The 56,681-nt window shown below is 67.7% G+C and carries 46 protein-coding genes, 1 pseudogene and 1 riboswitch (2 of these 48 cut by a window edge); of the genes and pseudogenes, 30 read left to right on the top strand and 17 right to left on the bottom strand.

Features of this window, described 5'->3' with window-relative positions; all coding sequences use genetic code 11:
* The 11 genes and pseudogenes from AC5P8Y_RS07660 to lpxC form a co-directional block, all read left to right on the top strand.
* Positions 1-1,411, top strand: the 3' portion of a protein-coding gene (locus AC5P8Y_RS07660) for a UDP-N-acetylmuramoyl-L-alanyl-D-glutamate--2,6-diaminopimelate ligase (protein WP_033834433.1). It extends 98 nt beyond the left edge of the window; 1,411 of the gene's 1,509 nt are visible here — the last part of the coding sequence; its start codon lies beyond the left edge, outside the window; it ends in the stop codon at positions 1,409-1,411.
* Complete coding sequence (locus AC5P8Y_RS07665) at positions 1,408-2,802, top strand: UDP-N-acetylmuramoyl-tripeptide--D-alanyl-D-alanine ligase (RefSeq protein ID WP_049433198.1); 1,395 nt, start codon at positions 1,408-1,410, stop codon at positions 2,800-2,802. The genes AC5P8Y_RS07660 and AC5P8Y_RS07665 overlap by 4 nt, the downstream gene beginning before the upstream one ends.
* Positions 2,792-3,877 (top strand): phospho-N-acetylmuramoyl-pentapeptide-transferase, encoded by a 1,086-nt coding sequence (mraY, locus tag AC5P8Y_RS07670; protein ID WP_033834434.1) that lies wholly within the window; start codon positions 2,792-2,794, stop codon positions 3,875-3,877. Before AC5P8Y_RS07665 ends, mraY begins: the two co-directional genes overlap by 11 nt.
* Before the next feature lies 1 nt (position 3,878).
* Positions 3,879-5,198: a putative lipid II flippase FtsW gene (gene ftsW, locus AC5P8Y_RS07675; protein WP_049433197.1), complete on the top strand. Its 1,320-nt coding sequence runs from the start codon at positions 3,879-3,881 to the stop codon at positions 5,196-5,198.
* The gene (gene murG / locus AC5P8Y_RS07680) at positions 5,195-6,283 is read left to right on the top strand and encodes an undecaprenyldiphospho-muramoylpentapeptide beta-N-acetylglucosaminyltransferase (protein ID WP_033834435.1); all 1,089 of its coding nucleotides are present in this window, start codon (positions 5,195-5,197) and stop codon (positions 6,281-6,283) included. Before ftsW ends, murG begins: the two co-directional genes overlap by 4 nt.
* 40 nt (positions 6,284-6,323) lie before the next feature.
* Positions 6,324-7,760, top strand: a complete 1,437-nt coding sequence (gene murC, locus AC5P8Y_RS07685; protein WP_005408080.1) for a UDP-N-acetylmuramate--L-alanine ligase — start codon at positions 6,324-6,326, stop codon at positions 7,758-7,760.
* The gene (locus AC5P8Y_RS07690; RefSeq protein WP_049402364.1) at positions 7,757-8,719 is read left to right on the top strand and encodes a D-alanine--D-alanine ligase; all 963 of its coding nucleotides are present in this window, start codon (positions 7,757-7,759) and stop codon (positions 8,717-8,719) included. The genes murC and AC5P8Y_RS07690 overlap by 4 nt, the downstream gene beginning before the upstream one ends.
* Positions 8,716-9,393: pseudogene (locus tag AC5P8Y_RS07695) on the top strand (cell division protein FtsQ/DivIB); the annotation flags it as partial. The gene AC5P8Y_RS07690 and the pseudogene AC5P8Y_RS07695, both read left to right, overlap by 4 nt.
* 68 nt (positions 9,394-9,461) lie before the next feature.
* On the top strand, positions 9,462-10,697 hold the full coding sequence (ftsA, locus tag AC5P8Y_RS07700) for a cell division protein FtsA (protein WP_005408083.1): 1,236 nt from the start codon (positions 9,462-9,464) through the stop codon (positions 10,695-10,697).
* 170 nt (positions 10,698-10,867) lie between these two features.
* Complete coding sequence (gene ftsZ, locus AC5P8Y_RS07705) at positions 10,868-12,103, top strand: cell division protein FtsZ (RefSeq protein ID WP_495201889.1); 1,236 nt, start codon at positions 10,868-10,870, stop codon at positions 12,101-12,103.
* 192 nt (positions 12,104-12,295) lie between these two features.
* Positions 12,296-13,207 carry a UDP-3-O-acyl-N-acetylglucosamine deacetylase gene (lpxC, locus tag AC5P8Y_RS07710; protein WP_005408085.1) on the top strand — a complete coding sequence of 304 codons (912 nt, stop codon included), beginning with the start codon at positions 12,296-12,298 and terminating at the stop codon, positions 13,205-13,207.
* Between the two features lie 282 nt (positions 13,208-13,489).
* On the opposite strand, the gene AC5P8Y_RS07715 is transcribed toward lpxC, so the two are convergent.
* Positions 13,490-13,939, bottom strand: coding sequence for a DciA family protein (locus AC5P8Y_RS07715; RefSeq protein WP_005408086.1), 450 nt, complete (start codon positions 13,937-13,939; stop codon positions 13,490-13,492).
* Positions 13,940-13,951: 12 nt separating this feature from the next.
* On the opposite strand from AC5P8Y_RS07715, the gene AC5P8Y_RS07720 reads away from it, so the two are divergent.
* From AC5P8Y_RS07720 to AC5P8Y_RS07730, 3 genes are all read left to right on the top strand, one after another.
* Positions 13,952-14,908: a M23 family metallopeptidase gene (locus AC5P8Y_RS07720; protein ID WP_033834438.1), complete on the top strand. Its 957-nt coding sequence runs from the start codon at positions 13,952-13,954 to the stop codon at positions 14,906-14,908.
* A gap of 278 nt (positions 14,909-15,186) precedes the next feature.
* Positions 15,187-17,919, top strand: coding sequence for a preprotein translocase subunit SecA (gene secA, locus AC5P8Y_RS07725; protein WP_495201890.1), 2,733 nt, complete (start codon positions 15,187-15,189; stop codon positions 17,917-17,919).
* Positions 17,920-18,021: 102 nt separating this feature from the next.
* Positions 18,022-18,978 carry a Nudix family hydrolase gene (locus AC5P8Y_RS07730; RefSeq protein ID WP_033834440.1) on the top strand — a complete coding sequence of 319 codons (957 nt, stop codon included), beginning with the start codon at positions 18,022-18,024 and terminating at the stop codon, positions 18,976-18,978.
* A 51-nt stretch (positions 18,979-19,029) separates the two neighbouring features.
* On the opposite strand, the gene AC5P8Y_RS07735 is transcribed toward AC5P8Y_RS07730, so the two are convergent.
* The gene (locus tag AC5P8Y_RS07735; protein ID WP_033834441.1) at positions 19,030-19,614 is read right to left on the bottom strand and encodes a DUF4124 domain-containing protein; all 585 of its coding nucleotides are present in this window, start codon (positions 19,612-19,614) and stop codon (positions 19,030-19,032) included.
* A gap of 40 nt (positions 19,615-19,654) precedes the next feature.
* Positions 19,655-20,482, bottom strand: a complete 828-nt coding sequence (gene metF / locus AC5P8Y_RS07740) for a methylenetetrahydrofolate reductase [NAD(P)H] (protein ID WP_033834442.1) — start codon at positions 20,480-20,482, stop codon at positions 19,655-19,657.
* Between the two features lie 203 nt (positions 20,483-20,685).
* On the opposite strand from metF, the gene AC5P8Y_RS07745 reads away from it, so the two are divergent.
* From AC5P8Y_RS07745 to AC5P8Y_RS07755, 3 genes are read left to right on the top strand one after another with little or no spacing between them, the layout of a single operon-like run.
* Complete coding sequence (locus AC5P8Y_RS07745) at positions 20,686-21,612, top strand: alpha/beta fold hydrolase (protein ID WP_033834443.1); 927 nt, start codon at positions 20,686-20,688, stop codon at positions 21,610-21,612.
* A gap of 24 nt (positions 21,613-21,636) precedes the next feature.
* On the top strand, positions 21,637-22,683 hold the full coding sequence (locus AC5P8Y_RS07750) for a sensor histidine kinase (RefSeq protein ID WP_033834461.1): 1,047 nt from the start codon (positions 21,637-21,639) through the stop codon (positions 22,681-22,683).
* The gene (locus tag AC5P8Y_RS07755; protein WP_111173357.1) at positions 22,680-23,411 is read left to right on the top strand and encodes a LytR/AlgR family response regulator transcription factor; all 732 of its coding nucleotides are present in this window, start codon (positions 22,680-22,682) and stop codon (positions 23,409-23,411) included. The genes AC5P8Y_RS07750 and AC5P8Y_RS07755 overlap by 4 nt, the downstream gene beginning before the upstream one ends.
* Positions 23,412-23,417: 6 nt before the next feature.
* Here the strand turns inward: AC5P8Y_RS07755 and AC5P8Y_RS07760 are convergent, their stop codons facing one another.
* Positions 23,418-24,935, bottom strand: coding sequence for an amidohydrolase family protein (locus AC5P8Y_RS07760; RefSeq protein WP_033834445.1), 1,518 nt, complete (start codon positions 24,933-24,935; stop codon positions 23,418-23,420).
* A 137-nt stretch (positions 24,936-25,072) separates the two neighbouring features.
* Between AC5P8Y_RS07760 and AC5P8Y_RS07765 the strand changes: the two genes are divergently transcribed.
* Positions 25,073-25,630: a DUF3228 family protein gene (locus AC5P8Y_RS07765; RefSeq protein WP_033834446.1), complete on the top strand. Its 558-nt coding sequence runs from the start codon at positions 25,073-25,075 to the stop codon at positions 25,628-25,630.
* 75 nt (positions 25,631-25,705) lie between these two features.
* Here AC5P8Y_RS07765 and AC5P8Y_RS07770 read toward each other — a convergent pair whose 3' ends face one another.
* The 3 genes from AC5P8Y_RS07770 to ahcY form a co-directional block, all read right to left on the bottom strand.
* Positions 25,706-26,191, bottom strand: coding sequence for a hypothetical protein (locus AC5P8Y_RS07770; RefSeq protein ID WP_033834447.1), 486 nt, complete (start codon positions 26,189-26,191; stop codon positions 25,706-25,708).
* A complete protein-coding gene (gene ybaK, locus AC5P8Y_RS07775; RefSeq protein ID WP_033834448.1) occupies positions 26,191-26,664 on the bottom strand; it encodes a Cys-tRNA(Pro) deacylase in 474 nt (157 codons plus the stop codon). Before ybaK ends, AC5P8Y_RS07770 begins: the two co-directional genes overlap by 1 nt.
* A 247-nt stretch (positions 26,665-26,911) precedes the next feature.
* The gene (ahcY, locus tag AC5P8Y_RS07780; RefSeq protein ID WP_033834449.1) at positions 26,912-28,357 is read right to left on the bottom strand and encodes an adenosylhomocysteinase; all 1,446 of its coding nucleotides are present in this window, start codon (positions 28,355-28,357) and stop codon (positions 26,912-26,914) included.
* 36 nt (positions 28,358-28,393) lie between these two features.
* Positions 28,394-28,477, bottom strand: a riboswitch (S-adenosyl-L-homocysteine riboswitch).
* 120 nt (positions 28,478-28,597) lie between these two features.
* Here ahcY and AC5P8Y_RS07785 point away from each other — a divergent pair.
* Positions 28,598-31,114 (top strand): S9 family peptidase, encoded by a 2,517-nt coding sequence (locus AC5P8Y_RS07785; RefSeq protein WP_495201891.1) that lies wholly within the window; start codon positions 28,598-28,600, stop codon positions 31,112-31,114.
* A 172-nt stretch (positions 31,115-31,286) separates the two neighbouring features.
* Positions 31,287-34,010: a phosphoenolpyruvate carboxylase gene (ppc, locus tag AC5P8Y_RS07790; protein WP_288417006.1), complete on the top strand. Its 2,724-nt coding sequence runs from the start codon at positions 31,287-31,289 to the stop codon at positions 34,008-34,010.
* A gap of 87 nt (positions 34,011-34,097) precedes the next feature.
* Here ppc and AC5P8Y_RS07795 read toward each other — a convergent pair whose 3' ends face one another.
* Positions 34,098-34,604, bottom strand: coding sequence for an acyl-CoA thioesterase (locus AC5P8Y_RS07795; RefSeq protein WP_005412266.1), 507 nt, complete (start codon positions 34,602-34,604; stop codon positions 34,098-34,100).
* Between the two features lie 147 nt (positions 34,605-34,751).
* Positions 34,752-35,963 (bottom strand): methionine adenosyltransferase, encoded by a 1,212-nt coding sequence (gene metK, locus AC5P8Y_RS07800; protein WP_005408103.1) that lies wholly within the window; start codon positions 35,961-35,963, stop codon positions 34,752-34,754.
* Positions 35,964-36,287: 324 nt separating this feature from the next.
* On the opposite strand from metK, the gene olsF reads away from it, so the two are divergent.
* The 3 genes from olsF to AC5P8Y_RS07815 all read left to right on the top strand — a co-directional run bounded on the left by olsF (position 36,288) and on the right by AC5P8Y_RS07815 (position 39,997).
* Positions 36,288-38,003, top strand: coding sequence for a bifunctional ornithine lipid synthase OlsF (gene olsF, locus AC5P8Y_RS07805; RefSeq protein WP_033834452.1), 1,716 nt, complete (start codon positions 36,288-36,290; stop codon positions 38,001-38,003).
* A complete protein-coding gene (locus AC5P8Y_RS07810) occupies positions 38,000-38,800 on the top strand; it encodes a UDP-2,3-diacylglucosamine diphosphatase (RefSeq protein WP_033834453.1) in 801 nt (266 codons plus the stop codon). Before olsF ends, AC5P8Y_RS07810 begins: the two co-directional genes overlap by 4 nt.
* 138 nt (positions 38,801-38,938) lie before the next feature.
* Positions 38,939-39,997 (top strand): metal-dependent hydrolase, encoded by a 1,059-nt coding sequence (locus AC5P8Y_RS07815; RefSeq protein WP_049402352.1) that lies wholly within the window; start codon positions 38,939-38,941, stop codon positions 39,995-39,997.
* Between the two features lie 48 nt (positions 39,998-40,045).
* Here the strand turns inward: AC5P8Y_RS07815 and AC5P8Y_RS07820 are convergent, their stop codons facing one another.
* From AC5P8Y_RS07820 to AC5P8Y_RS07835, 4 genes are all read right to left on the bottom strand, one after another.
* Complete coding sequence (locus tag AC5P8Y_RS07820) at positions 40,046-40,873, bottom strand: class I SAM-dependent methyltransferase (RefSeq protein ID WP_005408109.1); 828 nt, start codon at positions 40,871-40,873, stop codon at positions 40,046-40,048.
* A gap of 57 nt (positions 40,874-40,930) precedes the next feature.
* Positions 40,931-41,926, bottom strand: a complete 996-nt coding sequence (gene dusB, locus AC5P8Y_RS07825) for a tRNA dihydrouridine synthase DusB (protein ID WP_111108804.1) — start codon at positions 41,924-41,926, stop codon at positions 40,931-40,933.
* Between the two features lie 147 nt (positions 41,927-42,073).
* Positions 42,074-42,505 carry a hypothetical protein gene (locus AC5P8Y_RS07830; RefSeq protein WP_005408111.1) on the bottom strand — a complete coding sequence of 144 codons (432 nt, stop codon included), beginning with the start codon at positions 42,503-42,505 and terminating at the stop codon, positions 42,074-42,076.
* A gap of 109 nt (positions 42,506-42,614) precedes the next feature.
* On the bottom strand, positions 42,615-43,532 hold the full coding sequence (locus AC5P8Y_RS07835; protein ID WP_005408112.1) for a LysR family transcriptional regulator: 918 nt from the start codon (positions 43,530-43,532) through the stop codon (positions 42,615-42,617).
* A gap of 92 nt (positions 43,533-43,624) precedes the next feature.
* On the opposite strand from AC5P8Y_RS07835, the gene AC5P8Y_RS07840 reads away from it, so the two are divergent.
* Positions 43,625-44,845, top strand: coding sequence for an MFS transporter (locus AC5P8Y_RS07840; protein WP_111108785.1), 1,221 nt, complete (start codon positions 43,625-43,627; stop codon positions 44,843-44,845).
* Between the two features lie 64 nt (positions 44,846-44,909).
* Here AC5P8Y_RS07840 and AC5P8Y_RS07845 read toward each other — a convergent pair whose 3' ends face one another.
* Both AC5P8Y_RS07845 and AC5P8Y_RS07850 read right to left on the bottom strand, forming a co-directional pair.
* A complete protein-coding gene (locus tag AC5P8Y_RS07845; protein WP_005408114.1) occupies positions 44,910-45,875 on the bottom strand; it encodes a ribokinase in 966 nt (321 codons plus the stop codon).
* A 25-nt stretch (positions 45,876-45,900) separates the two neighbouring features.
* Positions 45,901-47,199, bottom strand: a complete 1,299-nt coding sequence (locus AC5P8Y_RS07850; protein WP_005408115.1) for a NupC/NupG family nucleoside CNT transporter — start codon at positions 47,197-47,199, stop codon at positions 45,901-45,903.
* A gap of 193 nt (positions 47,200-47,392) precedes the next feature.
* Here AC5P8Y_RS07850 and AC5P8Y_RS07855 point away from each other — a divergent pair, with 193 nt between their 5' ends.
* The 5 genes from AC5P8Y_RS07855 (at position 47,393) to AC5P8Y_RS07875 (ending at position 52,868) form a co-directional block, all read left to right on the top strand.
* Positions 47,393-48,364 (top strand): aldo/keto reductase, encoded by a 972-nt coding sequence (locus AC5P8Y_RS07855; protein WP_111108803.1) that lies wholly within the window; start codon positions 47,393-47,395, stop codon positions 48,362-48,364.
* Positions 48,365-48,668: 304 nt separating this feature from the next.
* Positions 48,669-48,863, top strand: a complete 195-nt coding sequence (gene hemP / locus AC5P8Y_RS07860; protein ID WP_005412278.1) for a hemin uptake protein HemP — start codon at positions 48,669-48,671, stop codon at positions 48,861-48,863.
* Between the two features lie 157 nt (positions 48,864-49,020).
* Positions 49,021-51,264 (top strand): TonB-dependent hemoglobin/transferrin/lactoferrin family receptor, encoded by a 2,244-nt coding sequence (locus tag AC5P8Y_RS07865; protein ID WP_425529102.1) that lies wholly within the window; start codon positions 49,021-49,023, stop codon positions 51,262-51,264.
* Between the two features lie 4 nt (positions 51,265-51,268).
* Positions 51,269-51,868: a ChuX/HutX family heme-like substrate-binding protein gene (locus tag AC5P8Y_RS07870; protein WP_049397450.1), complete on the top strand. Its 600-nt coding sequence runs from the start codon at positions 51,269-51,271 to the stop codon at positions 51,866-51,868.
* Positions 51,869-51,941: 73 nt separating this feature from the next.
* Positions 51,942-52,868, top strand: a complete 927-nt coding sequence (locus AC5P8Y_RS07875) for a DUF6607 family protein (RefSeq protein ID WP_049402348.1) — start codon at positions 51,942-51,944, stop codon at positions 52,866-52,868.
* 107 nt (positions 52,869-52,975) lie between these two features.
* Here AC5P8Y_RS07875 and AC5P8Y_RS07880 read toward each other — a convergent pair whose 3' ends face one another.
* Positions 52,976-55,489, bottom strand: a complete 2,514-nt coding sequence (locus tag AC5P8Y_RS07880) for an ABC transporter permease (protein ID WP_288469722.1) — start codon at positions 55,487-55,489, stop codon at positions 52,976-52,978.
* Positions 55,486-56,133 (bottom strand): ABC transporter ATP-binding protein, encoded by a 648-nt coding sequence (locus AC5P8Y_RS07885; protein WP_005408121.1) that lies wholly within the window; start codon positions 56,131-56,133, stop codon positions 55,486-55,488. The genes AC5P8Y_RS07880 and AC5P8Y_RS07885 overlap by 4 nt, the downstream gene beginning before the upstream one ends.
* 75 nt (positions 56,134-56,208) lie before the next feature.
* Between AC5P8Y_RS07885 and AC5P8Y_RS07890 the strand changes: the two genes are divergently transcribed.
* A protein-coding gene (locus AC5P8Y_RS07890) for an arylesterase (RefSeq protein ID WP_012479183.1) crosses the window boundary here: on the top strand, positions 56,209-56,681 show its 5' portion. 172 nt of this gene lie beyond the right edge of the window; the window shows 473 of its 645 coding nt (coding positions 1-473); the start codon lies at positions 56,209-56,211; the stop codon falls past the right edge of the window.

Consider the following 56,681-nt stretch of genomic DNA (forward strand, 5'->3'; position numbering starts at 1 on the left):
GCGTCCCGGCAATGCTTTCGTCGCCATCGCCGGTTTCGGCGCGCATGGCCTGGGCTTTGTCGAGCAGGCCCGCGCCGCCGGTGCCAGCGTCATCCTGTTTGAACCGCCGGCGCCCGCCGAACTGCCGGCACCGGCCGATGCGATCGCCGTGCCGGGCCTGCGCGCACGCATGGGTGCGATGGCCGACCAGTTCCATGGCGCGCCGTCGCGGGCGATGGCGATGGTCGGTGTCACCGGCACCAACGGCAAGACCTCCACCGTGCAGCTGCTGGCCCAGGCCTGGCACCTGCTCGGTACGCCCAGTGGCAGTATCGGCACGCTGGGTGCCGGACTTTATGGCGCGGTCGAGCCGACCGGCTTCACCACGCCGCTGGTGCTGCAGATGCATGCGCTGCTGGCGCAGCTGCGCGACGCCGGTGCGCGCGCGGTGGCGATGGAAGTCAGCTCGCATGCGCTGGACCAGGGTCGCGTGGATGCCGTGCACTACGACGTGGCGGTGTTCACCAATCTCACCCGCGACCATCTGGACTACCACGGCGACATGGCCAGCTACGGCGCGGCCAAGGCGCGGCTGTTCCACCGTCCGGGCCTGAAGGCCGCAGTGATCAATCTGGACGACGCGTTCGGCCGCCAGCTGTTCGCCGGCCTGCCTGCGGGCGTGCAGCCGATCGGCCTGAGCTCGCGCGGTGCCACCGACGCCAGCGTGCGCGCCGAGGCGCTGCAGCTGGATGGCCGTGGCATTGCCTTCGAACTGGTCATCGACGGCCAGCGCGCGGCGGTGCAGTCGCCGCTGCTGGGCCGCTTCAACGTGGACAACCTGCTGGCCGTGGCCGGCACCCTGCACGCGCAGGGCCAGCCGCTGCCGCGCATCGCCGAAGTACTGTCGGCGCTGCAGCCGATCCGTGGCCGCATGAACCGCCTGGGCGGCGAAGGTGGCCTGCCGACCGTGGTGGTCGACTACGCACACACCCCGGACGCGCTGGAACAGGCGCTGGACAGCCTGCATGGCCACCTGCAGGGCACGCTGTTCTGCGTGTTCGGCTGCGGCGGCGAGCGTGATACCGGCAAACGCCCGCAGATGGCGGCCATTGCCGAGCGTCTGGCCAACCAGGTCATCGTCACCGACGACAACCCGCGTGGCGAGGATGGCGACGTGATCGTGGCCGACATCCTGGCCGGCTTCACCGATGCCTCCGCCGTGACCGTGCAGCGCAGCCGCGCGCGTGCGATCGGCCTGGCGGTGAAGCGTGCCGGTGCCGGTGACATCATCCTGATCGCTGGCAAGGGCCACGAGCCGTACCAGGAAGTGAATGGCGTGCGCCATGACTTCGACGACACCGAAGTGGCCGCCGCTGCACTGGCGGCCAAGGCCGGTGTACTAGAGGCGCAGGCCGGGGAGGGCACCGCATGAAGCGCACCCTGCTTTCGCTGATCGCACACTGGGCCGGCGGCGAGATCCACGGCGACGACGTGGCCATCGATGCGGTCAGCAATGACACCCGCAGCCTCGGCCCGGGCAGCCTGTATGTGGCGCTGCGCGGCGAGCGTTTCGACGGCCATGACTTTGCCGCCGACGCGCAGGCGCGCGGTGCCAGTGCGCTGCTGGTCGAGCGCCTGCTGCCGATCGAACTGCCACAGGTGCTGGTGGCCGACAGCGAACTGGCACTGGCGAAGATCGCCACCGGCATGCAGCGCGTCCGCGGCACCGAGGTGTTCGCGATCACCGGCAGCAACGGCAAGACCAGCGTGAAGAGCCTGCTGCTGTCGATCCTGCAGCAGGTGGCCCAGCACGCCCACAAGGTGGTCTACGCCAACCCGGGCAACCGCAACAACGAGATCGGCCTGCCGCTGGCGGTGATCGAAGCGCCGGAAGATGCCGACTACGCCGTCTACGAGATGGGCGCCGGCAAGCCGGGCGATATCGCCTACCTGACCGACATCGCCCGCCCGCGCTATGCGCTGGTCAACAACATTGCCCCGGCGCACCTGGAACGCATGGGCAGCCTGCTCGGCGTGGCGGTGACTAAGGGCGCGATCTATGCAGCGCTGCCGGCCGATGGCGTGGCGTTGATCAATGTGGACGATGCCTACGGCCGCTGGTTCGAACAGCATTTCGTCGGCACCCCGCCGCGTTGCCGCGTGCTGCGCTACGGCCTGGAACATACCGCCGAGGTGACCGCGCGCGACATCCGCGCCGGCGCGCAGGGCAGCCAGTTCACCCTGGTCGCACCGAGCGGCGAAGCCCGCGTGGTGCTCGGCCTGCCCGGTCGCCACAACGTCAGCAATGCGCTGGCCGCCGCCAGCCTGGCGCTGGCCGCCGGTGTCGACCTGGCGCTGATCGCGACCGGCCTGGCCGAAGCGCAGCCGGTGCCGGGCCGCCAGATTGCCCATCAGCTGCGCAATGGCGCGGTGCTGGTGGACGACAGCTACAACGCCAACCCCGGTTCGCTGGCTGCGGCCATCGACGCCCTGGCCGCCGCGCCGGAAGAGGGCTGGCTGGTGCTGGGCGACATGCGCGAGCTGGGTCCGGACGGCGAGGCGCTGCATGCGCAGGCCGGCATCCGTGCACGCGCCGTCGGCCTGAAGCGGTTGTATGCACTGGGTCCGCTCAGTGCCGCCGCTGCGGCCGCCTTCGGTGAAGGCGGACGCCATTTCGATACCCATGGTGCGCTGTCACAGGCGCTGCAGGACGAGTTGCACGCTGGTGTGCGCTGCCTGGTCAAGGGTTCCCGTGGCAGTGCCATGGACCTGATCGTCAAAGCGCTGCTGGCGCAAGGAGAGGAATCCCCGCATGTTGTATGAACTGGCTCGATGGTTGCAGCAGTTGGAGAGCCTGTTCGGGCTGTTCAACTACCAGACGTTCCGCGCCATCCTTGCCGCGCTGACGGCCCTGTTCCTGTCGCTGTGGCTTGGCCCGGCGATGATCCGCAAGCTTGCCCAGTTCAAGGGCGGCCAGCCGATCCGCAAGGACGGTCCGCAGACCCATTTCTCCAAGGCCGGCACGCCGACCATGGGCGGTTCGCTGATCCTGCTCACCGTCACCCTGTCGGTACTGATGTGGGCCGACCTGCGCAACCGCTACGTGTGGCTGGTGCTGGCGGTGATGCTGTGCTTCGGCGCCATCGGCTGGTATGACGACTGGATCAAGATCGTCCGCCGTGACCCGAACGGCCTGAAGTCGCGCTGGAAGTACCTGCTGCAGTCGATCTTCGGCCTGGCCGCGGGCCTGTTCCTGTTCTATACGGCCGACGTGCCGGCGGCGCTGACGTTCTACATCCCGATGTTCAAGTCGGTGGCGTTGCCGCTGGCCGGCATTGGCTTCGTGGCGATCGCCTACTTCTGGATCGTCGGTTTCTCCAACGCGGTGAACCTGACCGACGGCCTGGACGGCCTGGCGATCATGCCAACCGTTCTGGTGGCCTGCGCGCTGGGCGTGTTCGCGTATGCCTCGGGCAACGTGGTATTCGCCAACTACCTGCAGATTCCGCAGATTCCAGGCGCCGGCGAGCTGGTCATCATCTGCGCGGCCATCGCCGGTGCGGGCCTCGGCTTCCTGTGGTTCAACACCTATCCGGCCATGGTCTTCATGGGCGACATCGGCGCGCTGGCGCTGGGCGCGGTGCTGGGCACGATCGCGGTGATCACCCGCCAGGAACTGGTGCTGGTGATCATGGGCGGCGTGTTCGTCATCGAAACACTGTCGGTGATGATCCAGGTGGCCTCGTTCAAGCTGACCGGCAAGCGCGTGTTCCGCATGGCGCCGATCCACCACCATTTCGAACTGAAGGGCTGGCCCGAGCCGCGCGTGATCGTGCGCTTCTGGATCATCTCCGTCGTGCTCGTGCTGATCGGCCTGGCCACGTTGAAGGTGCGCTGAGATGAACGACCTGTCCCGCCAGGCAACACGCCTTGAAGCCATCGAAGGCAGCTACGACAAGTGGCTGCTGGGCGCGATCATCGCGCTCACCGGCGTGGGCGTGGTGATGGTGGCGTCCAGCTCGATCGCCTTGATGAGCAGTCCGTTCTACTACCTCAACCGCCACCTGATCTTCCTGGCGGTGGGTATCGTGCTGGCGGTCATCGCCGCCCGCACTGAACTGAAGTCCATCGAGCAGTACAACCAGATGCTGCTGCTGGGCTGCTTCGTGCTGCTGCTGGCGGTGTTCGCACCGGGCCTGGGCAGCACCGTCAACGGTGCGCGCCGCTGGATCAACCTGGGCATCTCCAAGTTCCAGACGGTCGAAGCAGTGAAAGTGCTCTACATCGTCTGGCTGTCCAGCTACCTGGTGCGTTTCCGCGACGAGGTCAACGCGACCTGGCCGGCGATGCTCAAGCCGCTGGGCGTGGCCGGGGCGCTGGTGGTGCTGCTGCTGCTGCAGCCGGACTTCGGCTCGTCCACCCTGCTGCTGGCGATCACCGCCGGCATGCTGGTGCTGGGCGGGGTGAACATGCCGCGCATGTCGATGCCGGTGATCATCGGCCTGGTCGGCATGAGCGCACTGGCGATCATCGAGCCGTACCGCATGCGCCGCATCACGTCCTTCCTGGACCCATGGGCCGACCAGCAGGGCGACGGCTACCAGCTGTCCAACGCGCTGATGGCGGTGGGCCGTGGCGAGTGGACCGGCGTCGGCCTGGGCAACTCGGTGCAGAAGCTGTACTACCTGCCCGAAGCGCATACCGACTTCATTTTCTCGGTCACTGCCGAGGAATTCGGCTTCCTGGGCACCTGCGTGATCGTGGCCCTGTACGCGCTGCTGGTCGGCCGGACCTTCTGGCTGGGCATGCGCTGCGTGGAGATGAAGCGGCACTTCTCCGGCTACATCGCCTTCGGCATCGGCCTGTGGATCAGCATGCAGACCTTCGTTTCGATCGGCGTGAACCTGGGCATCCTGCCGACCAAGGGCCTGACCCTGCCGCTGATCTCTTCCGGCGGCTCGTCGGTGCTGATGACCTGCGTGGCGATGGGCCTGCTGCTGCGCGTGTCCTATGAACTCAAGCGCGCCGAGCGCCGCCAGGCCGTGCGCATCGGCGGCAGCGAAGACGCCGCTGCCGAGCCGAGCGACGAGCCGGCCGCGCCGGTGGCCGCCAGCGTACCGATGAGCTCCGAGCCGGTGGCTGCCGCTGCAGCGAACGCTGCGCGTGGCACCAGCCGCCTGCAGTCGCGCATCGAACCGACCTTCGGCAGGCTGTCATGAGCACAGCCACCGACAACGTGCGCCCTGTGATGATCCTGGCCGGTGGTACCGGCGGTCACATCTTCCCCGGCCTGGCCGTGGCCCGCGTGCTGCGCGCGCGCGGCGTGCCGGTCACCTGGATGGGCGCCGACGGTGCGATGGAAACCCGTCTGGTGCCGCAGCACGACATTCCGATCGACACGCTGGCCATCACCGGCCTGCGCGGCAAGGGCAAGCTGGCCCTGCTGGGCGCGCCGTGGCGGCTGATGCGCGCGCTGCGCGCGGCCGGCATGATCATCCGCAAGCGCCAGCCGCGTGCGGTGGTGGCCTTCGGTGGATTCGCCTCCGGTCCCGGCGGCATGGCCACGCGCCTGCATGGCCTGCCGCTGATCGTGCATGAGCAGAACCGCGCACCGGGCCTGACCAATCGCATCCTGTCGCGCTATGCACGCCGTCTGCTGACCGGCTTCCCGGGCACCTTCGCCAAGGGCGAGGAGTTTGTCGGCAACCCGGTGCGTGCGGAGATCGCCGCCATCGCACCGCCGGAACAGCGCTTCGCCGACCGCCAGGGTCCGCTGCGCGTGCTGGTGGTGGGCGGCAGCCAGGGTGCACGCGCGCTCAATACCGGCGTGCCGCAGGCCATCGCTGCGCTGGGCGCCACAGTGCCGGTGCAGGTGCGTCACCAGAGCGGCGAGAAGATGCATGCCGAAGCGGTCGAGGCGTATGCCAAGGCTGGTGTGCAGGCGGAGATCACCCCGTTCATCGCCGACATGGCCGAGGCATTTGCCTGGGCCGATCTGGTCGTATGCCGCTCCGGCGCGTCCACGCTGGCCGAGCTGTGCGCGGTCGGTGTCGGCAGTGTGCTGGTGCCATTCCCCGCTGCCGTCGACGATCACCAGACCCGCAATGCGGAGTACCTGGTCGAGCGCGGCGCGGCGGTTTTGCTGAAGCAGGACGGAACGCTGGCCGAAGGCATTGCCTCACTGCTGCGCGATCTGTCCGAAAATCCCGCCCGCCGCATGCAGATGGCGCAAGCCGCGCGTGCCTTGGCCAAGGTCGATGCCGCCGAGCGCATCGCCGATATCATTCTTGAGGAAGCTGTATGAAGAAGGCATGCCAGCGCGCCTGCCCTGCGCGAGGCCGCGCATGATCCGCCGCCTGCACGACACCAACGACCTGGTGCGCGCATTCCCGCGCGTGCATTTCGTCGGCATCGGCGGCACCGGCATGAGCGGTATCGCCGAAGTGATGCTGACGCTGGGCTATGAAGTGTCCGGTTCGGACAACGCCGACAACGTGGCGACCCGCCGCCTGGCCAGCCTGGGTGCGCGCATCATGCGTGGCCACTCGGCGGCCAACGTGCTGGGCACCGACTGCGTGGTGGTCTCCAGCGCCATCCGCGAAGACAACCCGGAACTGATGGAAGCGCGCAGCCAGCGCATTCCGATCATGCCGCGTGCGGCCATGCTGGCCGAGCTGATGCGCTTCCGTCGCGGCATCGCCGTGGCCGGTACGCATGGCAAGACCACCACCACCAGCCTGACCGCTGCGGTATTGAGCGAAGGTGGCCTGGACCCGACGTTCGTGATCGGTGGCCAGCTGCTGGCCGCTGGCGCCAACGCCAAGCTGGGCGGTGGCCAGTGGCTGGTGGCCGAGGCTGACGAAAGCGATGGCAGCTTCCTGCGCCTGAACCCGCTGATGTCGATCATCACCAACATCGATGCCGATCATCTGGAGAACTACGGCAACGACTTTGCCCGCGTGCAGGCGGCGTTCGCCGAGTTCCTGCAGCGCCTGCCGTTCTATGGCCTGGCGGTGCTGTGCATCGACGATCCGGAAGTGGCTGCGCTGGCCGCCAGGACCCCGCGCCACGTGATGAGCTACGGCATGAGCCCGCAGGCCGACGTGCGCGCCGAGAACGTGGTGCAGGAAGGGTCGCGCATGCGCTTCACCCTGCGCCTGCCGCAGGGCACCAGCCAGGAAGTGGTACTGGCACTGCCGGGCAGGCACAACGTACTCAACGCACTGGCCGCCGCCGCAGTGGGCTGGCAGCTGGGCGTGGCCCCGGACGCCATCGCGCGTGCGCTGGAAGGCTTCGCCGGTGTCGGCCGTCGCTTCAACGATCTGGGCGAAGTGACCACCGCCAGTGGCGCCAAGGTCCGCATCATCGATGACTACGGTCATCACCCGAGCGAGCTGGAAGCCGTGTTCGCCGCCGCCCGTGGTGGCTGGGCCGACAAGCGCCTGGTGGTGGCCTTCCAGCCGCACCGCTACAGCCGAACCCGCGACCAGTTCGACAAGTTCGCCGCGGTGCTTTCCAGCGTCGATGCGCTGGTGCTGAGCGAGGTCTACCCGGCTGGCGAGGAACCGATTGCCGGTGCCGACTCGCATGCGCTGGCCCGCGCCATCCGCGCACGCGGCCGCAGCGAACCGGTGGTGGTTGGCAAGGCCGCCGAGCTGGCCAGCGTGCTGCCGGACGTGCTGCAGGACGGTGACCTGCTGCTGATGATGGGGGCGGGCGACATCGGCGCCGTGGCTACCCACATCGCGGTGGAAGGCTTCAAGGGGGAGGGCGAGGCGTGAGCGCGCTGACCTTCCCGCCGCTGCGCGTGACCGACCCGGCCGTATTCGGTCGCGTCGCCGTGCTGCTCGGTGGCACTTCCAGCGAACGCGAGGTGTCGCTGGATTCCGGCCGCAACGTACTGGAAGCACTGCAGTCGCGCGGTGTCGATGCGTTCGCGGTGGATGGCATTCCGGCGCTGGCCAAGGCGCTGGCCGCCGGCGGCATCGACCGTGTGTTCAACATCCTGCACGGCCACAACGGTGGTGGTGAGGACGGCATCGTGCAGGGCCTGATGGACGCTTTCGGCGTGCCGTACACCGGCTCGGACGTGCTGGGCTCTGCGCTGAGCATGGACAAGATCCGTACCAAGCAGGTGTGGTTGTCGCTGGGCCTGCCGACCCCGCAATACCGCAAGGTCGACGCATCGAACGTGCATGCACTGGCGGCCGAGCTGGGCCTGCCGGTGGTGGTGAAGCCGGCCAACGAAGGCTCCAGCGTGGGCATCAGCCGGGTCACCGACGACGCCGGCCTGGATGAGGCCGTGGCCCTGGCTGCGCGCTACGACGGCCAGCTGCTGATGGAGCAGATGGTGGTCGGCGACGAACTGACCGTGGCCATTCTCGGCGACGTCGCGCTGCCGTCGATCCGCATCGTGCCCAAGGGCCAGTGGTACGACTACAACGCCAAGTACATCGCCGAGGACACCCAGTACCTGTGCCCGGGCCTGGACGGTGGCGACGAAGAGGAAATCCGCCGCATCGCGCTGGCCGCGTTCCGCGCTGCTGGCTGCCGTGGTTGGGGCCGCGTGGACGTGATGCGCGACCGCAGCAGCGGCCGCTTCTTCCTGCTGGAAGTGAACACCGCGCCGGGCATGACCAGCCATTCGCTGGTGCCCAAGGCCGCAGGCCAGGCCGGCATCAGCTTCGAAGAGCTGGTGTGGCGCGTGCTGGAACAGACCCTGGAGGCCTCGCACGCATGAACGCGGTGCTGCGCATCTTCGTCTGGCTGTTGGCGCTGTCGGTGGTTGCACTGCCGGTGGTGGCCGTGGTCAATGGCTGGGTCGGCGCCGAGCGCTGGCCGCTGGCGAAGCTGCGCGTGCATGGTGAGTTCAAGCGGGTGCCGGCCGAACAGCTGCAGCAGGTGCTGTTGCCGTATGCGCGCGCCGGCTTCTTTGCGGTCAAGCTGCAGGACGCGCAGGACGCGCTGGAACAGCTGCCGTGGGTGGAAAGCGCGCAGGTGCGCAAGCAGTGGCCGGACGTGCTGGAGGTGACCCTGGTCGAGCACAAGCCGTTCGCGCGTTGGGGCAGCGACCGCCTGGTTTCCGAGCAGGGCAAGTTGTTCCCCACGCCGAAGAAGCTGGCCGACCTGGCGCTGCCCGAACTGGATGGCCCGGACAGCCAGACAGAAGAAGTGATGAAGCTGTACAGCGACTCGCGTGCATTGTTCGCACCGGCCGGCGTCGACGTGCGCCGGGTGACGATGGATGCACGCGGCAGCTGGTCGCTGGTGCTGAGCAACGGCACCGAAGTGGTGGTCGGCCGTGACGACGCGCGCTCGCGCATGCAGCGCTTCGTCAAGGTGCTGCCGCAGCTGAACCGTCAGGACGCGCCGATCGAGCGCGCCGACCTCCGTTACACCAATGGTTTCACGCTGAGCTGGGGTACCCCGGCCACGCCGGCGAAAACGCCGGCGACCCCGGCCAGAAGCACGCAGGAAAGGACATGAATCGCAAGGGTGACAAATCGCTGATCGTTGGCCTGGACATCGGCACCTCCAAGGTGGTGGCGCTGGTGGGCGAGTATTCGCCGGGCAACCCGATCGAAGTGATCGGGATCGGCTCGCACGAGTCGCGCGGTTTGAAGCGCGGCGTGGTGGTGGACATCGAATCGACCGTGCAGTCGATCCAGCGCGCGGTGGAAGAAGCCGAGCTGATGGCCGGCTGCGAGATCCGCTCGGTGTACGCCTCGATCTCCGGCAACCACGTGCAGTGCAAGAACTCGCCGGGCATCGTGCCGATCCGCGACGGGGAAGTGACCTGGGGCGACCTGGATCGCGTGCTCGATGCGGCCAAGGCGGTGGCGATTCCGGCCGACCAGAAGATCCTGCACGCGATCCCGCGCGAGTACGTGCTGGACGATTCGCAGGAAGGCATCCGCAACCCGGTCGGCATGACCGGCGTGCGCCTGGAGGTGCATGCGCACCTGGTGGTGTGCGCACAGTCGGCCGCGGCCAACATCAGCAAGTGCGTGCAGCGCTGCGGCCTTCAGGTGGATGACTTGGTGCTGTCCTCGCTGGCCTCCAGCGTTGCGGTGCTGACCGCCGACGAACGCGAGCTGGGCGTGGTGCTGGTCGACATGGGCGCCGGCACCACCGACATCGCGGTGTTCGTGCAGGGCGCGATCTGCCACACGGCTTCGTTGCCGATCGCCGGCGACCACGTCACCAATGACATCGCGCACATGCTGCGCACGCCCACCCCGGAAGCCGAGCAGATCAAGGTGCGCTACGCCTGCGCCCTGGCCCAGCTGGCCACCGCCGAGGAAAGCATCCAGGTGCCGTCGGTGGGCGACCGTCCGCCGCGCCGCATGCCGCGCCATTCGCTGGCGCAGGCGGTGCAGGGCCGTTACGAGGAAATCTTCGAGATGGTGCAGGCCGAACTGCGCCGCTCCGGCTTCGAGGAACTGGTGCGCGCCGGCATGGTGCTGACCGGTGGCGCGTCGAAGATGGAGGGCGTGGTCGAACTGGCCGAGGAAATGCTGCAGATGCCGGTGCGCGTGGGCATCCCGCAGCACGTCACCGGCCTGGGCGAAGTGGTCGGCAACCCGGTGCACGCCACCGGCGTGGGCCTGCTGCTGATGGGCAGCCAGATCGAGCACCCGCGGCGGCCGTCGCTGCCGACCGGGCGCGCCGGAAGCATGTTCAAGAAACTCAAGACCTGGTTCCGCGGCGAGTTCTGACGCGGAACCCGTAACACCGGGGGTCACCCCGGCGCAGCACCTGCAGTACCCGCATCACAACGCAGCAACGCAATACACAACCCACACAGCCGCAACGGCAACATGACACGCGAAGGCAGGAGGCCCGACCGTCCATGCCACCGACAAGCGGATACAACGAGGACACGGACATGGCGCATTTTGAACTGATCGAAAAGATGGCACCCAATGCGGTGATCAAGGTGGTTGGCGTGGGCGGCGGCGGCGGCAATGCCGTGGCGCACATGGTCAACTCGGCGGTGGACGGCGTGGAATTCATCACCGCCAACACCGACTCGCAGGCCATCAAGAATTGCGGTGCCAAGCTGCAGCTGCAGCTGGGTACCAACGTGACCAAGGGCCTGGGCGCAGGCGCGAACCCGGAAGTCGGCCGCCAGGCCGCGCTGGAAGACCGTGAGCGCATCATGGACGCCCTGCAGGGCGCGGACATGGTGTTCATCACCGCCGGCATGGGCGGTGGCACCGGCACCGGCGCTGCACCGGTGGTGGCGCAGCTGGCCAAGGAGATGGGCATCCTGACCGTGGCCGTGGTCACCAAGCCGTTCCCGTTCGAAGGCCGTCGCCGCATGCAGGTGGCGCTGAAGGGCATCGAGGAACTGAGCCAGCACTGCGACTCGCTGATCACCATCCCGAACGAGAAGCTGATCACCGTGCTGGGCCGCAATGCGACCATGATCCAGGCCTTCCGCGCCGCCAACGACGTGCTGCAGGGCGCCGTGCAGGGCATCGCCGACCTGATCGTGCGTCCGGGCCTGATCAACGTCGACTTCGCCGACGTGCGCACCGTCATGTCCGAAATGGGCCTGGCGATGATGGGTACCGGCACTGCCCGTGGCGATGACCGCGCCCAGGCCGCTGCCGAATCGGCCATCCAGAACCCGCTGCTGGACGACGTGAACCTGGCCGGTGCCAACGGCATCCTGGTCAACATCACCGCCGGTGCTGACTTCACCATGGCCGAGTTCGACGAGATCGGCCGCACCATCGACGGCTTCGCTTCGGAAGACGCCACCGTGGTGGTCGGCACCGTGCTCGACCCGGACATGCAGGACGAAGTGCGCGTGACCGTGGTTGCCACCGGCCTGAACCGCGTGTCGGCCAGCAAGGCCCAGCGTCCGGGCGAGCGCGCGCCGATCAAGCTGGTCCGCAACGCCACCACCGGCCAGCCGGAGTTCGGCGACTTCGACAACGGCGGCGACGCCGTGTCCAAGGCCATCGGCGGCATGGGCCTGGGCCTGCGTCGCGCCAGCAGCGATACCGCGGCGGCTTCGGCCCCGTCGGCGCCGTCCTCTTCGGCCCCGGCCGCGGCAGAACTGCCGAACGATTACCTGGACATCCCGGCGTTCCTGCGCCGCCAGGCGGACTGAGCGGGCCGGCCCGGGGTTGTCCTCCCCGGGTTGCGCCACCATGTCCTGAAAACGCGGGCGCCGGGCCAGGATGGGCCCGGCCGCCCTGCTTCATGTGCGTCCCATTGGCGCGCCGGTGTGTCCTGCCTGCCTTTCAGCCGGGGTAGGGGACCGTGCGTGTTAATCTAATGTGTCACTTCCGGTCCATCCCCCATGATCCAGCAACGCACCCTCAAGAACACGATCCGCGCCACCGGCGTTGGCCTGCACAGCGGTGACAAGGTCTACATGACCCTGCGCCCGGCACCGGTCAACCATGGCATCGTGTTCCGCCGCGTGGACCTGGACCCGGTGGTGGAAGTGCCGGCCAAGGCCGAGCTGGTCACCGAAGTGACCCTGTGCACCGGCCTGACCTGCAACGACGCCAAGATCCAGACCGTCGAACACCTGATGTCGGCGCTGGCCGGCCTGGGCGTTGACAACATCATTGTCGAACTGTCCTCGGCCGAGCTGCCGATCATGGACGGTTCGGCCGGCCCCTTCGTGTTCCTGCTGCAGTCGGCGGGCATCGTGGAACAGGATGCGCCCAAGCGCTTCATCCGCGTGCTGAAGACCGTGGAAGTGACCGAGGGCGACAAGGTGGCCCGCTTCAGCCCGTACGAGGGCTACAAGCTGGGCTTCACCATCCAGTTCGACCACCCGATGATCCCGGCCAAGCAGTCGCGCCAGGAAATCGAGTTCTCGACGCTGGCCTACACCAAGGAAATCTCCCGCGCGCGCACCTTCGGCTTCATGCGCGACCTGGAATACATGCGCGAGCGCAACCTGGGCCTGGGCGGTTCGATGGACAACGCCATCGTGCTGGACGAGTTCCGCGTGCTCAACGAAGACGGCCTGCGCTATGCCGACGAATTCGTACGCCACAAGATCCTCGATGCGATCGGCGACCTCTACCTGGCCGGTGGCCAGGTGCTGGGTGCCTACGAAGGCTTCAAGTCCGGTCACGCCCTCAACAACAAGCTGGTGCGGGCGCTGATGGCCGACGCCACTGCCTGGGAATGGGTCAGCTTCGACTCGCCGGCGACGCCGGATCCGGTCGAATATGCCACTCCGGCCTACGCCTGATTTCTGTAGGCTGTTGAATTTAAAGACAAAAACGCCGCCTTCCAGGGCGGCGTTGTCGTTTCAGGCGTGTTCGGCGCATTCAGCATGCTTGACACGCGTCAAGGCCGGTTCGAGGTCACGGTTTTGTGAACCTGTTGGATCGGAAGCCTGAATTTAACGCAGTTTTAACAACAATCTAACGACAGGCCCCCGGATGGCAGCTAGGATGCGACCCGGCCCCCGAAATGTTTCACGCCGTGGTGACACGCGCGACGGGGAGCGGAGCCGGATGCTCCGTTGTCGTCAGGACCGCTTCTTCGGCTTCGAAGGAACGTCCTGCAGGCAAGCCAAGGCGTCGCGTAGCCCTTTGTGCGTGGCGGCTGAAACTGCGTGGGGTCCATTCCGGTTGTCGAGCGCTGGGGAGCGCGTGGGAGTGGGAGACGCAGTCTTGATGGTCACCCTGGTGGCCTTCAGCCCGATGGAACGGGCCGCGTCGAGCAACTGGGCTTCGGCAAGCCGCAACTTGGCATGCCAGACCGGGGACTCGACGAGAAAAACGAGGTGTTCCCCGTCCACATTGGCCAGCCGGCAACGGCTGCGCAGAGGTGGCGGCAACTGGGGGCGCAACTGACGGTCCAGCGCGTCGAGCCACAAGGCACGCCGCAGCGGGTTCCCGCTTTTGTCCGCCATCACCGCATCCAGCGCCGGCTTCGGCACTGACGCGGGGCGAACGCTGGATTTCGGCTCAGACATGAAAACTCACTGATGGCATTCAAAAAGATCGTAATCAAAACGCGTGAAGGACAGGCCAAGTCGTCGCCGATCGCGCGTTTGCGGTTCTATTTCGAGGACCGCCCCCGCGCCCTGCTGGGCAGCGTGCTCGGGGTAGGCTGCATTATCGGCCTTGCTGGCGGCATTGGCGCCAGCGCGCTGAATGATTCCCGGCTGCAGGCCAAGGTTGAGCGCCAGGATGCGGAACTGGCCAAGGTCAAGCGCGATGCGCAGACCCAGGTCAACGCGCTGGCGGCACGCCTCGGCGAGCTGCAGGCGCAGGCTACCCGCCTGAACGCCCTTGGCGAACGGCTGACCCAGATGGGCAAGCTGGAAGACGGCGAGTTCGACTTCAACGAGACCCCTGGCCTCGGTGACGGCGATGCCGGCGGCCCGACCAGCGACATCCCGGTCAAGGACGTCAACGCCGACTTACAGGTGCTGGAGCAGCGTTTCGCTGCTTCAGGCCGCCAGTTGTCGGTGATGGAATCGCTGATGTTCGACCACCAGCTGCAGCAGAACGCCGTGCCGTCGCGCATGCCGATCCGCAACAGCTACGTGACCTCCGGCTTCGGCACCCGTGCCGACCCGTTCGGCCGCGGTGCCGCCACCCACAAGGGCATGGACTTCCACGCCAAGGTCGGTGACCCGGTGATGGCCGTGGCCGAGGGCGTGGTCAGCTTCGCCGGTGTGAAGGGCGGCTACGGCAACGTGGTCGATGTCGACCACGGTAATGGCTACGTCACCCGCTACGCGCACAATTCGCGCCTGGTGGTGAAGGCCGGTGACCTGGTCCGTGCCGGTCAGGAAGTGGCCAAGGCCGGTTCCACCGGACGTTCGACCGGCGCCCACGTGCACTTCGAGGTGTGGGAGAACGGCAACGTGGTCAACCCGCGCAAGTTCCTCGGCGACGGCGGCAACACGCCGGTCGGCCGCGTCAGCCGCGGCTGATGCCCGGGTCGGACTCCTTCCGCGCTGCGGGAGGGCTCTGACCCGATGCGGTTGATCTGGTAGTGCCGGCCGCTGGCCGGCAATCCGCGACGCTGCCGAAGATCATGAGGTTGCCGGCCAGCGGCCGGCACTACCCCTCGGGGTTGAAACCTCAGCCGCCCGTCCCAAGCTACAATGGGTGTTGCCATCGACAGGGCGCCAGGCGCCCTGTTTCGTTTGCGGCGGACGGATCCCAAGGGGGAGGCCGGGCGTCGTGTCCATCCAACCCGGTTCCTTCAATGATCAACAGCCTGCTTACCCGCGTATTTGGCAGTCGTAACGAACGACAGCTGCGCCAGCTCAACCGCATCGTCGCCAAGATCAATGCGCTGGAGCCGGAGATCGAGAAGCTTTCCGACGAGCAGCTTCAGGCCAAGACGCCGGAGTTCAAGCAGCGCATCGCTGACGGTGAAGCCCTGGACAAGGTGCTGCCGGAAGCCTTCGCGGTCTGCCGCGAAGCCGGCCGCCGCGTGCTGGGCATGCGCCACTACGACGTGCAGCTGATCGGCGGCATGGTGCTTCACCTGGGCAAGATCGCAGAAATGCGCACCGGTGAAGGCAAGACCCTGGTGGCGACCCTGCCGGTGTATCTCAACGCGCTGGAAGGCAAGGGCGTGCACGTGGTCACCGTGAACGACTACCTGGCCCGCCGCGACGCCGCGCAGATGGGCAAGCTGTACAACTGGCTGGGCCTGAGCGTGGGCGTGGTCTACCCGGGCATGCCGCACAGCGACAAGCGCGAAGCCTATGCTGCGGACATCACCTACGGCACCAACAACGAATTCGGCTTCGACTACCTGCGCGACAACATGGCGCTGTCCAAGGCCGACCGCTACCAGCGCGGCCTGCACTACGCCATCGTCGACGAAGTCGACTCCATCCTGATCGACGAGGCGCGTACCCCGCTGATCATCTCCGGCCCGGCCGACGATTCCCCGGAGCTGTACATCCGTGTCAACCGCGTCGTGCCGCACCTGGTCAAGCAGGAAGCGGAAGACGGCGAGGGCGACTTCTGGGTCGACGAGAAGGGCAAGCAGGTGCACCTGTCCGAAGCGGGCATGGAGCACGCCGAGCAGCTGCTGGTTGAAGCCGGCATCCTCAACGGCGAAACCGAAGGCCTGTACGCGGCGCAGAACCTGACCGTGGTCCACCATCTCAACGCCGCCCTGCGCGCGCACGCGATCTACCAGCGTGACGTTGACTACATCGTGCGCGACGGCGAAGTGGTCATCGTCGACGAGTTCACCGGCCGTACCCTGGCCGGCCGCCGCTGGTCCGATGGCCTGCACCAGGCGGTGGAAGCGAAGGAAGGCGTGCCGGTACAGCGCGAGAACCAGACGCTGGCGAGCATCACCTTCCAGAACCTGTTCCGCATGTACAAGAAGCTGTCCGGCATGACCGGCACGGCCGATACCGAAGCCTTCGAGTTCCAGAGCATCTACGGCCTGGAAGTGGTGGTGATCCCGACCAACCGCCCGACCATCCGCAAGGACAGCCCGGACCAGGTGTTCCTCAACCGCAAGGGCAAGTTCAATGCGGTGCTGGCCGACATCGAAGAGTGCGCCAAGCGCGGCCAGCCGGTGCTGGTCGGTACCACCTCGATTGAAACTTCGGAAATGCTGTCCGAGCACCTGAGCAAGGCCGGTGTGAAGCACGAAGTGCTCAATGCCAAGCAGCACGATCGCGAAGCGACCATCGTCGCCAACGCCGGCCGTCCGGGCGCGGTGACCATCGCCACCAACATGGCTGGTCGTGGTACCGACATCGTGCTGGGCGGTTCGCTGGAAGCGGAGATCCACGCCCTGGGCGAAGACGCGACCGATGAACAGAAGGCCGCGGTCAAGGCCGAATGGCAGAAGCGCCACGAGGCAGTGAAGGCTGCCGGCGGCCTGCACATCGTCGGCACCGAGCGCCATGAATCGCGCCGTATCGACAACCAGCTGCGTGGCCGTTCGGGCCGCCAGGGTGACCCGGGTTCGTCCCGCTTCTACCTGTCGCTGGAAGACAACCTGATGCGCATCTTCGCCTCCGACTGGGTGCAGAAGGCCATGCGCATGATGGGCATGAAGGAAGACGACGTCATCGAAGACCGCCTGGTCAGCCGCCAGATCGAGAAGGCGCAGCGCAAGGTCGAGGCCCACAACTTCGACATCCGCAAGAACCTGCTGGACTTCGACGACGTCAACAACGACCAGCGCAAGGTGATCTACGCCCAGCGCGACGAACTGCTGGACGCCGAGTCGGTGAAGGATAACGTCGACGGCATCCGCGACGATGTGATCTTCGACGTGGTGGCCCGCTTCGTGCCGCCGAACTCGATCGACGAGCAGTGGGACCTGCGTGGCCTGGAAGCGACCCTGGAGTCGGACTTCGGCCTGCAGATGTCGCTGACTGACCTGGTCAAGGAGCACGAGGAGCTGGATGCCGAGGCGATTGCCGCCAAGGTACAGGAACGCGTCAACCAGCACTTCGCCGAGAAGGAAGCCGGCGTGGGCGAAGAGACCATGCGCGCACTGGAGAAGCACGTGATGCTGACCGTGCTGGACCAGAGCTGGAAGGAGCACCTGGCGCGCATGGATTACCTGCGCCAGGGCATCTACCTGCGTGGTTACGCGCAGAAGCAGCCCAAGCAGGAATACAAGAAGGAAGCCTTCGAGCTGTTCTCGGACATGCTGGAGAACGTCAAGCGCGAAGTGGTGACCCTGCTGTCGCGCGTGCGTATCCGCAGCGACGAGGAAGTGCAGGCGCTGGAAGCGGCCGAACGCCAGCAGGCCGAAGCCCGCCTGAGCCAGTCGCAGTTCCAGCACCAGGACGTGGGCGGCTACAGCGCCGACGAGGAAGCCGCGCAGGTGCAGGCTGCCCAGCAGGGCGTGGCGCAGATGCAGCGCGACGAGCCGAAGATCGGCCGCAACGATCCGTGCCCGTGCGGCAGTGGCAAGAAGTACAAGCACTGCCACGGCCAGCTGAGCTGATGCCGAAGAGCCCCGCGAAAGCGGGGCTTTTCGTTTGTGGCAGGGGAGTCGCAGCGGATCCGTGATTGCGCCGGCCGCCCTGTTCTGGGCATGCTTCCCCCCATGCCTTCCCCCACCCGATCGATCCATGTCGTGGCCGCCGTCATCACCGACGCCCGTGGCCGCGTGCTGCTCAACCGCCGTACCGAGAACCGCGACATGGCCGGCCTGTGGGAGTTTCCCGGCGGCAAACGCGAATCCGGCGAGACCTCCGAACAGGCGCTGGTGCGCGAGCTGCGCGAGGAACTGGGCATCGAGGCCGATGTCGGCGAGTGGCTGATGGATGTGCCGCAGCGCTATCCGGACAAGCACCTGACCCTGGAGGTGCGCCACGTGCGCAGCTGGAAGGGGACACCGCGTGGGCGGGAGGGCCAGGCAATCACCTGGGTGGCGCCGGACAAGCTGGGCCGCTATTCGATGCCACCGGCCGATCTGCCGGTGGTGGCCGCGCTGCGCCAGCCCAACAGCTACCTGATCACCCCGGCGCCGGCCGATGATGAGGGCGGCGTGCAGCATTGGCATGAACAGCTGCAGCGCGTGGTGGCCGCGGGCCAGCAGCGCATCCAGCTGCGGTTGCCGACGGCGCATCCGCAGCGGCAGGCGATGGTCGAACAGGCCGTGCGCGCGCATCGTCGCAGCGGGGTGCAGTGGCTGCTCAATCGCGATATCGAACTGGCGCGTGCGTTGGGCGTGGGCGTACACCTGGGCAGCGAGCAGTTGCAGGAACTGTCGCAGCGTCCACTTCCCGAAGGCCAGCTGGTGGCCGCATCCTGCCACGACCTGCAGCAGCTGCAGGCCGCACAGCAGCTGGGCTGCGACTTCGCCGTGCTGGGCCCGGTGCAGGCCACGGCCAGCCATCCGGACGCGGTGCCGCTGGGCTGGGACGCGTTCGCCGAGCTGCGCGCGCAGGTGTCACTGCCGATCTATGCGCTGGGCGGCATGGGCCGCGGTCACGTCGCCGAAGCGCGTCGCCATGGCGGGCAGGGCATCGCCGCCATTCGCGGGCTGTGGCCAGAGTGAGCCGGCATGCGGGGTCAGATCCCTGCGCAGCAGGGCTCTGACCCCTCCCGATCACAGCGTGATCCAGAAACAACCATATTGCCGCCGCAACCCCAGCACCGTCGAAGCGCGCGCCACGCTGCCCGGCAACGTCTGCTCCAGGCGCAGGCCGACCGGATGGCGCACGGCCGGCGGCTCAGGGTCGGACCCCTGCGCAGCAGGGCTCTGACCTTCATCCTGCGATAGCGGCAGCGCCTGCGAGGGATACACCGGCACCACGTCCACCAACGGCCGCCGCGCCAACGATTCCAGTTGGCCGAGGATGCGCTGCGCGCCCGCGTCGGACACCGAGCCCCACAGGTACAGTGAAGACAGCCGATTGACGTCGTTGCTGAGGATGCCGTTGCGCAATGCGTCCACGAGCTCGCTCAGCCGGCGCGGGCAGCGTGCACCCAGCGTGTCGCGCGCTGCGGTATTGCCGGCCGGGGAGGGCGGCGGCAGCCGTGACCGTGCACCCACGCTGTCGCAGGGCCGGTCGGTATACACGCTCTGGCCCTGCGCATCGGTGCAGCGGTTCAGGCGCGTGGACTGTGCGTGGGCGACGCTCGACAGCACGCATAGCGGCAGCAGCAACAGCAGGAAGGAAAGCCGGATCATCCTCGCAGGGTAGCGCCGATCCGGTCCGCATGGCGTGCTTTCAGCCCTGCAGCAGCTTCAGCACCGACGTGGTCGGCTTGGCCAGGTTCAAGGTGTAGAAGTGCAGGCCGGGCGCGCCGCCTTCGATCAGGCGCTGGCACAGCCGGGCCACCACTTCCGTGCCGAATGCACGTACCGACTCGGCGTCATCGCCGTAGGCCTGCATCTTGCGGCCGATCCAGCGCGGTATTTCCGCGCCGCACTGCTCGGAGAAGCGGCGCAGCTGGCTGAAGTTGGCGATCGGCATGATGCCGGGCGTGATCGGCACCTGCACGCCGAGCCGGCGCACTTCATCGACGAAGTGGAAGTAGGCATCCGGGTTGAAGAAGTACTGGGTGATCGCCGCATCGGCACCGGCATCGATCTTGGCCTTGAAGTGCTTCAGGTCAGCCAGCGCATCGGTCGCCTGCGGATGCGTTTCCGGATACGCGCCCACTTCGATGTGGAACGCATCGCCGTGCTCGGTGCGGATGAAGTCGATCAGCTCGGCGGCGTAGCGCATGTCGCCGGGGAAGCCCATGCCCGAGGGAAGGTCACCGCGCAGCGCGACCAGACGACGGCAGCCGATGGCGCGGTACAGCTTGAGCAGTTCGCGGATCTCCTGGCGGGTGCCGCCCACGCACGACAGGTGCGGCGCGGCATCGAAGCCATGGTGCTGGTTGAGGTGGCGCACGGTCTCGGAGGTGTAGCTCAGGGTCGAGCCACCGGCGCCGAAGGTACACGACACGTATTCGGGGGCGTAGTCCTTCAGCTTGGCCGCGGCACGGTCCAGCTGGCTGCGCTGTTCGTCGGTCTTGGGCGGATAGAACTCGAAGCTGATGGCGGTCATGGCGCGGATGGCGGCGGTCGGTGTGAAGCATTATATCTCTTCATCAAGATGGATGCTTGAAGATTGCGTGAGAGCCCGCCGTCCCCGGCCCGCGACCGTTCGCCCCGCCGTGCGGCCGCTGCTCCGAAATCGCAACCGGGGTGCCTCCGCCAGGCCCACGCTGCTCCCATCCCGGCACCACCCACCCAATGAAGGAGCAGACGATGAAGATCTTCCTGGCACTCTGGTACGCAATGAAGGCCCTGGCCCGGCTGGCGATGATCGGCATGGCGATGGCCGTGCTCGGTTCCGGCTCGGCGCATGCGGCGGCCGCCACCGGCACCGGCAAGGTGCAGGTCGAGGTGGTCGGCAAGGGCCGTCCGCTGCTGATGATCCCCGGCCTGAACAGCAGCGCCGAGGTCTGGCGCGAGACCTGCCTGGCGCTGAAGGACGTGCAGTGCCATCTGGTGCAGCTGCCGGGCTTTGCCGGCGCTGCGCCAGCCGACCCGCGCCCGGCCGAATTCCTGCCGGCCATGCGCGGGCAGCTGCTTGCCTACCTGCATGACCAACAGCTGGGCCCGGTGGTGGTGATCGGCCACAGTCTTGGCGGCCTGCTGGGGCTGCAGGTGGCGCAGGCCGAGCCGAAGGCAGTCAGTGCGCTGGTGGTGGTCGACGCATTGCCGTTCCTGCCGGCGGCGCGTGACCCGAACGCCACCGCAGACAGCGTGCGGCCAATGGCTGACCAGCTGCGCAAGGGCATGCTCGCCGCCGATGCCGCGCAGTGGCAGGCGCAGCTGAAGGCCGCCCTGCCGGGCATGACCCGCGATCCGCAGCGGCAGGCCGAGCTGGGGCGCTGGGGCGAAGCCAGCGACCGCCAGACCACCGCTGACGCCATGCATGCGGTGATGGCCACCGACCTGCGTGACAGCATCGCCTCGATCACCGCACCGACGCTGGTGCTGGGCAGCTGGGCCGGCTACCAGCCGATGGGCGGCACCGAGGACAGCACGCGCGCGGTGTTCCAGGCGCAGTACGCGAAACTGCAGGGCGTGCAGATCGCGATGAGCGCGCAGGGTTTCCACTTCCTGATGTGGGATGATCCGCGCTGGCTGCGCGGTCAGGTGCAGGCCTTCCTCGACCACCACCACTGAGTTTCAACACGCCTCGGAATGGACATGCCGGATTCCTCCTCGACGGTACGCTTCTGGCTGCTCAATGCGCTGGTGTGGGCGCTCTATGGTGTTGCCGGAATCGGCCTGCGCCAGGCCTATTTCAGCGATGCCGGAAGCGCAGGCGTGTTGATCACGCTGGGACTGGCGTTGGCCCTGTTCGGGTGCAGCGGTGCCATCCGCGCGCTGGCGCTGCGTGCCGACTGGTGGGCGCGCGGCACGGCCGGGCTGTTGCTGCGGCTGGCGCTGTCGGTGGCATTGGGCGCGGCAGTGGCGCAGCTGCTGGTGAACATCGCGCTGCACTCAGCGCTGGCCTGGAACTGGGTGAGCCTGGGGCGGCAGACGGCCGACTTCAGCCCCAAGGCGCTGCTGCTCTACTGGTACACCACTGCGGTGATGCTGGCCCTGTGGGCAGCGCTCTGGGCAGGCCTGCACAGCCTGCGCCGGATACGCAGTGCGGAACTGGCGCGCCTGCGTGCCGAGGCCGAGCGCAGCGCGCTGGAGCGCGATGCACTGCGTGCACGGCTCAACCCGCATTTCATGTTCAATGCGCTGAACAACCTGCGCGCGCTGATCCTGGAAGACCCGGAGCGTGCGCGCGACATGGTCACCCGCCTGTCGCGCACGCTGCGCCAGGCGCTGGCACACAACCGCAGCGAGCAGGTCACCCTGGCCGAGGAACTGGTGGTCGTGGACGACTACCTGGCCATCGAGGCAGTCCACTTCGAACAGCGCCTGCAGGTAAGCCAGCACATTGATGCCGATGCCCTGCAGGCACAGCTGCCGGCGATGGCGCTGCAGCTGCTGGTGGAGAATGCGATCAAGCATGGCATCGCCAGCCGCCCGGGCGGCGGTGAGGTGCAGATCCGTGCCACGCTGGACAATGACGTGCTGCGCCTGCAGGTGGACAATCCGCTGGGCAGCGCCAACGAGCCCACCCATGGCCATGGCGTTGGCCTTGCCTACCTGCGTGCGCAGCTCGGCACGCAGGGTCGTTTCACCCTGCAGCCGGTCGGCGACCGCATGCAGGCCCTGCTGGAGATTCCGCAATGAGTGGCGTGCTGCGTGTGTTGATCGTTGATGATGCACGGCTGGCGCGCCAGGAGCTGCGCACGCTGTTGTCGGCGCTGCCGTGGGTGCAGTGCGTGGGCGAGGCCGACGATGTGCCCGCTGCACGCGAGGCGATCGCCACACTGGCCCCGGACCTGGTGCTGCTGGATGTGCAGATGCCCTCCGGCAGCGGCTTCGATGTGCTGGATGGGCTGGAGACGGTGCCGGCGGTGGTCTTCGTTACCGCCTACGACACCTACGCGGTGCGCGCGTTCCAGGCCAATGCGCTGGACTATCTGGTGAAGCCGGTCGAGGCGCCGCGCTTGCTGGAAGCGTTGCAGCGGGCGCGCCGGCGCGAGGTGGTGGCGGGCGAAACGCCGGAGCCGCGCAGCACGCTGGGCGCGCAGGACCAGGTGTTCGTGCGCGAGGGCGAACGCTGCTGGTTCGTCGCGGTCTCGGAGATCCGTCGGCTGGTGGTGGATGGCAACTACACACGGCTATGGTTCCGCGACCAGAACGCCCTGCTGACCCGCAGCCTGAGCGCGCTGGAAGCACGCCTGCCGCCGGAGTTGTTCTTCCGCGCCAACCGCAACACGCTGGTCAACCTGCGCCGCATTCGTGGCGTGACGCCCAGCATTGCAGATGGCTACGATCTGGCGCTGGACGACGGCAGCGAGGTGGAGGTATCGCGGCGGCAGGCACGTGAACTGCGCGAGCGGATGGCGTTGTAGCTGCCGCTACAGCTCGGCACTGACCGGGCTGGTGATGAATCCCCACAGCAGGCGTGCCATCACTGCGGGCGAGCGTGCCTGCCTGCGCGCATAAGTCTGTAGCGCATCCAGCCGCGGGCGGTCATAGAGGTGGCCGGCCAGCAGCACGGCATGCACGCGGCGGGTATTGGCGATGTCGTGCAGCGGGTTGCCATCAAGCAGCACCAGGTCTGCGGCTTTGCCGACCTCGACGCTTCCATGCGATGCCTGCCGTTGCAGATGACGTGCGGCCTGCAGCGTAGCTGCGCGCAGCACGTCGGCCTGGCTCAGGCCGGCCTGTCGCAGCCACTGCAGTTCATCGTGGTAGCGGAAGCCGCCCAATCCGGTGTCGGTGCCGACCAGCACGGTGACGCCGGCACGATGGGCCGCACCGGTGAGAGCCAGGCCATGCTCGAAGTAGGTCTTCAGTGCGTCTTGGCCGCGTCGGCCGGGATAGCGCGCTGCGGTGGCCTGCAGGTCATCACGCCACGCCCAGCGTGAAAGCGGGTCCAGATAGGCCAGGCGCGGATCGTCGACGAAGGCGGGGTCGCTTGCGCGTGCATCTTCTTCGCGGGTGACATGGGTCGGTACGAACGCGGCACCGCTGGCCTGCATCAAAGCGAACGCCTTGTTGCAGAGCGTGGGCTGATAGCTGGCAACCATGCGTTCGGCCAGTACGATCGGGTCTTCGCCGTCGAGCGCGCCACCGCGCCATGCCGCCGCGTTGTCGAAGCAGTGGCGCACGAACAGATGGGCGTGCTCGAAGCTGCGCTGGCCCGCCTGCACCGCGTCGTCCAGAGGCACCGCCTTGGGCAGGTGGCCGACCAACGGACGGCGCAGCTGCTGCGCCTCGGTGGCCAGCCGCTGATAGGTGTCCGCACGCAGCCGGTTGTAGACCTTCAACGCGTCGACCCCGCGCGCGCTGTACGTCCGTGCACGCGCAGCTGCAGCCTCCGGCGCGAGTGACGGATCTTCGAAGTAGAAACTGGCGATCTGTACGAAGCGCGGTGCAACCTGCTGCCCGGCAATGGCCTGTGCGGTCCAGCGGCGCTTGTCGGCCACGCAGGCGATCAGCGGATCGGTGGTCTGCGGGCAGTCCATCATGTCGCGGGTGCCGGTGATGCCGTTGGCCAGCATCAGCGGGAACTGCAGCTGCGGCGACAATTGCAGTGCATGGGTGTGCATGTCCCAGAAACCGGGCAGCAGCCAGCGGCCGCCGGCGTCGAGCACGGGAAGCCGCGCGTCCTGCGGATCTTCCCCAATGGCAGTGATGGTGCCGTGGCGCACTGTCACGGTGGTGGGTTCGCTGACCTGGCCGCGCGCCACGTCCACCACCCGCGCGTTGACGATCACGCGGCTGTTGCCCGGCTCGGGCAACGGCGGAGCCGACAGCGGCCAGAGCAGAGCGGCGGCGAACAGCAATGGCGGCGCCAGCAGGAGGATGACCAGTACGATCGGCCACTGCCGACGGTGGGCGGAACGGGGCAATGCGCATGCTGCATCCATGAGCCGGCGATCCTTGTAGTGGGTCGCCCGCAGGGTGCTGCAAGCGGGACGCTGGCGCCAGTGACCATCGGCATCCGGCCCTGTCTGCCTCCGGGGCGGTTACCCTGTGCAGCAGAACTCCTGATCACACCCGCGCCATGTCCATCGTCCTCACCGATTTCGCCCGTCCCCGCCTGTTCCCGCGCGTGCCGCGTGGCAACACCATCCAGGACTGCACTGCCGAGCAGTTCGAGGCACATCTCAATGCGCATGCGCCACTGAAGGTACTCGACGGCTACGCCCCGTTCTGCAAGCTGTTCGTCTACGAGAACTGGACCAGCACGCGCTGCCTGACCGTACCGATCACCGAGGCCAACCGCCACCTGCTGCGCAGTGGTTACGAAGCGCGCAACCGTGAGGAACTACCGGTGCTGGTGCGCTGGTTCGAGGGCGTGGAATCACCGCGTGCGAACTACCTGGTGGTGATCCTGTACAGCGCCGGGCAGCTGGCCAGGGAAGGCTCGCCGATCGAGGCCGACTGGGGCATCGTCGGCTGCATCTACACCGCCGAACCGGAAGAGGTACCGATGGCACCGATCACGATGATGCGCAATGCGCTGGGCGTGGACGAGGGCGGATCCGGCGTGCCGCTGGACCGCGAAGCCTACCGGCGTTCCGTCGAGTTCTGGGAGAACAACGCGAACTGGCGGCCGTGAGCAACATTTGTCATCCACGCATCGCGTGAATGTGCGGACCACAGTAGAGCCACGCCATGCGTGGCCGCTTGGCCTTCAGGCAGCTTTCCATTCCCACCACGGGTAATGGTACTCGCGGTCGATGGCCTGCCAATGCTGGCCGCATTGCGTGCAGGCGACGGTGTGGCAGTCGCCCCAGCAGCCCTCAGCCTCTTCCACCGAGAGCAGCTGCATCTGTCCTTGTTCAATCAGGCGACGGGGATCGAAGAACGGGTAGCCGGGGTTGAGCGCGCACAGGCAACCCTCGCGTGCACGCCAGTAACGCAGCCGACGCAGGGCGGCCTTCAGATACGCCTGGTTGCTGATCAGCATGCCGCCAAGCGCGATGCCCTGGCAGCGTTGTTCGATCAGATCCACATGTGCGCTCAACGCGTCCAACGATGAGGCACTGAACAGTCGTGCGACAACGCGGGCGGCATCGGTGATGCGTGTTGCGTCGCGCGACAACAGGTCCTGCAGCAGCACATCGGCCTGTGCATCGTCGAGCCGGGGAATCGGCGCTGCAGACCACGGCCAGCGCATCAGCGTGACTTGCCGATGGCAGCGTAGTGGCCGGCGGTGAGGCGCAGCAGGTCGGTGGGTGCCAGTTCCACTTCCAGGCCACGGCGACCGGCGCTGACATGCAGCCTGGGCAGCGCTTCGGCACTGGCGTCCAGGAAGGTGCGCAGGCGCTTCTTCTGCCCGAGCGGGCTGATGCCACCCACCAGGTAACCGGTTGCGCGCTGCGCGGCGTCAGCAGCAGCCATCTCGCACTTCTTGCAGCCGGCGGCTTCGGCCAGTGCCTTCAGGTCCAGCTGGCCGGCCACCGGCACGATTGCCACCAGCAGTTCGTGTGCCTCGGTGCTGGCCAGCAGGGTCTTGAACACCTGGGCCGGATCGAGGCCGAGCTTGTCGACAGCTTCGCCGCCATACGATTCGGCGTGGGCGTCATGCACGTAGCTGCGCACGGTGTGGGCGATCTTCTCGCGCTTGAGCAGGTTGATGGCCGGGGTCATGTAGGCATCGTAGCGCGCGCTGGGCGCGTTGCCTTGACCGAAGCTACTGCCGGAACATCCACGCATGGCGTGGATCTACCGTGGGGACTGGATGCGGGGTGTACGACCACACGCAAACGCAGAACGGACGCCCGAAGGCGCCCGTTCTGTCTGCATCTGTTGCCGGGGTCAGAGCCCTTTCCTGCGGAAAGGGATCTGACCCCGTTTACGCCGGTGGTGCCCGCCGCTGGCCGGCACCCCGCAGGCATCAGTAGCGGTAGTGGTCCGGCTTGAACGGGCCTTCCACCGGCACGCCGATGTAGTCGGCCTGTTCCTGGCTCAGGGTGGTCAGCTTCACGCCGATCTTCTCCAGGTGCAGACGCGCCACTTCTTCGTCCAGCTTCTTCGGCAGCAGGTAGACCTTCTTCTCGTAGCTGTCCTTGTTCGCCCACAGGTCGATCTGTGCCAGGGTCTGGTTGGCGAAGCTGTTGGACATCACGAAGCTCGGGTGGCCGGTGGCGCAGCCCAGGTTCACCAGGCGGCCTTCGGCCAGCAGGAAGATCGCGTTGCCGTTCGGGAAGATGTACTTGTCCACCTGCGGCTTGATGTTGACGTGCTTGATGCCCGGGTAGGACACCAGTGCGTCGACCTGGATCTCGTTGTCGAAGTGGCCGATGTTGCAGACGATGGCCTGGTCCTTCATCGCGCTCAGGTGCTCGATGCGGATGATGTCGCGGTTGCCGGTGGTGGTGACGTACAGGTCGGCACGGCCCAGGGTCGATTCGATGGTGTTGACTTCATAGCCTTCCATCGCCGCCTGCAGGGCGCAGATCGGGTCGATCTCGGTGACAATCACGCGCGCACCGTAGGCACGCAGCGAGGCCGCGCAGCCCTTGCCGACGTCGCCGTAGCCGCAGACCACGGCCACCTTGCCGGCCAGCATCACGTCCATCGCGCGCTTCAGGCCGTCGGCCAGCGACTCGCGGCAGCCGTACAGGTTGTCGAACTTGCTCTTGGTGACCGAGTCGTTGACGTTGATCGCCGGGATCAGCAGGGTGCCGGCCTGGGCCAGCTGGTACAGGCGGTGCACGCCGGTGGTGGTCTCCTCGGAGACACCCTTCCAGTCCTTGACCACGCGGCCCCAGTAACCGGGGCGCTCCTTGGCCACGCGCTTGAGCAGGTTCTTGATGACCTGTTCTTCGTGCGAGGCGGAGGCGGTGTTGACCCAGTCGCTGCCATTTTCCAGCTCGTAGCCCTTGTGGATCAGCAGGGTCACGTCACCGCCGTCGTCCACCACCAGCTCCGGGCCGGTCAGGGTGCCATCGGCCAGGGTGAAGGTCAGCGCGTCCAGGGTGCAGTCCCAGTACTCTTCCAGGGTCTCGCCCTTCCAGGCAAACACCGGGGTGCCGGTGGCGGCAATGGCGGCGGCCGCGTGGTCCTGGGTCGAGAAGATGTTGCACGAGGCCCAGCGCACGTCGGCGCCGATGTCCTTCAGGGTCTCGATCAGCACCGCGGTCTGGATGGTCATGTGCAGCGACCCGGTCACGCGCACGCCCTTCAGCGGCAGCTCGGCCTGGTACTTGCGGCGGATCGACATCAGGCCCGGCATTTCGTGCTCGGCGATGTCCAGTTCCTTGCGGCCCCAGTCGGCCAGCGTGATATCGCGGATCTTGTAGTCACCTTCGGTGGAGAAGGTCTTGGCAACAGCGTTCATTCGTGTGCTCCGGTTGTGGACGAGCGGATGCTCGCATCTAGCCGGGCGCCGTTGTTACAAAGCCACCTTACCGAGCCTGGCCGGGCCTCGTGGGATCCGGTCGCAGCGCCCCTCGGCAGGGGAGAACCCCCATTATATCGCGGCCCCGGCGTGACATCCGGATGACCCAACCATCGGCAGATGGGGCCGCGTGCACGGCCTGTTAAGGTCGGTGTTTTCACGCATCACACAGGTGGAACGATGAGCATGCACGCGCGCCGTACACGGCGCTGGACCGGCCTGGTCCTGTCGATGGGACTGCTGGCGGTCGCCCCGCTGGCCTGGGCCGCAGCGCCGCAGCCGGTGGCCACACAGGCCCAGGGCGTCAACGGCTACGAACTGCCGTCGGCCGCGCTGCAGGCGGTGGTGGACGCGCCGCGTGCACCCTCGTTGTACCTGTCGCCGCGACGCGACGTGGCCGCGATGATGCAGATGCCGTCGCTGCCTTCGATCCAGGTGGTGGCGCAGCCGGAACTGAAGCTGGCTGGCCTGCGCATCAACCCGCGCACATTCTCCGACAGCCGCTTCAGCTTCGGCGAGAAGCTGTGGCTGATGAACGTGGCCGACGGCAAGGAGCGGCAGATCAGCGGCCTGCCGGCCAAGCTGTCGATCGCCAGTGTGATGTGGTCGCCGGACCAGAAGTGGCTTGCCTTCAACCAGGTCGACGCTGCCAGTGGCGCCAATGAACTGTGGCTGGTGGACGTGGCCGGCGGCAGCGCCCGCCGCCTGGTTGCCGGCCTGAACACGGTGATCGGCAGCGGCTACCAGTGGTTGCCGGACAGCCGCGGCCTGGTGGTGTTCACCCGCCCGGCCAACCTCGGTGCGGCCCCGGCTGCCGATGGCATTCCGACCGGCCCGGCCGTGCAGCAGACCAGCCAGGGCGGCGGCGTGGTGTCGATCCGTACCTACCAGGACCTGCTGAAGAACGAGGCCGACGCGCGCCAGTTCGATTATTACGCGACCACCCAGCCGATGGAAGTCAGCCTGGATGGCAGTACCCGCGCGATCGGCGCGGCCGGCATCTTCATGGGCTTCTCGGTATCGCCCGATGGCCGCTTCGTGCTGCGCCAGCCGGTGCAGCGCCCGTATTCATACGTGGTGCCGGTGGACAGCTTCCCGCGCCGCATTGAAGTGATCGACCGTGCCAGCGGCAAGCTGGTGCACACGGTGGCCGTGCGTCCGCTGGTGGAAGGTCTGCCGACCGGCAACGACGCCGAAGTGACCGGCGTGCGCGACATCCGCTGGCGTGGTGATGCCGACGCTACCCTGGTCTGGGCCGAAGCGCAGGACGGCGGCGACCCGAACAGGGACGCCAAGGTGCGCGATGCGGTGCTGATGCAGGCCGCGCCGTTCGACAAACCGCCGGTCACCCTGGCCCAGCTTGGCAGCCGCCTGGCCGGCATCAGCTGGGGACGCGGTGACCTGGCCCTGCTGACCGAATCGTGGTGGAAGACCCGCAGGACCAAGACCTGGTTGATCGCCCCGGACAACGCCGGTGCCGAGCCGCGCCTGCTGTGGGACCGCGATGCGCAGGACCGCTATTCCGATCCGGGCCGACCGCTGTTGTCCAGCGACGACCGCGGGCGCTCGCTGCTGCAGACCAGCGCCGATGGCAACAGCCTGTATCTGGCCGGTGCCGGTGCATCGCCGGAAGGCGATCGTCCGTTCGTGGACCGCTTCGACATCGCCACGGGCAAGGCAACCCGCCTGTTCCACTCGCAGGCGCCGAGCTATTCGCTGCCGGTGGCATTGCTGGACAACCAGGGCAGCTCGCTGCTGCTGAGCCGCGAGAGCCCGGACGAGCCGGCCAACTTCTACGTGCAGTCGCTGGCCGATGCCGGTGCTGCGCCGCGTGCGCTGACCCACTTCGCCCATCCGCTGCCGCAGCTGAAGGGCGTGCAGAAGGAGCAGATCCGCTACAAACGCAAGGACGGCGTCGACCTGACCGCGACCCTGCTGCTGCCGCCGGGCTATGACCCGAAGCGCGACGGCCCGCGCCCGCTGCTGATGTGGGCCTACCCGGGTGAGTTCAAGAGCGCAGCCGCAGCCAGCCAGGTGACCGATTCGCCGTACCGCTTCAACGCGGTCAGCTACTGGGGCCCGCAGGCGTTCCTGGCCAAGGGCTATGTGGTGCTGGCCAGCCCGTCGATGCCGATCATCGGTGAGGGCGACAAGGAGCCGAACGACACCTACATCGAACAGCTGGTGGCCAACGCGCAGGCAGCCGTGGATGAAGTGGTGCGCCGTGGCGTGACCGATCGCGATCACATCGCCATCGGCGGCCATTCCTACGGTGCGTTCATGACCGCCAACCTGCTGGCGCATACGCGCCTGTTCAAGGCGGGTATCGCGCGCAGCGGCGCCTACAACCGTACGCTCACGCCGTTCGGCTTCCAGGCCGAGGAGCGCAACTACTGGCAGGCGCAGGACGTCTACCAGAAGATGGCGCCGTTCAACTACGCCGACAGGATCAAGGATCCGATCCTCTTCATCCACGGCGTGGACGACAACAACTCCGGCACCTTCCCGATCCAGAGCGAGCGCATGTTTGCTGCGGTGAAGGGCCTGGGTGGCACCGCGCGGCTGGTGATGCTGCCGAACGAATCGCACGCCTACCGCGCACGCGAATCGATCATGACCATGCTGGCCGAGAGCGAGCGCTGGCTGGAGCAGACCATCGGCCCGGCCGAGCAGGGCAAGGCGAAGAAGAAGCGCTGACCGGGCCTGGTAGTGCCGGCCGCTGGCCGGCAACCTCATGGAGACATGCAACCTGAGGTTGCCGGCCAGCGGCCGGCACTACCAGATGAAACCAATTTTGCATCGCAGCACGACGCCCGATCTGGGATAGGCTTGGGGCCTGGATCCGTTGACCGAGGCCTGTGCGTCGCCGATGAACGAGTACCGCAGCAGCATCGAGTTTGCTTCTCCCGATCTTCCGCTTCGCGATGATGTGCGCCGGCTTGGCGCACTGGTCGGCGACCTGCTGGTCGAACAGGTGTCGGCCGCGTTTCTTGATGACGTCGAGGACGTGCGTACCCGCGCCATCGCCCGTCGCGAAAACCAGGCGCCGCTGTCGGAGCTGGCCGATGGCCTGGCCGGGCGCACGCCGCAGCAGGCCGAGACCATGGTGCGGGCCTTCAGCACCTACTTCCAGGTGGTCAACATCGCCGAGCGCGTGCATCGCATCCGCCGCCGCCGTGACTACCAGCGCGCCGGTACCGCGGGTGCGCAGCCGGATGGCCTGCAGGATGCACTGCAGCACTTGAGGGCGCAGGGCGTGGGCCTGGACGAACTGGCGCAGTGGCTGCCGCGCATCGACATCGAACCGGTGTTCACCGCGCATCCGACCGAAGCCGTGCGCCGCGCGCTGCTGGAGAAGGAGCAGCTGATGGTGGCCAGCCTGGTCGACAACCTCGACGGCCAGCGCACGCCGGGTGAGGCTGCCGCCGATGCCGCGCGCTTCCGCATGGCGCTCACCGCGTCGTGGCAGACCACCGATTCCTCACCGGTGCGGCCGACCGTCGATGACGAGCGCGAGCATGTGGGCTTCTATCTGGTGCAGGTGCTGTACCGGGTGATCCCGGTGCTGTACGAATCGCTGCAGCAGGCGCTGCGCGATACCTATGGCGAAGAATTGCCGCTGCCGCTGCCGCTGCCGCGGCTGCTGCGCTTTGGTACGTGGGTGGGCGGCGACATGGACGGTAATCCGAACGTGGATGCCCACACCATCCGCAATACGCTGGATGCGCAGCGGCAGGCGGTGCTCGGGCGCTACCAGAAGGAACTGCTGCAGCTGGCCAGCCTGCTCAGCCAGTCCACCGAGCGGGTAGGGGTGAGCGATGCGCTGCAGGCGCGCGTGGCGCAGTACCAGCAGCTGCTGCCGCAGGTGCAGTCGCGCCCGCGCCATGCCGACATGCCGTACCGCCTGCTCAATGACCGCATGCGCGCGCGCCTGCAGGCGACGCTGGACAATGGCGAGGGCGCCTACGCCGGCCCCGCCGAACTGATCGACGACCTGCAGCTGATCCTCGACAGCCTGCTTGCGAACCGTGGCGAGCACGCTGGTGGTTTTGCCGTGCAGCGTCTGCTGTGGCGGGTGAAGACCTTCGGCTTCCATCTGGCGCGGCTGGATGTGCGCCAGGAGTCGAGCGTGCATGCGCGCGCGCTGGCCGCCGTGCTGGGTGGCGAAGAGGCCTGGCAGGCGCTGGATGTGGCGGGCCGAGCGCGGCTGCTGAGCCCGCATGCCAGCGGTGAAACGGCATTGCCCAACGGCGACGACGAGGGCAACCAGCGGCTGGATGCGGTGTTCGCCGCGCTGGCCGATGCGCGTGCGCGGCATGGCAGCGATGCGCTGGGCAGCTACATCATCTCGATGGCGCACGACCGCAGCGACGTGCTGGCCGTGCTGGCGCTGGCGCGGCGTGGTGGCCTGGTCGATGCCGATGGCGGCGTGCCGCTGGACATCGCGCCGCTGTTTGAAACCGTGGACGATCTCAAGCGCGGCACCGCCACGCTGCGCGACCTGCTGGAGGATCCGGTGTACCGCGCGCACCTGCGTGCACGCGATGATGTTCAGATGGTGATGCTGGGCTACTCGGACAGCAGCAAGGACGGTGGCATCGCCGCCTCGCGCTGGGGCCTGCAGCGCGCGCAGGTGGAACTGCTGGAGGTGGCGGCCGAGGCGGGCATCCGGCTGACCTTCTTCCATGGCCGTGGCGGCTCGATCAGCCGTGGCGGTGGCAAGACCACGCACGCGGTGGATGCTTCACCACGCGGCAGCATCGATGGCCGCCTGCGAGTGACCGAGCAGGGCGAGGTGATCCATCGCAAGTACGGCATCCGCGCGCTGGCCCTGCGTTCGCTGGAACAGGCCACCGGTGCGGTGCTGCGCGCCAGCCTGCGCCCGCGTGCCGCCGAGCCGCGCGAGGATGAGTGGCGACCGGTGATGGATGCGGTGGCTGCGGCCAGCAGCGAGGTGTATCGCGGGTTCGTTGGCCAGGCCGGCTTCATGGATTACTTCCGTACCGCCACGCCGATCGATGTGATCGAACGGATGACCCTGGGCTCGCGTCCGTCGCGCCGGCTCGGCCAGGACGCAGCACTGGGCAACCTGCGTGCGATTCCCTGGGTGTTCGCCTGGAGCCAGGCGCGTGCCGTCATTCCCGGCTGGTACGGCGTAGGCAGCGGCCTGCAGGCGGCGGTGGATGCAGGCCACGAAAAGACCCTGCGCGAAATGGCGCGTGACTGGCCGTTCTTCCGCACCTTCCTGGATGACATCGCGATGGTGCTGTCCAAGGGCGATATCACCATCGCCGAGCAGTTCTCGCTGTTGTCGGGCGGCCTGCACGACCGCTTCTTCCCGCAGGTGCAGCGCGAACTGGAACTCACCCGGCACTGGCTGCTGGCATTGATGGACCAGCAGACGCTGCTGGACCACGATGCGCGACTGGCGCTGTCGATCCGCCTGCGCAATCCCTATGTCGATCCGATCAGCGTGCTGCAGGTGGACCTGCTGCAGCGCTGGCGGGCCAGCGGACGCGAGGATGACGATCTGCTGCGCGCGCTGGTGGCCTGCGTGAACGGTGTTTCGCAGGGCGTGCAGAACACCGGGTGAGGTGTCGCGGTAGTGCCGGCCGCTGGCCGGCAACCTCATGATGTCTGGCGGCACGCACGAGGTTGCCGGCCAGCGGCCGGCACTACCTCATTCCTCCGGCGACGGCGGGTTCGACGCCAGCAGTTCCAGATGGCGCTGTTCCATTTCCTGGCGCAGCTGGCGGCGGATCAGCGCGGCCGCCTGGCGGCGCTTTTCGTCCGAGGTGACCGGCTGCAAGGGTGGCACCGGCGTCGGCCGGCCTTCCTCATCCACCGCCACCATGGTGAAGAAGCAGCTGTTGGCGTGGCGCACGCTACGCTTGAGGATGTCCTCGGCCACCACCTTGATGCCGATCTCCATCGACGAGGTGCCCGTGTAGTTCACCGATGCCAGGAAGGTGACCAGCTCGCCCACCGCGATGGGCTGGCGGAACATCACCTGGTCCACCGACAGGGTGACTACGTAGCTGCCGGCGTAACGGCTGGCGCAGGCGTAGGCGACCTGGTCGAGCAGGCGCAGGATCGCACCACCGTGGACCTTGCCGGAGAAATTGGCCATTTCCGGCGACATCAGCACGGTCATGGACAGCTGGTGGGTTTTCAGTTCGGTCGACATGCGGCGGATTGTATCGGCAACCGCGCGATTGTTTCCGGAGGCCATGAAAAAGCCGGCCAGCGGCCGGCTCTACCAGAAAGCAGAAGGGCCGCTTGCGCGGCCCTTCCTCAACGTCAGCCGACTAACAGTCGGCTCTACCCGCCGGCTTTACTTCAGCTTCGCATCGGCGCGCAGGGCGGCGGCGCGGTCGGTCTTCTCCCAGGAGAAGGCCGTGGCGTTGACGGTCTCGCCTTCGCCGTTGAGGTAGCTGAACTCCTTCGGCTTGCGGCCGAAGTGGCCGTAGGCCGCGGTCTGCTGGTACATCGGGTGGATCAGGTCCAGCATCTTGATGATGCCGTACGGGCGCAGGTCGAAGTGCTTGCGGATCAGCTTCTCGATCTTGTCGTCGCTGATCTTGCCGGTGCCGAAGGTGGTGACCGAGATCGAGGTCGGCTCGGCCACGCCGATGGCGTAGGAGACCTGCACTTCGCAACGGTCGGCCAGGCCGGCGGCAACCACGTTCTTGGCGACGTAGCGGGCCGCGTAGGCCGCCGAACGATCGACCTTGGACGGGTCCTTGCCGGAGAAGGCGCCACCACCGTGACGGGCCCAGCCGCCGTAGGTGTCGACGATGATCTTGCGGCCGGTCAGGCCGCAGTCGCCCACCGGGCCGCCGATCTCGAACTTGCCGGTCGGGTTGATGTGGAACTTGGTGCCCTTGTGCAGCCACTTGGCCGGCAGCACCGGCTTGATGATCTCTTCGCGGACGGCCTCGATGAGGTCCTTCTGCTTGATGCCCGGGGCATGCTGGGTCGACAGCACCACGGCGTCGATGGCCGAGACCACGCCGTTCTCATAGCGCAGGGTGACCTGGCTCTTGGCGTCCGGACGCAGCCACGACAGCGGCGAGTTCTTCTTCTTGCGGATCTTGGCCTGCTGCTCGACCAGGCGGTGCGACAGGTGGATCGCGGCCGGCATGTAGCTGTCGGTCTCGTTGGTGGCGTAGCCGAACATCAGGCCCTGGTCGCCCGCGCCCATTTCTTCCGGCTTCTTGCGGTCCACGCCCTGGGCGATGTGCGGCGACTGCTTGCCGATCAGGTTCAGCACGCCGCAGGTGGCGCCGTCGAAGCCGACGTCGGAGCTGTCGTAGCCGATGTCCGTGATGACCTTGCGGGTCAGGGCTTCCAGGTCGATCCAGGCGCTGGTGGTGATTTCACCGGCCACGATGGCAACGCCGGTCTTGACCATGGTCTCGCAGGCCACGCGGGCGCGCTGGTCCTGGGTCAGGATCGCGTCCAGCACCGCATCGGAGATCTGGTCGGCAACCTTGTCCGGATGGCCTTCGGAGACCGACTCGGAGGTGAAGAGATAGCTGGACATCAGGCGTAATATCCCTTGATTCGGATGGAAAGATGGGCGCGCATGATACACGGGGTGCGCCGCCTGTGCATTGTGAACCTGTACCGGTTGCCGGTGGTTAAGCCCGCGTAGGCCCGGCGAGGGCCGTCCTGACGGGATTGGGCCCCGGCTTCGAGGCCCAGTGTTCCACCAGCGTGACAGCGGGCCGGGTGGCGAGGTGGGGCGGTTGCGGCCCCTCCGGCCGGGGGCGACCGTCATCGTTCTGCCCCGAAACCGCCATCTGGCTGCCGCCTGCCGGGCGCAGGCTGTCGGCCAATCCGGCCGCCGGGCATGAGTGGATCCGCCATGCAGGAACTTGAACAGCGTCTCCAGCAACGCTTTCCCGATTGGTTCCATGGCCGCCGTGGCCAACTGGCGCGGCCATTGCTTCGCAGCGTCGGGCGCTGGTCGCGGTTGGACCAGATCGAAGCGTTCCTGCAGCGCAGTGCAGGATTGCGCGGATTCGGCTTCGTCGCCGCCGGGCTGGAGTTCATCGATGGCCAGTACCAGGTGGATCCGGCCGCGTTGGCGAAGATCCCGGCCACCGGTCGCTTGCTGATCGTCGCCAACCACCCGTCCGGCGCACTGGACGCGCTGGCCCTGCTGGACGCGGTCGGCCGCATCCGCCGCGATGTGCGGATCGTGGCCAACGACCTGCTGGGGGCGATCGCGCCACTGCAGGACCTGCTGTTGCCGGTGCGCATCCTCGGTGGCAAGGCCCAGCGTGGCAGCCTGCACGCTGTGGAGGAGGCGCTGGCCGCCGAGCAGTGCGTGATCGTGTTCCCGGCCGGCGAGGTCTCGCGCCTCTCGCTGCGAGGCATCCGCGATGGTCGCTGGCAGCGCGGGTTCGTCCGCTTTGCCCGTGCCGCCGGGGCGCCGGTGCTGCCGGTACGGGTGGAAGCGCGCAATTCGGCGCTGTTCTACGGCGCCTCGACCCTGTTCAAGCCGGCCGGCACCGCGCTGCTGGCGCGCGAGATGTTCACCCGCCGCGGCCGCCCGCTGCGCCTGAGCATCGGTGAGCCGATGCAGCTGGGCAAGGGCGGTGACCCGGGCGCGCAGCTGCTGTCGGTACGCCGCGCGCTGTATGCGCTGGGCCGCAATGGCGCGGCCGGCAATGCCGCTGCCTTCGCAGGCCCCGAGCCGCTGGCGGCCCCGGTGCCACCCTCGCAGGTCGCCGCTGGGATTGCCGCAGCCACCCAGCTGGGCCAGACCGCCGACGGCAAGCAGATTCTGCTGGCCACTTGTACTGCCGATTCGCCGCTACTACTGGAGCTGGGCCGCCTGCGCGAACTGACCTTCCGCCAGGTGGGCGAGGGCACTGGGCGCAGCCGCGACCTGGACGATTACGACCCGCAGTACGAGCACATCGTGATCTGGGACGCGGCCGCGCAGCGCATCGCCGGCGCGTACCGGATCATGCGCGGCGCCCATGCGCTGGCCCGGCACGGACTGTCCGGGCTCTACAGCGCGTCGCTGTTCCGCTATTCCGACGATGCCATCACCCACATCGCCGAAGGCCTGGAACTGGGCCGCAGCTTCGTGGTGCCCGACTACTGGGGCAGCCGCAGCCTGGACTACCTGTGGCAGGGCATCGGTGCCTACCTGCAATGCAGGCCGGGCATCCGCTACCTGTTCGGCGCCGTGTCGATCAGCGCGGCGCTGCCACGCGATGCGCGCGAGCAGCTGGTGGCGTACTACCAGCGCTATTACAGCGGTACCGCTGGCCTGGCCGAATCGAACCGGCCGTTCCAGTACTTCGCCGCACCGCCGAGTTTCGGTGAGCTGGATGCAGGCGCCGCGTTCGACGTGCTCAAGGCCAACCTGGCCGCACTCGGCACCGGCGTGCCGACGCTGTATCGCCAGTACACCGATCTGTGCGAACCCGGTGGCGCGCGCTTCCTCGCCTTCGGTGTGGACCCGGACTTCAGCGATTCGATCGACGGCCTGATCGAAGTGGACCTGTGCGCGATCCGGCCGAACAAGCGCAAACGCTACCTGCGCGATGCGGGGACGCCGGCATGAGCGTGCTGGCGAACCTGTCGCCGCACCGGCGCGCAGTGTTCGTCTCCGACGTGCACCTGGGTTCACGTCATTGCCATGCCACCGAACTGGCACGTTTTCTCTCGCAGCTGCGCTGTGAGCGTCTGTACCTGGTCGGCGACATCATCGACCTGTGGTGGATGGCCCATCGCCGTGCCAACTGGCGGCAGTCGCACAGCGAGGTCATCCAGGCCCTGCACGCGCTGCGCCGTGCCGGCACCGAGATCATCTACATTCCCGGCAACCACGATGCCTCGCTGCGCCAGGTGTGCGGGCTGATGCTGCCAGCGATGCAGGTGCGCCGCCGCGCCATCCACGTGACCGCCGATGGCCGTCGCCTGCTGGTCGCGCACGGCGACGAGTACGACGGCGTGACCCACTTCGGTGGCCTGCAGGAGAGATTCGGCGACTGGCTGTACTACCGCATCCTGACCGGCAACCAGGCCTTGAATGCAGTGCGGCGCCGGCTGGGCATGCGCTACTGGTCGCTGTCGGAATTCCTGAAGAAGCGCAGTGGTGCCGCCGAACGCTACATCGAGCGTTTTGTGCAGGCCGGGCTGGATGACGTGCGCCGGCGCGGACTGGATGGCATCGTCTGTGGTCACATCCATCGCGCTGCGTTGATCGAACGCGATGGCCTGGTCTACGCCAACGACGGCGACTGGGTGGAGAGCCTGACCGCGCTGGCCGAAGACCACGATGGCGCGCTGCGCCTGCTCGATCACAACGGCCAGACCCTGGTGAAACTGCCGGGCGCGCGGTTGTCGCAGGCGGCGTAACCCGTTCCGTAGAGTCGACTGTCGCGTGTAGCGCGTGGTTTCCGCAGCCTGATGGGAGAGCAGTCGACCAGCAGTCGACTCTACAGACGCGGTGTCCGGGAGTGAGACGGCGCGCCCGCAAGCCGCTAGCATCGGCCCATGGATTCCCTGACCCAGATCGTGCTCGGCGGCGCCGTCGCTGCTGCCATCGCTCCGCCCGGCCATCGCCGCGCGGCCCTGCTGGCCGGTGCCGCGCTCGGCACCCTGCCGGACCTCGATGCCCTGTGGTTGGGCTTCACCGCCGCCGACCCGGTGGCGAACATGATCGAGCACCGCAGCTTCAGCCATTCGCTGCTGGTGCTGCCCTGGGTGGCGGCACTGATCTGGTGGTTGTTCAGGCGCTTCGGCAACGGCCGCGTCGCGCAGTCACCGGTGCGCTGGTTCTGGGCGATCCAGCTGGCGCTGGTCACCCATCCCGTGCTGGATGCGTTCACCGTCTACGGCACCCAGTTGTGGTGGCCGCTGCGCCCACACCCGACCATGGGTTCCAGTGTCTTCATCATCGATCTTGGCTACACGGTGTGGCTGCTGCTGGGTTGCGTGCTGGCCTGGTTTGGCCGCGCCCGCCCCTGGGCTGGCAAGGTGCTGGGCGTGGCGTTGCTGGTCAGCAGCGCCTACCTGGGCTGGGGCCTGATCGCAAAGGCCCAGGTCGACCGTGCTGCCCAGCAGAGCCTGGCGGCGATGGGTCTGGGCGATGCACCGCGCTTCTCGGTGCCGATGCCGTTCAACACCCTGCTGTGGCGCGTGGTGGCGATGACGCCGAACGGCTACGTGGTGGGCGACCGCTCGCTGGTGGCCGACCATGGACCGATGCAGTTCGAAGGCCATGCGTCCAAGGTGCAGGCGTTGCGCGAAGCAGGGAGCATCCCGGCAGTGCAGCAGCTGACGTGGTTCAACCGTGGCTTCATGCGTGCACAGGTGGTGGATGGGCGGCTGGTCCTGAGTGACCTGCGCATGGGGCTGGAGCCTGACTACACCTTCAACTTCGCCGTGGCCGAGCAGGTCGACGGGCAGTGGCGACCGATCACACCCGAGCAGGTGCGGACGGATTACAGCAGCCCGGCCGCGCGCGCGGATGCCGGGCGCCGGCTGGCGGCGATATGGCAGCGGATCTGGCACGAGCCTGCAGCCTCCGGGACTGGTGCGGCACACCCGTAGATCCACGCCATGCGTGGATGGCGGGACCATCGGCAGTGCTGCGTTGGCTCAATACACCGTCGCGCGGCCCTGCACGAACGAGTAGAAGAACACCGCGTTCGGGTCGTTCTGCACCAGGCGGAACTCGCGGCGCATGCCTTCCACGGTTTCCTCGTCCACCGAGCCGGCCTGCAGCAGCTGGTCGGCGGCCGACAGCAGCAGCTGTTCCCAGAACGCGATCATCGTCTTGCGACGCGCCGGCTCGCGGTTGTCCAGGTGGATGGTCTTGATCTCGGTGTGCACGTCGCGGAAGCCGCCGGCCAGCAGCAGGTTGCCCAGCTTGGCGCCGACGAACGGGTCGCCCCCGTGGTCGTACTGGAAATCGTTGAAGGCCATCCAGTAGCGCCAGATGTGCGGCGAATACGGATCGAGCAGGAACGAGGCATTCATCACTTCGGTGATGTACACCGGCGAACCCGGTGCCAGCACCCGGCGCACTTCGCTCAGCACACGTGCGGGTGACGGCACGTGCTCCAGCACCCAGCACAGGAACGCCGCGTCGAAGCTGCGTGCCTCGAACGGCAGCTCACCGGCATCGGCCTGCTGCAGGGTGTAGCGGTCGCTGCACCACGGCGTGCGCGCCAGGTTCTCGCGCGCGGTGGCCAGCTGCGTTTCGCTCAGGTCCACGCCGGTCACGTGCAGCTCGGGGAAGCGGCGCAGCAGGATCTCGGTCTGTGCGCCCACGCCGCTGCCGACTTCCAGCAGGCGACGTGCGCCGCTGTAGTCGATCTGGCCGAAGATGCTTGACTCCAGCAGCCGGGCCTGGGTCATCAGGCGCTGCTGCTCGGTGCCGGAAAACCCGTGCAGATAGGTCGGGGAGGAAATCGGCGGGGTCATGGTGGGCTCTTGTAGCGTCGAGCTGGCTCGACTGTTCGCAGACGCGGGGCTGGTGGCTCAGGCCGCCGAAGGCAGCGCCGGTTCCCCGGCGATCAGGCGGTCGAAGTATTCGGTGGTCAATGCGATCTGGCTGGCCGGATCCTCGGCACGGTTGACCACCGCGCGGAAAGCGGCATTCTCCGGCCGGTCCTTGGCATACCAGCCCAGGTGCTTGCGCGCGATGCGCACGCCCTGCGGCTCGCCATAGAACGCATGCAGCGCGTGCAGGTGGCCAAGCAGGATGTCGCGCACTTCCGCCAGTGATGGCGGTGGCAGTTCCTCGCCGGTGGCCAGGTAGTGCGCCACTTCGCGGAAGATCCACGGCCGGCCCTGCGCCGAGCGACCGATCATCACCGCATCCACGCCGGTTTCCTTCAGGACGTAGGCGGCCTTCTGCGGCGAATCGATATCGCCGTTGGCGATCACCGGAATGCGCAGCGCGGCCTTGATCTCGCCGATCGTGGCGTACTCCGCCTGGCCGGTGTAGTGCTGGTCGCGGGTACGGCCGTGCACCGCCAGTGCCGCGATACCGCTGTCCTCGGCGATGCGTGCGATCAGCGGGCCATTGCGATGGTCGCAGTCCCAACCGGTGCGGATCTTCAGCGTGACCGGCACGTCCACTGCGTTGACCACGGCCTTGAGGATGCGCGCCACCAGTTGCTCGTCGCGCATCAGTGCCGAACCGGCCCAGGCGTTGCACACCTTCTTGGCCGGGCAGCCCATGTTGATGTCGATGATCTGCGCGCCGTGGTCGACGTTGTAGCGCGCGGCCTCGGCCAGCTGCTGCGGCTCGGTGCCGGCGATCTGCACGCTGATCGGGGCCGGTTCGCCGTCATGGTCCATGCGGTGGATCGACTTGCGCGTGTTCCAGAAGCGCGGATCACTGATGGTCATTTCCGAGGCGGCCAGACCCGCGCCCAGCCGTTTGCACAGCAGGCGGAAGGGCTTGTCGGTGACGCCGGCCATGGGCGCCAGCACGACGTTGGGGGCAATGGTGTACGGGCCGATCTGCATGCGCTCATTGTAGGGCGCGCGCGGCGGTACGGCCGCGTCGGGCGCGGTCCGGTTCAGGCCGATCGGCACCGACCTCATGCCGTACCGGCATCAGCAGATGCTTGACGGTTGCTTCCGCCGCCCCCACGGGCGGGCGATGGTGGGCGGCTACCCCAGGCTCTGCCAGGCCTGGCCGGTACCCAGCGCGAAGGCCAGCCCCAGGCTGAGGCAGACCACTGAACTGACCACCCAGAAGCGCCGGCCGTTGTAGCCGGGCCGGAGCAGGGCCAGCCCGAAGCCCATCGCCGCGCGCAGCAGCAACAGCAGGGCGATGCCCGACAGGACCAGACGGCTGGCCGGCAGCGGCGAATGCCAGCCCGCGGCTGCCAGTGCGTACAGCGTCCAGGCCACCAGCACGGCAGTGATGCCGGCGGTCATCAGCGGCGGCCACCAATGCCCGGCCTGTGCCAGCCGGACCATGCGCTGGCCAGCACCGAAGTACCTGTACCACGCGGCGCCGAAGGCAATGCAGCCGATATGCAGCAAGGCTGCGATGGCACTACCGGCGGCGGCAACCAGCAACCAGGGGAATCCGTCCATGTCCTGCCCACGCTGAAACGCTGCGCGGATGGTGGGTGAGGGGCGGGATGCGGGCAATGCGACCGGCAGTCGCAGCTGTTCGATGCGACCGCCGCCGATGGCGCTTCGCTCAGCGCGGCGGATCGATCTGCAACCCGGCGCCGAGACGGTCCAGGGCCACGTCCACGCGTGGCAGCCGTTGCCGGCCCTGCGGCCACAGCAGGCGCAGCGGCAGGCCGCGGCAGTCCAGCGATGGCAGGATCGAGACCAGGCTGCCGCGCGCCAGCGCGTCATCGACCAGCCAGGTGGCCAGCTGCGCGATGCCGAAGCCGGCCTCGACCGCCGCCACCTGGGCCTCGGCGCTGCCAACCACCAGGCGCGCGCGGGCCTGCAGCGGTGTACTGCGCTGCCTGCCATCGGCCACCTGCCACGGCCCGATGCTGCCGTCCGCGCGTCCGAACAGCACACCGTCATGCCCGGCCAGCTCGGCGGCCGAGCGGGGCTGGCCATGCCGAAGCAGATAGGCCGGGGAGGCGCAGAAGCGCAGGCATTCGTAACCGAGCAGGCGGCTGCCCAGCGTGGCGGGCAGCGGCTCGGGACCGCCGATGCGTACGGCGAGGTCGACGCCGTCCTCGGCGAGGTCGCTGAAGCGGTCGCTGAAGGTCACCTGCGGATGCAACTGTGGAAACTCGGCGGCCAGCTGCAGCAGCAACGGCCAGACTTTGAGGCGCCCGAAGGTGGCCGGCGCATCCACCCGCAGGCGGCCCACGGGCGCGTCTGCGTGCGAGACCAGCACCGACTCGGCATCGGCCAGCTCGCCCAGCACCCGCACGCAGGTGCGGTAGAAGCCCTCACCGGCCTCGGTCAGGCGAAGGCGGCGCGTGCTGCGTTCGAACAAACGCGCGCCCAGGCGTGCCTCCAGCCGTGCGATGGTCTTGCCCACCGCCGAACTGGTCAGGTGCAGGCGTTCGGCGGCGGCAGTGAAGCTGCCGGCATCGGCGGTGGCGACGAAGGCCTCGATGCCGCGCAGGCGCTCGGTGGGAAGCATGGGGAATTTCTGTCCGGAATCGATGGAAAACATAGCAGCAATCGGAATACGGGGAGGAAATAGGCTGGCGGCCCCTGTTCTGATGCCCGCCCATGTCCTCCCTCGATTCCGCCGCGGCCGCTGTCCACGCAAACGCCCGCGCACGCCCTTCGGTTGTCCTGCTGGCGGTGTCCGCCTTCGTCATCGTCACCACCGAGTTCCTGATCGTCGGCCTGTTGCCCGCGCTGGCGCGCGACCTTGGCCTGGGCATCGCCCGCGCCGGGCAGCTGGTTACCTTGTTCGCGTTCACCGTGATGCTGGCCGGGCCACCCTTGACCGCGCTGCTGTCACACGTGGGCCGGCGCCGCCTGTTCGTGGCCATCCTGCTGTTGTTCGCGGGTTCCAACGCGCTGTCCGCGATGGCCACGCAGCCGTGGCTGCTGGCGCTGGCGCGGGTGCTGCCGGCACTGGCCCTGCCGGTGTTCTGGGGCACCGCCAGTGAGACTGCTGCGCAGCTGGCCCCTGCAGGGCAGGGCGGTCGTGCGGTCGCGCGGGTCTACCTGGGTATCACCGCCGCAATGCTGTTCGGTATCCCACTGGGTACGTTGGCGGCCGATGCCCTCGGTTGGCGCGGCAGCTTCTGGCTGTTGGCGGCCCTGTCGCTGTTGATGGCGGGCGCGCTGGCGTTGTGGATGCCGGACACCGTGGCCGGACCGCGGCGCGCGCTGGGCGAACAGGCACGAGTACTGCGCCAGCCGCAGTTGCTGGGCGATGTGCTGCTGTCGGTGCTGGTGTTCACCGCGATGTTTGCTGCCTATACCTACCTGGCCGATGTGCTGGAGCGGCTGATGCAGGTACCGGCGGCACAGGCGGGCTGGTGGCTGATGGGCTTCGGGGCTGTCGGGTTGATCGGCAATGCACTGGGTGGGCGCTGGGTCGATCGTGCGCCGCTGGGCGCGACCCTGGTGTTCTGCGCGGTGCTGGCGCTGGGCATGCTGGCCAGTGTCGGCCTGGCCGGCCACGGCACGTTCGTGCTGATCGCACTGGCCCTGTGGGGTGTGGCGCATACCGCATTGTTCCCGCTGTGCCAGGTGCGGGTGATGCGTGCGGCGCCGCAGGCGCAGGCGCTGGCGGGAACCTTGAATGTGTCCGCGGCCAACGCCGGAATCGGCCTGGGCGCGCTGCTGGGAGGTGGCGCCATCGAACGCTTCGGGCTTGCCTCGCTGGGCGTGGTGGCTGCTGCCGTGGCGCTGCTGGCAATCGTCGCGGGCCTGCTGCTGCGGCGGCTTGCCCGGTCCCGTTCAACCACGCATGGCGTGGATCTGCCTCATTGAAAGGCAAACAGAAAAGCCCGAGTGTCTGCACACCCGGGCTTCTTCATCCACGCGTGGCGCGGATCTACTTTGCTTCGGCGTCGGCCGGGGTGAAGCGCGGCATCGCCGCTGCAGCGCCTTCCTTCTCGGTCGAGCGACCGGCGAACTGGTTGGCGAAGCGCACGTGGCGGGCGAACGGGGCGTCGGCCACCTGCGCCAGCGACGCGGCCAGCGCACCGTTGAAGGCGTCGCCGGCGCCGGTGGTGTCGATGGCCTGCACCTGTTCGGCACCCACGCGGTAGTACGGCTGGGTATCGCCGCGCAGGTTCTCGTCGGCATGCGACACGAACACGCCCACCGAACCCAGGGTCACCACCACCGTGCCGTTGCCGACCAGCTTGCGGCACAGCGCGTGCAAGCTGGCGCCATCCAGCGCGGCGACGTCGTTGGCATCCACGCGCTCACCGACATGACGGCCGAGCAGGGCGGCGAACTCGGTCTCGTTCGGGGTGATCACGTCGGCCAGCTTGAGCAGGCCGATGGTGGAGGGGGCATCGGCCGGTGCGGTGTTGAGCACGGTGGTGACGCCGGCCTCGCGGGCCGTGGCCAGTGCCGCTTCGATGGTCTGCACCGGCGATTCCAGCTGCACCAGAACCACCCTGGCGCCGGTCAGCAGGGCCTGCTGCTGTTGCAGGAAGTCGGTGCTCAGCGCAGCGTTGGCACCCGGGCCGATCACGATCGTGTTGCGGCCACGGGCATCGACGTAGATGCCGGCGGTGCCGGTCGGTTCGCTGCTGGCTTCGGCGATGAGGCCGAAACCATCCTGCGCCGCCAGTTCGCGCGCGGTGGCGCCACCGGCGTCGTCGCCCAGCGCGCACACGAAGTGCGTCTCGGCACCGGCGCGGCAGGCCGCCACAGCCTGGTTGAAGCCCTTGCCACCGGGGCCGGTGCTGTAGCGGCCGGCAATGGTCGCGCCCGGTGCCGGCAGCGACTCGCACCGCCACACGTGATCGACATTGAAGGAACCGACGACAACGACACTGCTGCTCATAGGGAATCTTTTCTCAACCAAGGGTTCAACTGAAGTGCGTCAGCACGCCGGCGATGGTCGCCGTCATGAAGGTGGCAATGGTACCGCCCAGCACCGCGCGCAGGCCGAACTTGGCCAGGTCGTGGCGACGTTCCGGGGCCAGGCCACCGATGCCGCCGATCTGGATCGCGATCGAGCTGAAGTTGGCGAAGCCGCACAGCGCGTAGGTCGCGATCAGGCGACCTTCGCTGGACAGGCTGACGCCAGCCACCTGGCCGTTCACGATCTGCGACAGCTCGGTGTAGGCCACGAACTCGTTGATCACGACCTTCTGGCCGATCAGCGAACCGACGGTGGTGGCATCGGCCCACGGCGTACCGATCACCCAGGCGATCGGGGCCAGCAGGTAGCCGAAGATGGTCGAGAGGTTGGTCGGCTTGCCGATCTGCGCAGCCAGGCCGGTCACTTCACCGATCCAGGTCAGCGGGGCGTTCAGCAGCGCGATCAGGGCGATGAAGGCCAGCAGCATCGCGCCGATGTTCAGCGCCAGCTTCAGGCCGTCGCCGGCGCCGGCCGCAGCCGCGTCGATGATGTTGCTGGAGGTCTTTTCGACTTCCATCTTCACCGTGCCGCGGGTGAGCGGGGTGCCGGTTTCCGGGATCAGCAGCTTGGCCACGACCAAGGTGGCCGGCGCGGCCATGATGCTGGCCGCCAGCAGATGCTTGGCGTAGAAGGCCTGCTGCGCTGGGTCGCCGCCGCCAAGCATGCCCACGTAGGCCGCCAGCACGCCGCCGGCGATGTGTGCCATGCCGCCGATCATCATGGTCAGCAGCTCGGACTGGGTCATCCTGGCGATGTACGGGCGCACGGTCAGCGGCGCCTCGGTCTGGCCGATGAAGACGCTGGCGCAAACGCTGGTGGTTTCCGCACCGGACACACGCATGACCTTGGTGATCGCCCACGCCATCACGCGCACGATCGCCTGCATGATGTTCAGGTGGTACATCACCCCCATCAGCGCCGAGAAGAAGATGATGGTCGGCAGCACCTGGAAGGCGAAGATGAAGCCGTAATTCTTGGTGTCCATCAACGAGCCGAAGATGAAACCGGAACCCTCGTTGACGAAGCTCAGCACCTTGACGAAGCCGTGGCCCAGCGCGTCGAACACGTCGCGCCCGCCCGGCACCAGGATCACCAACGCCGCGAAGGCGATCTGCAGGGTGATACCGGTGGCAACCAGCTTCCAGTCAACCGCGCGCTTGTTATTGGAAAACAACCAGGTGATGCCGATCAGCACCGCCAACCCGAACAGGCCGAAGCCGATCCTGCCCAAACCTTCGACCATGTGAGTGACTCCCCTGGGGCGTCGCGAAAAACGGGAAGCCTAGTGCAGGGCAGGGGCCGGGGCAAGAAAAAGCAGCGTGCGCGCGGCCAACGGTACCGATCAGGCCAGCAACGGCAAGGGCTTGCGGCTGGCGGCGGCAGGTAGAATGGGGGTCGATCCCGGCCCGGATGCGGGCCCGCAGCAGGAGATTCGCATGCAATACCGTCGCCTGGGCTCCACCGGCCTGCCGATTTCCGCCCTTTCCTTCGGCGCCTGGGTGACCTTCGGTGACCAGATCCCGCGTGATGAGGCCCGCAACCTGGTGGCCGCCGCCTGGGATCATGGTGTCAACTTCTTCGACAACGCCGAGGGCTATGCCAACGGCCGTGCCGAACAGGTCATGGGTGACGTGATCGCCGACCTGCGCCTGCCGCGCGACGGTTTCTGCGTGTCCAGCAAGGTGTTTTTCGGCAGCGCCAAGGACCCGCGGCCGACCCAGCGCGGGCTGTCGCGCAAGCACGTGACCGACGCCTGCCACGCTGCACTCAAGCGCCTGCGGGTGGACTACCTGGACCTTTACTACTGCCACCGCCCGGATCCGGACGCGCCGATCGCCGAGACCGTGCATGCGATGGACACCCTGGTGCGGCAGGGCAAGATCCTCTACTGGGGCACCTCGGAGTGGTCGGCGGTGCAGATCCAGCAGGCGCTGGACATCGCCGAGGCGCGCAACCTGCAGGGCCCGTCGATGGAGCAGCCGCAGTACAACCTGCTGCACCGCGAGCGGGTCGAGGTCGAGTACGCGCCGCTGTATGCCGGTGCCGGCCTGGGTACCACCATCTTCTCGCCGCTGGCCTCGGGCCTGCTCACCGGCAAGTACGACCAGGGCATTCCGGCCGATGCACGGCTGGGGCGGGAAGGCATGGAGTGGTTGCAGAACCTGGTGCTGGGGGCCGACGCCGGGGCCCGCCTGGGCCAGGTGCGGCGCTTCAGCGAGGTGGCACGCGCGCTGGGCCACGCCCCGGCCACGCTGGCCATCGCCTGGTGCCTGCGCAACCCGAACGTTTCCAGCGTGATCCTCGGCGCCAGCCGGGTCAGCCAGCTGCTGCAGAACCTGCAGGCCCTGGACGTGCTGGAGCAGGTCGACGCGGCCGGCTGGGCGCAGGTCGAAGCCGTCTTCGCCTGAACCCCGGGGCCGACCGGGCCTCAGGGGCCTCGCTCGGGCCGGTTCGGCCGAGGGAACGGGACGGGAACGCGAACGGGAACGGTAGAGTCGCCTGTCAGTCGACTGCTTCGAATAACCGACTGCTTCGAGCAACAGCAGTCGACCAACAGTCGACTCTACACACCTACGTCGCCATTTAATTGATGCGATCTATCGAATTACGGAACTCGATCATTAATCCCATCAATGAAATTGAGAATGGTTGTTGATTGTCAACTGAGAATCATTATCATTTAACTCGTCCCTCGCACGAGTCCAGATGCTCATGAATGCTCAACCTGTACTGCTGCGCCCCGAAACGCTGACCCTCCGCGATCGACCGGTCCGCGTCGTTCCGCCGGAAGAGGTCATCGACAGCGAAGCCCTGCTCAAGGGCCGTCGTGAAATCCTGATCCAGCACGGCGACCGCTTCTATCGCCTGCGGCACACCAGCAACGACAAGCTGATCCTGACCAAGTAATCGCGGTCTGGTCGCCCGCCTCCCTCCCTCCCTCCTGCCGGCAGCGCCGACAGGGTGGGCGACCCGTCCGCTCCCGCTCTCTCCCCCTCGGTCTACCGCGTGCACCCTCCGGGTGTGCCGGTAACCGGGGGTTCCCCTGCCTGACCGAGCGAACCCGATGACCCGCCATACCGCCCTTTGCCTTGCTGTCTGGATGGCGCTGCCGCTGTCCGCCCACGCTGCTGCCACTGCTGCCCCCGATGCGCGCGAATTCGATCGGGTGCAGGTCACCGCCACCCGCACCGAGCGGGCGGTGAGCGACGTGGCGGCCACGGTGGATGTCATCGACCGTGAGCAGATGGACCGGCACCTGGTGCAGGACATCAAGGATCTGGTGCGCTACGAGCCGGGCCTGTCGGTCACCCGCAGCGCGACCCGCTTCGGCCTGGATGGTTTCCGCATCCGTGGCCTGGACGGCAACCGCGTGCGCATCCAGACCGACGGCATCGTCATGCCGACCCGGTTCGACATTGGTTCGTTCGCCAGTTCCAACCGCAACTTCACCGACCTCGATACGCTCAAGCGCGTCGAGATCGTGCGTGGACCGGCCAGCTCGCTGTACGGCTCCGACGCACTCGGTGGCGTGGTCGCGTTCGTGACCAAAGACCCGGCCGACTTTCTCAAGGACGGCAAGAACAGCTACTTCGGCCTGAAGTTCGGCTACGACGGTGAGTGGAAGGGCCTGCTCGGCGCTACCACCGCCGCCTTCGGTGGCGACCACTGGAGCGGCCTGGTCAACGTCAACCATCACCAGGGCCAGGAAACGGACAACAAGGGCACGGTGCGCAGCGACAACGACACCCGCACCGCGTCCAATCCGCAGGATCGCGACGGCCGCAGCCTGCTCAGCAAACTGGTCTATGCACCCGGCGAGGACCAGCGCTTCCGCTTGACCGTGGAAGGCAACGAAGACACCACCGATACCAATGTGCTGTCGGCGATCGCCAGCGTTGCACCGCGCCCCGGCGCGATGGCTGCGGCCACTGGCATGAAGTCCCACGACACCCAGAAGCGCAACCGCGTGTCCTTCGCCCACGAGATGGATGCGCTGGACCAGCCGTTCGCCGACAGCCTGCATTGGCAGGTGTACGCGCAGAACAGCGAAACCCGGCAGCAGACCGACGAGACCCGCACCGACGGCACCCGCCGCCACCGCGTGTTCTCCTTCGACCAGCATGCCTATGGCCTGCAGGCGCAGTTCAACAAGGCGTTCACCACCGGCAGCGTCGAGCACGCATTGACCTACGGTTTCGAAGGCACCCGTACCGAGATCCGCCAGAAGCGCGACGGCTATCAGGTCAGCAAGGCTGGCGTGGTCAGCAACACGGTGCTGCCGGACACCTTCCCGGTGCGTGACTTCCCGATCAGCAAGACCACCGAGCTGGGCCTGTATGCACAGGATGAGATGCGCTTTGCCGATGGCCGGCTGTCGCTGGTGCCGGGCGTGCGCGTGGACCGCTACGAGCTGAAGCCGGAAGTGGACAGCATCTTCGCCGAAGACAACCCGACCACGGCCGTGGCGCAGCTGAAGAAGACCAGCGTGTCGCCGAAGCTGGGCATGGTCTGGCGCTTCACCGACGAATGGTCGCTGTTCGCCGGTTATGCGCGTGGCTTCCGTTCGCCGCCGTACAACGACGTCAACATCGGCCTGACCAACGTCGCCTTCCGCTATACCGCCATCGCCAACCCGGATCTGAAGCCGGAAACCAGCGACGGTTACGAACTGGGCCTGCGCTTCATCGCGCCGGCGGCGTACGTCAGCGTCAGCGGCTACTACAACGACTACAAGGATTTCATCCAGTCCAACGTCGATACCGGTCGCAACGCACAGGGTTTGACCGTGTTCCAGTCGCAGAACATCGCCGACGCGCGCATCTATGGCGCGGAAATGAAGGCCGGCATCGAGTTCGGCGAACTCAGCCCGGCACTGAAGGGCTGGGCGCTGCGCAGTGCGTTGGCATGGTCGCGTGGTGACAACCGGACCGATGACGAACCGCTGGCCTCGGTCGATCCGCTGCGTGGCACGCTGGGCCTGATGTACGACACCGATACCTGGGGCGTCGAACTGGCCGGTACCTTCGTGCAGCGCAAGAAGCGCCTGCCGCCGCCTGCGGCGCAGACCAATCCGAACGCACCGGCGCCGTTCGTCTACCAGCCGGCCGGCTACGGCGTGCTGGACCTGATGGCGCACTGGAACTTCGCGCCGGGTGCCACCTTCAATGTCGGCGTGTTCAACCTGGCCGACAAGCGCTACATCGAATGGTCGTCGATCACCCCGAGCCTGATCACCGATCGCGCACTGAGCGATCGTTTCAGCAGCCCGGGCCGCACCTTCTCCGCCAGCCTTGCCGTTTCCTGGTGATCTCATGAGCCGAGCCTTGTCCGCACGCAGGAATGACTCCATCGCCGCGCCGAACAGCGCGGCCTGGCCGACCCCGGCACAGCTGGCCACGCTCGGCACCGTGTTGTGCCTGTACCACGCCGACGGCAACGAGCTGGGCGGCTGGCGCCAGGCCGTACGCGTACACGCCTGCCAGGGCGTGGACAGCGAGGGCCTGCGCGAGAGCCTGTGCTTCCTTGATGGCCGCGGCCGCTGCGTGTGGCGCCTGTACCTGCTGCCCGACAGCGATTTCCTGGCCTGGGACCGTCTGGTCGCGCCGCTGCCGCCGGGACCGGAACACGACGTCGAGGCGAGCGTTGGCGAACGCTTGTGGCGGCGTCTGGCCGGCCATCTCGGCGGCCAGCGCTGGCGCCTGTGCGCGCTGCGCCTGCATGCCGCGGACGACGGACGCACGCTGGCCGCCAGTCTGTCGACCCTGTCCTCGCTGGGCGCGGCCACCGCGCGCCGCATCGCACGCCTGGAAGGTGCTGAAGGCGAGCTGGCGATCGACGACTGCTGCTGTGCCGACGCCGCCCGGCGTCCGGCGCCCCAGATTCCCGGCGACCTGCCGCTGATCCGCCTGTGACCCTCTCCTGATGGAACGCCCGTTGGCCACGGATGGCCCCTCAATGAATCTGCAACCCCGAAGGAAGACCCCGATGAAGCTCCAGACAGCCAGCGCCATGCTGCTGCTCGCCGCCAGCGGCGTGGCCAGCGCGCAGCCCTCCGATATCGCCCGCGACCACGACAGCATCCTCGCCATGCAGGGTGAGTACACCGTGGACTTCGCCTTCGACGAGACCGTGCTGCTGAAGCCGGGCTACGAGCGTGCACCGGCGATGCGCAGCGGCGGCAGTGAAGTGGTCATCGTGGTCGAGGACACGCCGAAGCGCATCGTGCTGCAGCACCTGCTGCTGGATGAAAAGAGCGGCCACATCACCAAGCACTGGCGCCAGGACTGGGTGTACGAAGCACCGAACCGTTTCGAGTTCAGCGCCGACCAGACCTGGAAGGTGCGCAGTATTCCGTCGGCGGTGAACCAGGGCGCCTGGACCCAGTGCGTGTACGAAGTGAGCGACGCACCGCGCTACTGCGGCACCGGCACCTGGACCTACACCAACAACGTGCCGAGCTGGACCAGCGATCTGAGCTGGCGCCCGCTGCCGCGCCGTGAGTACACCAAACGCAGCGACTACAACGCGCTGGCCGTGGTCAACCGCCACACGCTCACGCCCAATGGCTGGACCCACGAACAGTTCAACACCAAGGTGCAGCGCAACGCCGATGGCAGCCAGGTGGAGATCGCACGCGAGTTCGGCTTCAACGACTACGTGAAGACCACCGAGGTCGACTTCACCCCGGCGCGCAACTACTGGAAGGCCACCGCCGGTTACTGGGCCAAGGTGCGCCAGCGCTGGGACGGTTTCCTGACCCAGGCCCCGGGCGTGCACCTGAAGACCAGGATCGACGGCATGGCGATGATCATTCCGCTGTTCACCCAGGCCGAAGCGATCCAGGCCGGCAAGAAGGTGAAGGACACGCAGATCGACGACGTGTTCGCCAAGTACGTGGAAAAGGCCCAGTAGATCCACGCCATGCGTGGATGTGCTTGTTCCTTGAACACTGGCAACGCCGTCCTGGGCTCTTGGTAGGTGCCGAGCTTGCTCGGCACGCGCCCCGGTCCGGCGCCGCCTCAGGCCTCACGCAGCGCCAATGCCGGTGGCGTATGCAGGATCGCCCGCGTACCCCACCAGCCCGCCAGCAGGCTCAGCCCGATGCCGACCACGCCGCCGATCAGCAGGCCCGGCCACGGCGGCAGCAATGACAGCTCGAACACCTTCTGCGAGACTGCCACGCCGATGGCGGCTGCCGCGCCCACCGCGAGCAACGCGGCCAGCGTGCCCAGTGCGCCGAACTCCACCAGCACCGCACCGCGCAGCTGGCGCCGGGTCGCGCCCAGCGTGCGCAGCACCGCGCTGTCGTAGCGACGCTCGCCCGCCGTGGCCTGCAGCGCGGCCAGCAGCACCAGCACGCCGGCCAGCAGGCTGAACACCATCACCAGCTGCACCGCCTGTGCCACCCGTTCCATCACATCGCGCACCTGCGAGATCACCGCGTCCACGTCCAGCAGCGACAGGTTGGGCTGCGCGCGCACCAGCTCGCCCAGTCCGGCTGCCTTGCCGGCCGGCAGGTGGAATGCCGACAGCAGGTTGTGCGGTGTATCGCCCACCGCGTTCGGGTTCAGCAGCACGAAGAAGTTCGGCCGGAAGGTGTTCCAGTCGGCCTTGCGCACACTGGTCACGGTGAACTCGCGCTCCTGCTCGCCTACTGCAATGGTGATGCGGTCGCCCGGATACACGCCGTAGCGCTTGGCCCAGCCGATTTCAACCGACGCCTCCAGCGCCGTGCTGTCGGGCGTCCAGAAGGTGCCGTTCATCAGCGTATTGGCCGGCGGGAAGCTGCTGCGCCAGCTGAAGTTCAACGGCCGGTTCTCGTCGTCGTCATCGCGCTGGGCTTCGCCTGACGCCGGCTGCTCGCCCTGGTCCGGCGAGCGATCCACACGCAGCGGCGGCTTGCCGTTGATCGCGATCAGGCGGCCGGTGGCCATCGGTTCGATGCTGGCGTCGTTGGCCCCCAGTCCACGCAGCGCGGCCAGCACGCTGTCGCGCTGTTCGGGCTGGATGTTGATCAGGAAGTAGTTCGGCGTATCCGCAGGCAGTCGCTCGCGCCACTGCTGCAGCAGGCCGGGGCCGGTCACCGCCAGCAGCAACAGCGCGCACAGCGACAGCGACAGCCCGACCAGCTGCATCACCGCCAGCATCCGGCGCCGGGTCAGCGCCGCCAGGCCCAGCCGCCAGTGGCCGTGCAGACGGTGCTGCAGGCCGCGCAGCAGCTGCAGCAGCACGAAACCGACCACGCCGGCCGCCACCGCCAACGCGGCCAGGCCGCCCAGCACCCATAGCGCCAGCTTGAGATCACCGGTCACCTGCACCGCCAGCAGCAGGCTGGCCGCCAGCGCTGCTACGTAGGCCAGCAGCGAGGCCGGCGGCAGGGCGGCGAAAGAGCGATTGAGCACGCGCATCGGCGGCACCCCGCGCAGGCGCAGCAGCGGCGGCAGGCCGAAGCCGAACAGCAGCAACAGGCCGATGCCGGCGCCGGTCAGCGCCGGCATCGCTTCCGGCAGCGGCAGGCGCTGCACCAGGCTGCCTAGTACCTGCACCAGGCCTTCCTGCGCGGCCATGCCCAGGCCGATGCCGAGCGCACAGGCCGGCACCGCCAGCATCAGCAGCTGCAGCGCCAGGCCAAGCAGGATGTCGCGCTGGCGCGCGCCCAGGCAGCGCAGGATCGCCACCTGGTCGATGCGGCGCAGGGCAAAACGGTTGGCCGCCAGCGCGGTCGCCACGCCGGCCAGCAATACCGCCAGCAGCGCGCTCAGGCCGAGGAAGCGCCCGGCAAGATCAAAGGCTTGGCGCACGCCGCGCTGGGTGTCGTCCACGCTCAGCAGGCGAAGGCCTTTCACCTGTGGCAGCAGCCACTGGCGCAACGCGGCAACCTGGTCGGCGGTGCCGGCGAACATCAGCCTGTAGTTGATGCGGCTGCCGGGGCCAAGCAGGCCTGTGCCTTCCACATCGGCGCGGTTGACCAGCAGGGTGGGGGAGAGCGTCAGCAGGTCGCCACCGGTATCCGGTTCGGCCTCGATGATGCCGGCGATGCGCAGCGTGCCAGCGCCGAACTCGAGATCGTCGCCGGCCTTCAGTCCCAGTCCCTGCAACAGGCGCGGGTCGGCATAGGCCTGGCCCTTGGGCGGCGTGCCGGCGTTGGCGATCAGCGCGCCACCGGGCGTGCTGCGCACCCGCAGCGTGCCACGCAGCGGATAGCCCGCCTGCACCGCCTTGATGCTGGCCATCTGGCTGGCATCACCGTTGAACAGCACGCTGCCGAAGCTGGCGATGCGGGTGAAGGCCAGTCCACGCCGCTGCGCCTCGTCGACGAATGCCTGCGGCGGGTCATCGCGCCCGGCGATGCCGAGGTCGCCGCCGAGCATCTCCGCCGCGCTGCCGGTCAGTGCCAGGTTGACCCGGTTCACCAGCGTGCCGACCGCGGTCATCACCGCCACGCCCAGCACCAGTGCGGCGAACACGGTCAGCAGGTCGCCGGCCAGCGCCTCGCGGCGCAGTGCGCGCCACGCGTGCCGCAGCAGGTTCATGCCTGCGCCCCGCGCTCGACCGGCAGCAGGCGGCCGTCGTCGATGCGGTGGATGTACTGGCAACGCTGGGCCAGGCGCAGGTCGTGGGTGACCAGCACCAGGGTGGTGCCGCTGCCGGCGTTGAGTTCGAACAGCAGGTCGCTGATGTGCTGGCCGGTGGCGTGGTCCAGCGAGCCGGTCGGTTCGTCGGCGAACAGGATGCGCGGGCGGGTGACGAACGCACGTGCCAATGCCACGCGTTGCTGCTCGCCGCCCGACAACTGGCGCGGATAGTGGCGGGCGCGATGGGCCAGCCCGACCTGGGCCAGCACTTCATCGACCCGCGCCCGGTCTTCGCGCCCGGCCAGTTCCAGCGGCAGCGCGACATTCTCGGCGGCGGTCAGCGCCGGCAGCAGGTGGAAACTCTGGAACACGAAGCCGACCTCACGCGCGCGCAGCTGGGCGCGGGCCTCCTCGTCCAGCGCCGACAGGTCCTGGCCAGCCAGCGCGATGCGGCCGCGACTGGGCAGGTCCAGCCCGGCCAGCAGGCCGAGCAGGGTGGTCTTGCCGGAACCGGAGGCGCCGACGATGGCCACGCTGGTGCCTTCATGGACCGTCAGGGTGATGTTGTCCAGTATGTGGACTTCACCCTCCGGGCCCTGCACGGACTTGCCGACCTGGTCGACGGCGATGGCGACGGGCGCGCTGCGGGGGGACAGGCTGTCGATGAGGAGACTCCAATGCGCAAGACGGGATGGAGCCGGCGAGCCGGCGCGATGATGGTGCTGCTGCTAGGGTTCCTGCTGTTGCCGGGGCTGGCCTGTGCCAAAGGTCCGGCCGGCACCGTGCTGGTGCTCGGCGACAGCCTCAGTGCTGCCCACAATATCCCTGCCGACGCCGGCTGGGTCAGCCTGCTGCAGCAGCGGGTCAGGCAGCAGTCGAAAACTCCGGCGCGCATCGTCAACGCCAGCATGAGCGGCGAGACCACCGCCGGCGCGCTGACCCGCCTGCCGGCCCTGCTGGCGAAGGAAAAGCCGACCGTGGTAGTGATCGCCCTTGGCGGCAACGACGCACTGCGCGGGCTGACCCCGGCGCAGGTGCAGGGCAACCTGGGAAAGATGGTGCAGGCCAGCCAGAAGGCCGGCGCGAAGGTGCTGCTGCTGGGCATTGACGTGCCGCCCAACTACGGGCCGGCCTATCGCCAGCGCCTGGC

This window comes from Stenotrophomonas sp. YJH_SMC_12-1 (assembly GCF_059370935.1).

What these genes read in the sequence shown, in the direction of transcription:
- ybaK (WP_033834448.1), bottom strand. Translation starts at nt 26,664, where the DNA reads ATGACCCCGGCCATCAACCTGCTCAAGCGCGAGAAGATCGCCCACACC.
- ppc (WP_288417006.1), top strand. Translation starts at nt 31,287, where the DNA reads ATGAACGAGTACCGCAGCAGCATCGAGTTTGCTTCTCCCGATCTTCCG.
- ftsW (WP_049433197.1), top strand. Translation starts at nt 3,879, where the DNA reads ATGAACGACCTGTCCCGCCAGGCAACACGCCTTGAAGCCATCGAAGGC.
- AC5P8Y_RS07820 (WP_005408109.1), bottom strand. Translation starts at nt 40,873, where the DNA reads ATGACCCCGCCGATTTCCTCCCCGACCTATCTGCACGGGTTTTCCGGC.
- AC5P8Y_RS07770 (WP_033834447.1), bottom strand. Translation starts at nt 26,191, where the DNA reads ATGCGCTGGCCGTGGTCTGCAGCGCCGATTCCCCGGCTCGACGATGCA.
- metF (WP_033834442.1), bottom strand. Translation starts at nt 20,482, where the DNA reads ATGACCGCCATCAGCTTCGAGTTCTATCCGCCCAAGACCGACGAACAG.
- olsF (WP_033834452.1), top strand. Translation starts at nt 36,288, where the DNA reads ATGCAGGAACTTGAACAGCGTCTCCAGCAACGCTTTCCCGATTGGTTC.
- AC5P8Y_RS07720 (WP_033834438.1), top strand. Translation starts at nt 13,952, where the DNA reads ATGGCATTCAAAAAGATCGTAATCAAAACGCGTGAAGGACAGGCCAAG.
- AC5P8Y_RS07815 (WP_049402352.1), top strand. Translation starts at nt 38,939, where the DNA reads ATGGATTCCCTGACCCAGATCGTGCTCGGCGGCGCCGTCGCTGCTGCC.
- AC5P8Y_RS07880 (WP_288469722.1), bottom strand. Translation starts at nt 55,489, where the DNA reads ATGAACCTGCTGCGGCACGCGTGGCGCGCACTGCGCCGCGAGGCGCTG.
- AC5P8Y_RS07850 (WP_005408115.1), bottom strand. Translation starts at nt 47,199, where the DNA reads ATGGTCGAAGGTTTGGGCAGGATCGGCTTCGGCCTGTTCGGGTTGGCG.
- AC5P8Y_RS07830 (WP_005408111.1), bottom strand. Translation starts at nt 42,505, where the DNA reads ATGGACGGATTCCCCTGGTTGCTGGTTGCCGCCGCCGGTAGTGCCATC.
- ftsZ (WP_495201889.1), top strand. Translation starts at nt 10,868, where the DNA reads ATGGCGCATTTTGAACTGATCGAAAAGATGGCACCCAATGCGGTGATC.
- AC5P8Y_RS07855 (WP_111108803.1), top strand. Translation starts at nt 47,393, where the DNA reads ATGCAATACCGTCGCCTGGGCTCCACCGGCCTGCCGATTTCCGCCCTT.
- dusB (WP_111108804.1), bottom strand. Translation starts at nt 41,926, where the DNA reads ATGCAGATCGGCCCGTACACCATTGCCCCCAACGTCGTGCTGGCGCCC.
- AC5P8Y_RS07810 (WP_033834453.1), top strand. Translation starts at nt 38,000, where the DNA reads ATGAGCGTGCTGGCGAACCTGTCGCCGCACCGGCGCGCAGTGTTCGTC.
- AC5P8Y_RS07870 (WP_049397450.1), top strand. Translation starts at nt 51,269, where the DNA reads ATGAGCCGAGCCTTGTCCGCACGCAGGAATGACTCCATCGCCGCGCCG.
- ftsA (WP_005408083.1), top strand. Translation starts at nt 9,462, where the DNA reads ATGAATCGCAAGGGTGACAAATCGCTGATCGTTGGCCTGGACATCGGC.
- lpxC (WP_005408085.1), top strand. Translation starts at nt 12,296, where the DNA reads ATGATCCAGCAACGCACCCTCAAGAACACGATCCGCGCCACCGGCGTT.
- hemP (WP_005412278.1), top strand. Translation starts at nt 48,669, where the DNA reads ATGAATGCTCAACCTGTACTGCTGCGCCCCGAAACGCTGACCCTCCGC.
- mraY (WP_033834434.1), top strand. Translation starts at nt 2,792, where the DNA reads ATGTTGTATGAACTGGCTCGATGGTTGCAGCAGTTGGAGAGCCTGTTC.
- AC5P8Y_RS07715 (WP_005408086.1), bottom strand. Translation starts at nt 13,939, where the DNA reads ATGTCTGAGCCGAAATCCAGCGTTCGCCCCGCGTCAGTGCCGAAGCCG.
- murG (WP_033834435.1), top strand. Translation starts at nt 5,195, where the DNA reads ATGAGCACAGCCACCGACAACGTGCGCCCTGTGATGATCCTGGCCGGT.
- secA (WP_495201890.1), top strand. Translation starts at nt 15,187, where the DNA reads ATGATCAACAGCCTGCTTACCCGCGTATTTGGCAGTCGTAACGAACGA.
- AC5P8Y_RS07875 (WP_049402348.1), top strand. Translation starts at nt 51,942, where the DNA reads ATGAAGCTCCAGACAGCCAGCGCCATGCTGCTGCTCGCCGCCAGCGGC.
- AC5P8Y_RS07845 (WP_005408114.1), bottom strand. Translation starts at nt 45,875, where the DNA reads ATGAGCAGCAGTGTCGTTGTCGTCGGTTCCTTCAATGTCGATCACGTG.
- AC5P8Y_RS07840 (WP_111108785.1), top strand. Translation starts at nt 43,625, where the DNA reads ATGTCCTCCCTCGATTCCGCCGCGGCCGCTGTCCACGCAAACGCCCGC.
- AC5P8Y_RS07735 (WP_033834441.1), bottom strand. Translation starts at nt 19,614, where the DNA reads ATGATCCGGCTTTCCTTCCTGCTGTTGCTGCTGCCGCTATGCGTGCTG.
- AC5P8Y_RS07865 (WP_425529102.1), top strand. Translation starts at nt 49,021, where the DNA reads ATGACCCGCCATACCGCCCTTTGCCTTGCTGTCTGGATGGCGCTGCCG.
- AC5P8Y_RS07785 (WP_495201891.1), top strand. Translation starts at nt 28,598, where the DNA reads ATGAGCATGCACGCGCGCCGTACACGGCGCTGGACCGGCCTGGTCCTG.
- AC5P8Y_RS07760 (WP_033834445.1), bottom strand. Translation starts at nt 24,935, where the DNA reads ATGGATGCAGCATGCGCATTGCCCCGTTCCGCCCACCGTCGGCAGTGG.
- AC5P8Y_RS07755 (WP_111173357.1), top strand. Translation starts at nt 22,680, where the DNA reads ATGAGTGGCGTGCTGCGTGTGTTGATCGTTGATGATGCACGGCTGGCG.
- murC (WP_005408080.1), top strand. Translation starts at nt 6,324, where the DNA reads ATGATCCGCCGCCTGCACGACACCAACGACCTGGTGCGCGCATTCCCG.
- AC5P8Y_RS07795 (WP_005412266.1), bottom strand. Translation starts at nt 34,604, where the DNA reads ATGTCGACCGAACTGAAAACCCACCAGCTGTCCATGACCGTGCTGATG.
- ahcY (WP_033834449.1), bottom strand. Translation starts at nt 28,357, where the DNA reads ATGAACGCTGTTGCCAAGACCTTCTCCACCGAAGGTGACTACAAGATC.
- AC5P8Y_RS07730 (WP_033834440.1), top strand. Translation starts at nt 18,022, where the DNA reads ATGCCTTCCCCCACCCGATCGATCCATGTCGTGGCCGCCGTCATCACC.
- AC5P8Y_RS07750 (WP_033834461.1), top strand. Translation starts at nt 21,637, where the DNA reads ATGCCGGATTCCTCCTCGACGGTACGCTTCTGGCTGCTCAATGCGCTG.
- AC5P8Y_RS07765 (WP_033834446.1), top strand. Translation starts at nt 25,073, where the DNA reads ATGTCCATCGTCCTCACCGATTTCGCCCGTCCCCGCCTGTTCCCGCGC.
- AC5P8Y_RS07745 (WP_033834443.1), top strand. Translation starts at nt 20,686, where the DNA reads ATGAAGATCTTCCTGGCACTCTGGTACGCAATGAAGGCCCTGGCCCGG.
- AC5P8Y_RS07835 (WP_005408112.1), bottom strand. Translation starts at nt 43,532, where the DNA reads ATGCTTCCCACCGAGCGCCTGCGCGGCATCGAGGCCTTCGTCGCCACC.
- metK (WP_005408103.1), bottom strand. Translation starts at nt 35,963, where the DNA reads ATGTCCAGCTATCTCTTCACCTCCGAGTCGGTCTCCGAAGGCCATCCG.
- AC5P8Y_RS07665 (WP_049433198.1), top strand. Translation starts at nt 1,408, where the DNA reads ATGAAGCGCACCCTGCTTTCGCTGATCGCACACTGGGCCGGCGGCGAG.